Consider the following 57,671-nt stretch of genomic DNA (forward strand, 5'->3'; position numbering starts at 1 on the left):
TCATCTACTCGTTCTGTGATCATACAGCGAGTTTAACTATTTTCTTTTTTCCAACCTAGAAATCAGCGAAACGTAAGTAGATAGTGCCGCTTTGACAAATAATGAGCTGGTAACCATTAAGCTGCGTTACAAACGCCCCAAAGAAAACAAGAGTCGATTGATAGAAAAAGTGGTGCAAAATGAGTTGGCAGCTCAAACCAGCAACAACTTTAAGTTTGCCTCCACTGTAGCCGCTTTTGGTATGCGCTTGCGTAACTCGCCTTATGTGGGTAACACCAGCTACCAGCAAATTTATAATTGGGGGCAATATGCAAAAGGCAACGACTCGAATGGTTATCGAAAGGAGTTTTTGGATTTGGTGAAAAAAATGACGGCACATTAAGCTATCATTTACTGGTGGCATGTTGACGAATGCCACCCGCAAACATTATATACTAGGATTAAAGTGATTTTAGGATTTACAGGATTGATTAATGTTGGTATTCAAACAATTAGTCAAAATCCATCCTCAAAACCATTTTTGTTTAAGTATATTGATGAGCAAACACCAAAAACTAAATTATTGATGAAATACCTACACACTTTAGTATGTTGTGCTTTGTTGCTGGGTTTGGTGGCTTGTAAAACCCAAGGTAAAAACGAGGCGCTACGTTGTTACTCAGTATTATCTACCTTAGAACATCAACTGAAAATCTCTTACAGCCTAAGTGATCAAATGTTGTTCAACCTGAAAAAAAGTGTTAAAAAAGGTGGAAATACACGTAAAGGGCTGAAGAGAATAAAAAGAGCAGAGCTATTGAAGTTAAAAACGGCCGATTTGATGGGCGCTATTGAAAAAATAAAGCAGCACCTTATCAATGACGCAGGTGGCGGGCTGAATGACGAAACAGCTATGCCTCAACAACCTCTAAATGTAAACAACACCCAAAGCATTATACATAAAGCAGCCCCTAAATTAAGCCACCTGATTGATAAATACGTGCAATGGTTATCTGCCGAACACAAAGACCTTGATTTACTCACATTCCCTCCCTTACATGAAGGCTCACAAGGACAAAGCTTTTATGAGACTTTTTTTGAGGGGGCTCATTTGGGCAAAGTACTCACTACTCTCACAAGCACACAAGGCAAAATCATGCGCTACCAGGCAGAAGTAATGATGAAGCTTGGAGAAGGCCTGTATTGATTGCGAATATGCTTGAAAAGTCTATAAAAAAATCCCCTTGAACAGCTAGCTCATGGGGATTTTTTATTAAGTTTTTAGACAGCAGTTACCTTACCGTAGAACCGTTGTTTACTAAAGGGGTTTGGCATATTGCAGGGCAGGGTTTGCTACGGTTTTCGTTGTATGCAGAGGCTATTTCTGAGGTTTTACACGCTCAAAATACAAATTTTGCACTCTATAAGTACTTACCTGAAAGCCAACCACTTGATGGCGTTTATTTCTTACAAATTTGAGTCGTTTGTACAGGTAATTTTTAGAAGTAAACCAGTCGTTGGCAATAGGAACTAGAGGAATGATGCCTAGCCTGAAATGCTTGAGCACTGGCTGGTTGTTTTCAATCGCAAAGGTATAGTTAGTGCTTAGTTCTGGGCTATGATATTTGCCTGCATACACATTCAAATCAATCGGGGCGTATTTCAAAAACTCAATGGGTTTGCGGTCGTTTATCTTCACTAGCATACGCGCATTACCTTGCTTGTTTTTATCAAAAATAACACTTACGTTTTCGGTATCACCTATCATTTTAAATTCATTGGGACTTATGGGCAATAGTTTGGTTTCGCTCTTTTTGTTGCGGTAATACATCAAAGCACCCTCTTTTATATAAATCTTGCGATTGTACCACTCTGCGGTTTCCCAATACTTGCCTGTAAACGCTTTCAACTTGTCTTGGCTGAGCTTGATAAAGCTTGAGGATGGGTGCACAAATTTTTCTTTCTTGACACGTTTTTTTTCTTTTTCATAATGCTGTTTTAGGTAAATGTCGGCTATCCTAAATACAAGACTTCGTCGAAACGAAGCAACATTAGACAATACCATTGCAGCAAAGTTGTGTTGAGGAAAACGCACTAAATATAACCGATAACCTGCATCAGACCCCGAATGATATACCACCTTTACACCTTTGTAGTGCCCTACAAACTGTCCTAGTGCTACCCTGGTTTTTTTGCCATTGGGCAACTTCATGGTCGTTTGCATTTGCTCAAAAATAGCCTTGCTACCAATCTTTAATTGTTTAAAATTCATAGCCCACAAGCTTAGGTCATTTGCCGTGGTAAAAAGGCTGGTAGCTCCTACAGTAGCAAAATTGAGCACACTTTTCTTAAACCTCTTTTTGTGTTGACTATAAGAGTATGCCCTGTTTTTCACTATTTTTTCATGGTCATCATAAAACATAGAGTTTTTCATTCCCAAGGGCTTAAAAATGTTTGCCTGAGTAAACTCAGCAAATGACTGCCCTGATACTCTTGCTACTATTTCTGCCAACAAAGTATACCCAGTATTGCAGTACGAAAACTGGCTGCCTGGCTCAAAGTTCAGTTTTTTCTGGTGTTTCAACAATGTCATAATGTGCGTTTTGGTAATGACATCGCCCGAACGCCAACCCGCCAAACGCAATAGGTTCCATTGATCGCGCAAACCACTGCTGTGGGTGGCTAAATTTCTTAAGGTGATTTTTTTGCCAAAATCGGGCATTTCTGGAATGTATTTTTTTACCTCATCGTCTAATGATAGTTTGCCTTGTTTTGCCAATAATAAGACAGAAAATGCGGTAAACTGTTTGGACAAAGAGGCCGCGTGAAACACTGTATTGGGAGTAATAGGAATCCCATACTCTAGATTGGCTTGCCCATAACCTTTGGCATAGGTAATTTTATTGTTCTGGATAATGGCAATGGCTACTCCAGGCTTGTGAGGTTTGCTCCAAGTAGCAAAAAGCTGGTCTACCTGTTGTTCTTTGCTCATAGCAACTTGGTCTTGAGCCTGCAAAATCAAGATTTGAAAAGTAAAAAGTAACGCGAATAGGTATCTCATTGGTAGACAGTTTTTAAGTTTTTTAAAAAACACACTATAAAGAAGGACGACCTAAGTGACAAAACATTACTGTATTCTAAAAAAACCTTTTTTCACAAAACCAATGATTAGTAATTAGAACCGCACGAAGACTTATAATCAACTGATAATAAACATTTTGCAAGATTAATACGAGCAAAAATAAGGTCATTTTTAGTTTTAAAAGACGCTTTATACGCTCAGGTTTGCTCTTCGCTAGGGCGACCACAAGGGTAGCCCCTACAATTAACCCCTTGATTTATACATAAATACCTGTATATTTACTAATAAAAAATCCCCTTGAACAACTAGCTCAAGGGGATTTTTATAGTACATTTTTAGACAATAGTTACCTCACAGTAGAACCATTGTTTACAGCATCAGTAGGCGATACAAACTTAAGATTGCCTTCGCTGTCTTCTGCCATCAACACCATTCCTTGCGACTCAATGCCCTTCATTTTGCGAGGGGCAAGGTTGGCAAGCAAACACACTTGTTTGCCCACAATATCTTCAGGGCTAAAGTGCTGGGCAATGCCGCTCAATACAGTGCGGGTATCTACCCCAGTATCTAAGGTAAGCTCTAACAAACGGTCGGCTTTTTTTACCTTTTTAGCTTCTACTATAGTAGCCACACGAATGTCTAGCTTGGTAAAATCATCAAAAACAATTTCGTCTTTGATGGGCTCTAAAGTTACCTCAGTAGTTGCGGCTTCTTTTTGATCAGCTTCGTTGGCTTGCTTCGTTGCCGCTAACTTGTCTAATTGCTCTTTCACGGTTTTATCTTCTATTTTTTCAAACAATACAATGGCTTTTTCTATAGTTTGCCCTGCATTTATGATGTCAATGCCTCCCATTGCTTGCCAAGTCACACAGTTGGGGTTCCAGGCAGGGCGATTCAACATATTACGCAGCTTTTCGGCAGTAAACGGCAAGAAAGGCTCACACATCAAAGCAAGGTTTGCCGCCACTTGCAAGCTCAAATGCAAAATGGTTTCTATGCGTTGGGCGTGTTTTTCTTTATCTTCTTTGTACAACAACCAAGGCGAGGTTTTTTGCAAATATTGATTGCCCATGCGCGATAAATCCATTACCTGTGCTAAAGCTTCACGGAACTTGTACGTTTCTATAGCCTTGCCTATTTTCTCAGGGTAAGCCGCCAAAGCATCAATCAACGCCTGGTCGTCTTCGGTCAGATTATCGTTGAGTGGGGGCACTACACCTCCATAATATTTATGTGTCAATGCCACTGGACGTCGCACAAAGTTGCCCAGGTTATCAGCAAGTTCATTGTTGTTGCGTTTCTGAAAACCCTCCCAGGTAAAGTTACTGTCGCTGGTTTCGGGCGCATCGGCAGTCAAGGCATAGCGCAATACGTCTTGTTTGCCTTCAAACTCACGCAAATACTCGTGCAACCACACTGCCCAATTACGCGAAGTAGATATTTTTTCGTCCTCTAGGTTCATAAACTCATTGGCAGGCACATTTTCGGGCAATACATACTCACCATGGGCTTTGAGCATAGCCGGGAACATAATGCAGTGAAACACAATATTGTCTTTGCCAATAAAGTGTACCAACTTACTGTCTTCACTTTGCCAGTATTTTTTCCACTCTTCGTCGAGTGAACCATCGGGGGCTTTTTCTTTGAAATACTCTTTGGTGGCTGAGATATAGCCAATGGGTGCATCAAACCATACATACATTACTTTGCCTTCTGAGTTGGGCAAAGGTACTTGAATACCCCAGTCTAAATCGCGGGTAACCGCACGTGGGTGTAGCCCAGAGTCTAACCAAGACTTGCACTGCCCATAAACATTGGTTTTCCAATCGTCTTTGTGGCTGTTCAAAATCCAGTCTTTTAACCAATCTTCGTATTGGTCGAGCGGAATGTACCAATGCTCGGTTTGTTTTTTCTCTAGCGCGGCATTGCTTAAGGTAGAGCGTGGCTCAATCAACTCGTCGGGGCTGAGTGTACTCCCACAATTTTCGCACTGATCGCCATAAGCATTGTTGTTGCCACACTTGGGGCAAGTGCCTATAATGAGCCTATCGGCAAGAAAACGCTGGGCGGTAGGATCAAAAAACTGTTGACTCACCTTTTTTTGTAGTTTGCCTTCAGCGTGTAATTTCAAGAAAAACTCTTGTGAGGTTTCATGGTGTATTTGGCGCGAAGTACGCGAATATACATCAAAGGTGAACCCAAATTCTTTGAAAGAATCGCGGATAATTTGGTCGTACTTGTCCACTACCTGTTGCACACTTATGCCTTCTTTTTCGGCTCTGATGGTTACGGGCACACCGTGTTCGTCGGAGCCACTCACAAACATGACATCTTCGCCCTTAAGTCGGAGGTAACGTGCATAAATGTCGGCAGGGATGTATACCCCAGCCAGGTGCCCTATGTGGGCTGCTCCGTTGGCATACGGCAACGCCGCTGTAATTATGTGGCGTTTGTATTTCTTCTGCGTCATGTTGTTTGCTAAATTTTGATTTTTAAAATCTGTGAAATTTGTTGAAAGTTTGGTTAAAATGAGCTGCAAAGGTAATGATTTTTTGGTATTTAGCTAGGTGGGTTTTGTGGTTTGATAATTTTATGGTTTAAACGGTTCTTAAAGTAATTAGAAAACGGCTTGATGGTTTTATGATTCAAGTTTTTTTGCAGTATTACTCCGGTAAATAAAGGAGTTGCCCAAACAACAAAGGCTCAAAGAAAAATAGCTTTTGTTAGCCAACGGAATGCAAAAAAACAGCTTCAAACCTTCCAGGATTCTATGGCGACGCTCAAAAATCCTGGTGGGTTTTCGAAGGTAACGTGATTTAAAAGCGTTGATTTTCATTTGCAAAAGGAGGGCTTTTTGTCAAACATTTAACAGTATGAAATCTAATGATTTAAATCAAGAGGTACAAAACATTGCCATTCATCGATCTATTTGCTCAAAGCTTACAGGCGCAGGTAAACCATCAAAAAAGCCTGATTCAAATCAATGAATCAGGCTTTTTTGATGACATACTTTCTCATCACAAAACGGCTATTTATCAGGTCTTCTGTTTCTTCTTACGTGCTGCCGGAAACAAAATATTGTTGAGAATAAGGCGATAACCTGGCGAGGTAGGATGAAGGTTCAAGTCGGTAGGTTCTTCTCCGGTTTGGTGGCGGTAATCTTCAGGGTCGTGCCCTCCATAAAAAGTCCAGGTACCTTTGCCATAAGTTCCGTGAATATACCGAACCTCTTTTGCTTGTTTGGTTTCGCCCATAATAATTACATCAGGTTTTACCAACCTACGTTTAAAAGCAGTGGTTTGCCCTAAAAAACCTTTGATTACATTGGTGTGGTTTTGGGTAAGCATTGCCGGAATGGGGTCCCACTTGGCCGAAAACTTAAACAGCGTAAAAAAATCGTTTGACTCATTGAGCCCTCGTTCAAAGTATTGATTGTCGATATTTGAGTACTCATATTCAAATGGGTTGCGGCTCAGTTGAAAATTCTGAAAAGCAAAAGTGTTTTTATAACTTAACTTGCGTTGGGCACTGGGGTCGGCAGGGTCACCGTCATACATCGACTCACATATATCTATACCTTCTGCCGATAGTGCAATGTCGTAAGTATCAGCAGCTGAACACATTGCAAACAAGAAACCTCCTCCTGCACAATATTCTCTTATTTTTTTGACTACAGCCAGCTTCATTTGTGACACTTTTTTATAGCCAAACTTTTTAGCGGTTTCTTCAAATTTCTGCTTCTGTTTGATGTACCAGGGTTTGTGTCTAAAAATACGGTATACCTTGCCATATTGCCCTGTAAAATCTTCGTGGTGTAAGTGTAGCCAATCATATTTAGGCAGCTTATTGGTGAGCACTTCTTCGTCGAAAACTACATCATAAGGAATCTCGGCATAGGTAAGTACCAAGGTTACGGCATCGTCCCAGGGTTGTTTAAATTTGGGTGAGTACACGGCAATTTTGGGTGGTTTGTCTAACTTTACAGCGTCCATGTTGCGGTCTACCCTTGATACCTCAGCTCTTATCTGGTGGGCACTGGCATCTGATATTACCTCATAGCTCACTCCCCTTACAATAAGTTCGTTTTGAAAAGCCTGACGGTATTTAAACAAAAAACTGCCGCCCCGATAGTTAAGTAGCCAATCGGCTTCCAGATTTTTGGTAAGCACCCAATAAGTAATGCCATAAGCCTTGAGGTGATTTTTTTGTGATTTGTCCATGGGTATCAAAATGTAGTTGGCCTGAGCCCCCCAAGATAACAGCACCAGGAACAGTATAGCAAGTGTTTTTTTCATGAATATTGTTGGTTTGAGTGTGATGATTTGATGGTTGGCTTTCCCACTTTTTGGGTATTAGCTAAAAGCCAACCATTGGCAACTAACAGCCATTTCAGGTCTTTTGTTTTTTCTTGCGTGCTGCCGGAAACAAGATATTGTTCAATATCAAACGGTAACCAGGCGAATTAGGATGCAAATTCAAGTCGGTGGGCTCTTCTCCAACAAAATGTTGGTAATCTTCAGGGTCGTGTCCTCCATAAAAAGTCCAGGTACCTTTGCCATACGTACCGTGAATATAACGCGCTTCTTTTGCCTGTTTGGTTTCGCCCATGATAATAACGTCAGGTTTTACCAACCTCTTCTTAAAAGCAGTGGTTTGCCCCATAAACCCCTTGATTACCTGCGTATGGCACTGGGTAAGCATAGTAGGAATAGGGTCCCACTTGGCCGAAAATTTAAACAAGGTGAAAAAATCATTTTTCTCGCGTAGCCCTCTTTCAAACTGTTGGTTGTCAATATTTGAAAACTCATACTCGAACGGACTACGCTTCAGACGAAAGTTTTGAAACGCAAAGGTATTTTTAAAATTAAGCTTGCGCTGGGCGTTAGGGTCAGCCGGGTCACCGTCAAACATTCGCTCGCATATATCAACTCCTTCGGCTGCCAAAGCAATGTCATAGGTATCGGTAGCCGAGCACATTGCAAACAAAAAACCTCCACTGGCACAAAATGCCCTGATTTTTTTTACTACTTCCAGTTTTAATTTTGATACTTTCTTGAAACCATGTTTGCGTGCCATTGCCTCAAACTCGCGTTGTTGTTTGATATACCAGGGACGGTTGCGATAGGCACTATAAAACTTACCATATTGTCCGGTAAAGTCTTCGTGATGCAAGTGTAACCAATCATATTTGGGTAGCTTATTGTTCATTACTTCATCGTCGAACACCACATCGTAAGGGATTTCGGCATAGGTAAGCACCAAGGTTACAGCATCGTCCCACGGTTGTTTTGACTTGGGTGAGTATACCGCAATTTTGGGAGGTTTGTCGAGGCGCATCGCATCCATGTTAGAGTCTGGGCGGGCTATAGACGAAAGAATGCCATTGGCGGTAGCATTGGAAATTACCTGATAACTCACCCCTCTTATTACCAGTTCATTGACAAAGGCTTGGTTTGACTTGAACATAAAGCTCCCTCCTTTGTAGTTGAGGAGCCAATCAATTTCTACGTTTTGTTTGAGTACCCAATAGGCTACTCCATACGCTTTGAGATGGTTTTTTTGGTTTTTGTCCATGGGTATTAAAATACGGGACGCTTGTGCATGCCACGATAGCACCAAAACCATTATAAGTAGGCTTAGCTTTTTCATGTATTCCAGTTATTTTCTTTTTTGAGATTAAATGTAGGCAGGGCTATGCCCAACCACCTGTGCCAATTTTGTTATTTGTTTGCTTTAGTTTTTTTGAGCAAAACCTGTAAGGTTTTAACCTTGAAACTTGACTAATGTTCTAAAACGTTTTGCTGGTTGGGTTGTTATAGCTTATATTAAAGCTTTTATGCCAATACTGATCTTTCTTATAAAGAAAAATACGCATTGAGAAAAGCAACTAACACTCATGCAAGTTGGCTGTTTCTTTTATTTTTATCCTGTACTATGTATCAAATCATTGAGTATATTTACAATTATACCATGTTTCACACCTGTTTGTCAGACAAAAGCAGATGCTCAACAGCATATTAAAAATACGCAAAAAACCATATATATACCATGAATTACAGAGAAAATATAAAAGAAGGAACCCGTTCGGTGCGTGCTAACCTGTTGCGGTCTATCCTCACTGCGCTTATCATTGCCATTGGCATTACGGCATTGGTAGGCATGCTTACTGCAGTAGATGGCATACAGGCTTCGGTTGAAAACAGCTTTGCCCAACTAGGTGTCAATTCATTTGATATTCAGGGTACTTCTGCCAGGGGGCGCCGCCGTAGGCGAGGACGCAACCAAAAGATCTATCCACCCATAAAATACAAACAAGCCAAGGCATACAAGACACGCCTGGGGTTCAATGCCAAGGTAAGCATTACAGCTTCTTTGACTGGTTCGGCAGAGGCAAAATACAGATCTAAAAAAACCAACCCCAATACGTGGGTATTGGGTGCCAACGAAAATTACATTATATCTAAGGGGTATAACCTCAAACGGGGCAGAAACTTTTCGCCTACCGAGGTAACCAAGGGGGTGAATGTGTGTATCATAGGCGATGACCTCGCCAAAACCCTGTTTGAAAAAGTCAGCCCACTGAATAAGCTTATCTCAGTAATGGGCAAAAGGTTTAGCGTGATAGGGGTGCTCAAAAAAGTAGGGGGTTCTTTTGGGGGGGGTAGCACCGACCGTGCTGTGATTATTCCTATAGAACTTGCCCACCAGATACCTACCCAAAGCAAACCTACCTTTAACATTACCACTTCGCTCAATGGACCTATGGATTTTATGGTGGCCATGGGCGAAGCCGAAAGCCTTATGCGCCAGATTCGTCAGGACAAGTTAGGACAACCCAGTTCATTTGAAATCTCACGAAGCGAATCGGCTGCTGACCGCATGAAAAATATCACAGGTTACCTCACTATAGGAGGTGGTGTGGTAGGTTTCATTACCTTACTGGGAGCAGCCATTGGCTTGATGAATATTATGATGGTATCTGTAACAGAGCGTACCCGCGAAATAGGAGTACGCAAGGCCTTGGGAGCTACCCCATTTTTAATCAGACAACAGTTTTTGGCAGAGGCCGTAGTGATATGCTTGCTTGGTGGCATTGCCGGGGTTTTTCTGGGCATTATGGTAGGCAATGTGCTCTCTTCTGTAATGGGAGCTTCAGGTTTTATTATACCTTGGGTATGGATTTTTGTAGGGTTGGTAGTGTGTGTGGTAGTGGGCATCATTTCAGGTTATTACCCAGCCTATAAAGCCTCTAAACTTGACCCTATCGAGTCGTTGAGGTTTGAATAGCAAGAAAATTCTACCTCGAAGTTACTTGTTTTCCCACCGCTTCTAAGCGGTTATACCCAGGCTTTTCTTACGTATATACAAAAAAAGCGACAAATGGTATTATTACTATTTGTCGCTTTTTACTTACATTTCTATGCAGGGTTACTTTAGCCAAGCTTCGGCTTCATTCGCTGTGTCAAAAAATCGCACATTGAACTTTTGACCAATGGGTTCTTCCCAGATTTGTTCCACCGAAAGTTGTGCTATAATCTCTCTGGTAGTTGTAATGGCTATTTTTCTGATATTTAGATGAAGCCATTTTTCCAAACAATTGTCGTTAACCCACTCCTGTAGTTCAGGGTCAATCGGAAAACCAAAGTTAGTATTGTCTATGAGTATACTCTTAGCAGCGCAACGTTCTACGTATTCGGTTTGTATTTGACACACTTCCTTAAAATCGGCCTCCATCAAACCTAAAGTATTTTCCCAAATAAATTTAATCACTTTGCTTTCCTCATGAAAACTCAGGCGTATAAACCTGTTTTCAAATACTTTCTTTTCCATTGTAATAAATCATTTAGATGTTTTAAACATAGTTACTTTTAAGAGCATATTAATTAACATAAACCAAGAGGTGGTATATCAAAAGTATTAGGATAAAGGTTGAGAATGGTTTTATGAGGAATGGAAGTCAACTATTACAAAGATATGGCATAGTGATGGTGATGTATAATCAAAAATAACGGTTTTATTACACCTGCCAAAAAGCAGACATTTTGTATTATTTTAAGTTATAGCCAAACTCAAACATTGATATAATTTTATTTTTTCATAAAATACAGACTATAAAATAGACAACAAGCTTTGTATATTTTATATAATATCATTAACAACCCCTTATAGCAAATAATATTTTGATAAAAATCATCTAAGAGAGATATTTAAAATAAAATCATAAAAACACATTACAAACCTGTCTATAGGGTCTTATAGAGGTAAATAATGTCCACCATAGTAATGATTTAGAATACCCTTAGCTATTTTGTACACCCTTAAAATAAAAAGTTATGTTAAATATCTTATATAATGATTCTCGGTCTCCCAACAATCAATTTTGTTATAAAGCCAGCTTTCATCTTTGCACCTGTATAGACGCTTAACTGTTCCCATTGTTTATGAATCAGCTACTACTTTGAGTAAAGGTTTTTTATCTCAATAGGATTGCTATGTCTTTTGACTAAGTAGCAGCAAGCAATTAGCTATAAGCTACAAGTAAAGATAACTCTCTCATAATATGATAGTTATACTTGCATATTAGATATATTTAATTTTGTCCACTTACTTACTACTTTTTTTAAACATCTATTTCTACCACGCCTGTTAGGCATCACAAACTACATCGCATACATCATGTTCAATTATTCTCCAACAAAACACCGTCTAAAGCTCAGGAATCTTGGGCTGACTTCAAAAAAGTCACGTTTATTCCTACTGCTCAATTGCTTGATGATTGTAAGCAGTGCTTTTGTATTTACACCTGTTTCGGCAAAAAAAATAAACTATGGAATTATTCCAGCCAATGTAAACTTATGCAAAGGAGGAAGTGCTACCACATTGCCCGCCATTGTGATACAAGAAGATGCAGTGGGTGATTTTCAAGAAACCACAGGTACTCTGGTGCTTGCGTTTGATAATGCCAATCTTATACTGAGTGGTTCGCCTTCAGTTGTACTTACCAACCCGTCTACTTCTACAGTAGGGGCTTCAGTCAACACTACCAACAATACCCTTGAAATTACTTATAACTTTGACAATGCGTCGATCACCCAAAGTAATACCCTCATCATCAACAATGTTCAAGTATCAGCTAATAGTAGTTTTACTGGTAGCACATCTGACTTGAAAGTACATTCTTCTTCCAGTGGAGCCAATTTTACCATTATCGATGGTACTACGGTATTTGCAACGGCTACTGTGACTCCTACCCCTACTGACCCAACCTTTACTACCAACCCTGCCATTATCTGTAACAATGGAGGAAATGTAACTTATACTGCCAGTTCGACAGATGCCAGCACTTATGAATGGGACATTCCTACTGGGCTTACGGGCACTTCTACTTCTTCATCTATCAACTTGAGCTCTACCAATACAACTGGAACTAGTTATACTATCAGGGTGAGAGGAGTAAATGGCAGCTGTACCAGTAACTGGACGAGTCACACGGTTACATTAACTTCTACTCCGGCTATTGCTGGCACTATATCAGGGGGCAATACCATTTATGGAGGAGAAAGCAAAACTTATACTGTACCTGCCATTACCGATGCCAATAATTATGAATGGACGTTTCCTATTGAACTCACTGCACCGAGCGCTACGGCAGTGAGTACTACTACTACTACCCGAACAGTGAGCACTACCACCAATAATATTACAGTTACAGCTAGTACTGTAACTGCTGCTACTGCTATTACCAGCGGCTCTATGACAGTGCGTGGACAAAACACTACTTGTAGCACCTATGGTACAGCATCAGCGAGTTATCCAATCAATATAAGCCCAGGAGTAAGTGTGACTGCCCCCACCCTTACCAATTTGTGTAACGGAGGCAATGCGGTGGCTTTAGGTTCCATTGTAATCACCGAAAATCACGCGGGAGCTTTCAAACAAGGTAATCAAACGCTTACATTAGCACTACCTACTGGTTTTGAGTTTAATACCAGTGCCAGCCCAGTAGCTACTTTGCTCAACAATGATGGCGCCAGTACACTAAACGCCAGCGTAACAACTACCGAACTAAACCTTGTATATAATTTCAGTACCGCATCTACTACGCTTAGTAATAGCATTACCATTACAGGGTTAGAAATAAAGGCAACAACAGGTTCAGCCACTGCAGTTACGCTTAAACCTAATAACACTGCGACTGCCACTCATTTTGATGGCTTAAACAATGACGTGTCTTTTGCCTCTATGGTGTCGGTAGATCCACCTAGCACTCCTTCTTTTACGGCAAGTCCATCAGTTACTAATGGTTCTACTAATGTATGCACAGGACAGTCTTATACTTACACAATCAATAGTGTAGCAGGGGTAGATTATGAATGGACGTTTCCATCGGGAATGACAGTAGTTGGTGGAAGTACCACCTCTGAGACAATTACATTATTAGTAGGTAGTGGTGCAGTATCAGGTATGGTAAGTGTAAGGCTTAAAAACCAAACAAGCAATTGTACCAGTGGGTGGTTGCAAGAAAGTGTAACTGTGGTAAATAGTGTAGCATCGGCTCCCACCATCAATACCATCAGTGATATGTGCGAAGGAGATTCACAAACGATTACTATTGTACCAGTCAGTGGAGCTACCAGCTATACTTGGGACTTTACCTGGACTGATGGCAATAGCAACAACGGAAACTTTTCGGGGACGCCAGCTAGTGCCTCAGATAACTTTTTGGCGTATACCGCCAGTAATATCTTTGCCAGTGCGCCTGCTACCCAAAATAGCATAGAAGTAACTCTTACAGTAAAGGGAGTATCGGCTACTTGTGGAAATGGAGCTACCAGTACGCAAAAATTTAATGTAAAAAGAACCGTGGTGAGTATTACCAATACTACTACTTCTTTTTCTACAAGCAGTGCCAAAGAAGCCTTGACAGCTTCGGCAAATGGGACAAATATTACAACAGGTGTTTTTTCAGGACCAGGGGTAAGCCAAGGCAGCGGTGGAACTTATTATTTTGACCCTTCATCGCTGGGGGCAGGCTCTTATACAGTTACTTGTACTTATACCGATCCTGTAACTTCATGTGTAGGCACAGCCACCCAAAGCTTTTTAGTGTCGACTACCAATGCCTTGGGGTTAAGTGCCGGATACTGTGACGGAGATAACACAGCCTACGCTTTTAAAGTAACCAAAATAGTTTCGCAAAGCATTACCGAACTAAAGTATATCCATAGTTTGGTAACCACCAACGGCGTAGCTGTAGATGGTTCAAAGGCAGGCAACAATGCCGTTATAGCAAATAATGGAAGCTGTGCTGGGGTTCCTTCTAGCAATACGATGACCAACGAAGATTTTCATTACACTTTTACTCCTTCAAATGCCGTTGGTACAAATGTAAATATTGTAGCCAATGTAGTGACTGCTACTTATGATTTATTAGGCAACCTGACTGGCTGCAATACATCTACTCAAGCCTTGGGAAGCGTAACCCTTAACCCAGCTCCTATGCCTGGGATTACTAATGTAACAAGCTTTAATTTATGCGCTGATGGAACTACCGAACATACCTATGAGACTGCTTCAGTCACTAACCATACCTACCAGTGGGAGGTGATACCAGCAAGTGCTGGCGATATTATAGGGAGCAGTACAGGCAATCAGGTAAAAGTTCGTTGGAATACCGCCAGTACTACCCACCAATTAAAGGTAACCGAAAAGGATGCCATTAATTGTGATAACTTTGATACTCAAACAATTGCCGTAAATGCTTTGCCTACAATTGATTTTACTGGTAGTGATGGGTCTGCGGGCAGGACAGCACTTAATGCTGCTTGCCCCAATACACCAGTAACTTATACGGCTACCAATACAGGGTTAGGCAGCTATAATTGGGTGGTTTCTAATGGAACCACGCTTTCGCCCAATACGACCAGTTCTTCTATACAAGTGCAATGGACAGGTACTGGCACCGGTACGCTCTCGTTGCAAGTGTCAGATGGTACCTGCACCAAAACCGTAAGTGGGGATGTAACCATCAATACTGTGTCTACCCCATCATTGATTAGCACCCCTCAAACCACCGTATGCGCCAATAGCAAAAATATCGGTTATAGTGCTTCTAGCAATTGCGAGTGGACAATCACGGGGGGAACCATTGTAAGTACTGGTACCACTACAGCAAGCAATACTGCTAACATAGCCGTCAACTGGGGAAGCAGTACTGCGGGCTCTATTACTATCAGAGAATCTGCCGGAAGCTGTCTGGGAGATAATAAAACGGATATTACCATTACGCCGTTAGCCACTGTAAGCTTTACTGGCTTGCCCTCTACTGCAATGGTATGTAAAACATCGAAACTGACAGTAAACCCAACCATTAATAATGCAGCCCCTAGTACTGGTACTACTACCTCAGAGTTTTTTGTAGTATATGATCAAACGGCTACTACCGAAATAGCTCGTTTTGAAAAAACTGACCACAATGGTGCTAGTTTTGAAATAGATTTTAATAATCCAGCTGCCAATACTACTACTCATACCTTTGCGGCTGGCAAATACACCCTGTTGTACGAATACCGTGATGCTACTACAGCTCAATGCCAGGCAGTGTCCTCACACCAAGGCTTTACTCTAGAGGCAGTCGACAATGTAAACTTTACAGTAGCAGCTACCGGACTGCCACTTGCCAATAAGTATTGCATAGATGGTGGGCAGCTTACGCTAAACCCAGTGTTTACAAGTACCAATACTACTGCAACTCCGGCTACCCAAGGTTATTTCCAAATTGTAAAAGATGGCACAACTAATTTTAACTTGAACGCTGGAGATAATGTGATTGACTTGGCAAAACTTGGAGGACAGGGCAGCTATCAGGTAACTTATATTTTTACTTCTGCGGGTGGTGCTTGTGTACAACCATCTGCCACCCAAACCTTCCAACTGAATACGCTGCCTGTATTAGGCATTACCAACATAAATACTGGAGGATATTGCACCAGAGACGGAGGTAAAGTAGCATTGGGGGCTACTGTTGGTGGCCTACCCCATACTCTTGCGCTCAATGCAGGTACTGAGTTTTTTGAAATCAAACGTGCAGGAGGTACTTATGAGTCATTGGTTGACCCTACGACTGGTAACCCCACTAACATGTTTGACCCTACTCGTCCTTTGCCTTCAGAAGCAGCTATTGCCAGTAATGCCAACGCCAGCACCTGGAACAGCATCGCTGGCACATACCAAATCAGGTATACTTATACTGATGGTACTACTACTTGTAAGAATACTTCGGCAGAATACAATATTGTAGTAAATGCCCTGCCTATACTGGACTTTATTGGCTTAAATAGCACCCAGTCTTACTGTAACAACTTTGGGGCAGTAACACTTACCCCCATCGATAATGGTTCTATCATTACTACCCCGGTTACTTTCAAATACCGTAGGGTGGGTAGCACTGGTGCATACACTAATTTTACCAGTGGCAACACTTTCAATACCAGCACCTTGGGTGAGGGGTCTTTTGAGATTATGTTTGACTATACCAATGGCAGTAATTGTACTGAAAGTTCTTCATCACAAACAGTAACAATTGAGTCGGTACCTACTGGAATTGCAGTCACTGCTGAACGATACGAAAATCAGAATTTCATCAAATTTTCGTCTTCTGCAACAAATATAACTACCGCTACTACCTGGAGTTGGACTTTTGGCGATGCTACCACCAGCACTGAGCAAAATCCAGTAAAATCGTGGAACAACCCAGCTTCGCAATTGGTAAACTATACCCTTTCGGTAAATACTGGTTCGGCCAATCTTTGTGAAAATGCCATTACCAAGTCTTATAGTGCAGACTTTAGCTTTACCGGGCACTGTTTGAATAGCCCTACGCAATTTACCGATTTGTCGCAGTCGTCTACTGACCCAATTGCTACCTGGGCGTGGGAATTTGGCGATGGTGTTGGTACGTCTAACCTACAAAACCCAAGTTATACTTATCAGGCAGCAGGTACATACTGGGTAAAACTAACCATTACTACCCAAGATGGATTGGGTACCTATATATTGCACAAACGCATAGATATTTTCCCGATAAACATCATCAATGAATCACAAACATACGCCGAAAACTTTGAATCAGGTACTGGGGGTTGGATTACCCACGGGTTGGTAACTGTAGATCAAACCTCTATTGATAGTACAAGTTGGAAACTGCAAACCCCTAAAGGGTTTAATATTACCAGTACTAACGGTACCTCTTGGGTAACTGATAACAGTGATAATGCCAATCGTCCAGCCAGCAACACCTATAACTATAACGACAATGAGCAATCATACATTGAAAGTCCTTGTTTTGATATTACAGGGTTAAGCCGTCCAATGATTTCGTTTGATTTTTGGTCAGACACTGACAAAGGTGCAGATGGTATCGTGCTTTTGTATACCATAGATGATGGTAAAACCTGGGCTCGTTTGGGTTCGCAAAACTTAGGCATTGAATGGTATGATAGCAAGGCTATTTTGGGCTCGCCAGGTAGTAGCTATAGTACTGATAATGCCGCCAACCAGGGCTGGTCGGGCAATACAACTCAAGCCTGGCGCACCGCAAGGTTTAGTTTGACCGAAGCATTACAGAAAATGAATGGCTTTACTACCAAAATGATTCGTTTCAGACTGGCATTTGGCAGCAATAGTGATAACCCTACTGACGTAAATCTTGATGGGTTTGCCTTTGACAATATTACCATTGGTAACCGAAACCGGGTAGTATTGCTAGAGTATTTTATCAACGAAGGAGTGACCAATGCAGGAACGCTGGACAAAGCCGCGAAGGATTTCCCGAACACTGGCAATAGCGACGAAATTATTAGTATTCATCACCATACGGGTTTTCCGGCAGTAGATGCCATCAACGCTCAAAACACCCAAGACCCTAGTGCACGTGCTTTTCATCATGGCATTCGTGAGGTACCTCGTGGCATTATAGATGGTTATACAAGAGATACCCTTTTAGGGCAATGGGCTACCGACTATTATGCAGACCGTACCCTGATTATTTCACCTTTTAACATCAGTATTGCCCAGCCTACAGTATCGGGCACACAGCTATCAGTAAACGCTACCATTACTGCCTTACAAAGCTTTGATCGTCCTTTGGTACTACACGTAGTAGTCATAGACTCAGCTGTTACCAGCAATGGGGTGCAGTTTTATAATGTGACTCGCAAAATGTTGCCCGATGCTGCGGGTACTTACCACAACTCGCCGTGGCAAACAGGTACTACCAAAGATTTGAGCTTTACCTGGGACTTTGGTACGTTGGCAACAAGTGGAATGAAGGTAGTAGTGTTTGTAGAGGATTACCAAACCAAAGCAATTTATCAGGCGGGCGTGAGTACATTTGTTGGTGCTCGTACTGGTGGTACCCAAGGTTTGCAACAGGTAACTGGATTGAGTAATCAAACAGACGAACTGCCTGTAAGACTATACCCTAACCCTGCCACTACCCAGATGTATGTAGCGTTAGAAAATACCCCTGCTACTGCCATCGAATGGCAAGTAATTGCTATGAGTGGTAAGGTAGTACAGCAAGGCAAGTGGTTGCCAGGCAGCAATCAAAAAATACTGGAGGTGGCTAACTTATCGGAAGGCATGTACATTTTGCGAATGCAGGATAACAAGCGGCAAGTGTTCCGAAGGTTTGAGAAAAAATAAAGTGGCTTGTAGTAACAATAGTCCGCATTTAGCCCATAGCACCAAAAAGGTTCCCCGTAAACGGGATGTCGGCATAGCCTCCACTAGGCACTAGGTGCAAGATTCTAGGTACACCCTGTTCCACAGGCAGCTAACAAATTCATAGTACACTTATTTTCAGTGGTTTATGAATTTGTTAGTTAATAGCAGATTCGAATAAATGTTCACCTTACTTATAGTTGATAATCAAAGAGTGAAAATAATTTAAAAAAAAGGGTTTGCTTATCGCAAACCTTTTTTTATGACATTTTATCAAAAGTTTTTAATGAATAAAACCACGCTGGAAAGCACTCAAAAAAGGGAGGGATGCACAGTAAACCTACCTTCGGCAAGGTCTATTTCAGAAGAAATGAGTACCCTAACACAACGCAAAGTAGTAACAATACGTGTAAATTTGTTTGGTAAGGATGCAGTAATCAAATGCTCATCAAAGATTGTATAGCTCAACCAATAAGAAACGATTAATTAACATTCTACGGCTCATTTTATTATTTTAAAATAATAGTTTTCATAACACATTTTTTACGAAATAATATTTTTTTTATGAAATAATAAAAAATATTCTCCTACCTGAGACACATATACAAAGCAAAGCGTATTGGCTCTGATAAACTACTCGACAACTGTCTAAAACAGGTAAAAGTCGCAGAACTAAACAGATAGATAGTTAAAAGAAATAAAAACTAATAAAATTGGCAATTAGTCTATTATTTCGGTATGCACTCAATTGTAAAATATGATTTTTTCAATACGCAACATCCTTAAAGCATTTTAAATTAATTTTTAATATAAATATTTTTATTTTTAAAAAAACTTTTAAGGTTTTCCCCCGTTAGAAATGTCAAAGTATAATGACGAACAAAGTCTAATTACGCACACACAATTGTTACAACACTAAAATTTAATCAATAAAAACCGAAATTTTAATAATGACAACATGAAAGCGATTACAGACCACCAACAGTATCAGTATTTCACCAAGTTATTGACGTCGTTTCCTGAGTGGAATGAAATCTCAGATTCGGCACAATCACGCATCATGAACACTTTGGACAGGGAGATTAAAAAAGAGTCTTCTGAGCCAGTAATTATTCGCTTTGCAAATGAAATTGCACTTTCATTGCATTCATCTGAAAGAATCGTTATCGAAAAAATAATGAAAAAACTCCAGATCAGCCTGGTGGTTTTTGAACAGATTCAGCAAATCATTTCCGAACGCATTATTCAGGAACAACACATTCGCCTGGATTCTCGAATAGACAAAGATCTGGGGCTGGACAAGCTAGATTTAATTTGGGTGATTTTACGATGCGAGCAAATCTTCCATATTCAAATTGACGAAGAGGCCGTAATTCGCCCATTGGTTACTATACAGGCGTATGTAACTTATATATCACAATTGTACTTTCAAGAACGAGAGTTCTCCACTAAAACCAGATTTATGAATGCATCATAACTACTGTAAAAGCATCAGATAGCCTCGAATTACATTTGAGGCTATTTTTATATCGTTTCATGTATGCATAGCTTGCTGCTTGTCTTGCTTATCCTCCCGATTTTTTTGCCTTATACCCTGCATTCTTAAGCAACTCCATTACCTTATCACGCATATCGCCCTGAATAATAATTTCACCATCTTTAGCACTCCCCCCTACTCCACACTTGCTCTTCAGCATTTTGCCCAGTGCTTTTAGGTCATCGTCGGTACCCACAAAACCAGTAACTAGGGTAGCTACTTTCCCTTTGCGGTTTTTCTTGTCTAGCATCACCCTGAGGTCTTGCTGATTGATAGGCAAGGTTTCTTCTTCCTCTTCTCCTTCCGTATCATATTCAAAATCGGGATTGGTAGAATACACCATTCCTAAACGACTTTTCCAATCGTCTTGGTCATCTTTCTTTTTTCTGTTATTTCTACTCATAATTTTTTCACTGTTTAGTTATGCCCAATGAATAAAGCATTAAACGTGATTAGCTTCATTCTCCTGAAACAATTTCTTATCTGCTATAAAAGGACCAAAGGGTACAATAGAGGCCAATATTGCCAATCCTACTTTTTTCAATGGCCACTCGTGTTCTATTTTTACCTGTATCAACAAGATACAATATACTACAAATAAAAGCCCGTGTACTGCACCCGTTATTTTTACTGCTTCAGGCATTTGCCAGATGTATTTAAGCGGCATTGCTATGCCTAACAATACCAAAAAAGAGAGGCCTTCCAGAAAACCCATGATACGCAAGCGCCCCAAGGCAGTTTTTAATATATTCATATCAAACAATTCATCAATCAGTTTAAAACCGTAAAGTTAGTGTTAAGTAGCTTCAAATACAACGAATTGAATTATTCACAAGTTGGCAAAAAGGGCTATACAAAAAAGCCATTGACTATTCCTGGTCAATGGCTTGCTAAAAGACAGTTTTTTGAATTAAAAATAAAAAGAATAGTAGCCTTTTGTTCCATCTTTACTCACCCCTTGGATGTATATTTTACCTTGCAAGTCGCTTAACAAGCTTTCTACTTCTTTGGGTGTTTTTACAGGCTGACGATTGATATGGGTAATCACGAAGCCTTCTTGCATACGCAAACGACTAAATAAACCCCGGCGTACTTTGAGTACTCTTACTCCTCCACTTTCTACCCTTAGTTTTTGGCGTTCGGTTTTAGAAATTTTTTCCAGCTCTACTCCTAGTTTTTTCGAGTAAAATATCTCTCTTTTGAGTACGCCTGTAGTACCTTCCCGATTTTTTAGCTTAAGCTGCACTGTTTGGGTACTTTTACCTCGGCGGTAGGTGAGCTTTATTTTGTCTCCTGGGCGAAAATAGCTCATTTCCTCCATAAACGTACTCTTACCGTTTATCTTGACACTATTAACTTTTAGTATTACATCACCAGGTTTTATGCCTGCTTTATCGGCTTCACTATCAGGGTTTACCTCTGTTACTACAGCTCCATCAAACGAGTTAGATTTAATGTTAAATCTTTGGGCAAGCTTAGTGCTCAACTCACTTACTTTGATACCACTAAACGCTTTTTGCACTTCGCCATACTGTACCAAGTCATTGAAAACTTTTGCTACAATGTCTACAGGTACTGCAAAACCATACCCGGCATAAGATCCTGTATGCGAAAGGATTGCCGTGTTGATACCCACCAACTGACCTTTAATATTGACCAAAGCCCCTCCACTGTTTCCAGGGTTAATGGCAGCATCGGTTTGAATAAAAGACTCTAGAGGAAACTGCCCACCTAGCAAAGCAATATCACGCCCTTTGGCGCTTACTATTCCTGCGGTTACAGTAGAGGTCAAGTTAAAAGGGTTACCAATGGCAAGTACCCACTCACCTACGTTTAGTTTTTTAGAGGTACCCCGTGTAATGCTGGGCAAACCTTTGGCATCTACCTTAAGCACTGCAATATCAGACGAAGGATCAGTACCAATTACTTTTGCTTTGTAAGAACGTTTTTCGTGGATTACTTCTATAGTTTCTGCACTTTGTATCACGTGGTTATTGGTTACAATGTAGCCATTATCGGTAAATATTACGCCCGACCCTGACGCTAACTGCTTGCGACCTCTGCCCCCATTGCCAAAGAAAAAATCGAATACATCATAAGAGTTGTATTTGGCATCTGACACTGTTTTGATGTATACAACACTACGAGTGGCTACGTTAGAGGCTTTTACAAAGTCACCGTTCAGCTCAACGAGTGACTTATTGTTGACCATTTTGGTGTTAGTGTCTCGATTTTCGGGTATCACCAGGTTCTGTTCATTACTATGGCTACTTTTGCCCGAAGATTGGTTGACCAAATAAAAGCAATAGCCACCTATAATGGCAGAAAAAAAGCTCAGTGCTATGGTTTTTATGGTATTGTTCATAATTTAAATATTTTAGAGATGGTTGTTCTGTTGCGTTATTTGACAGAGTGAACGTATTGCCCACTTATAACAAAATTAGTGATTTTTTTATATTGCACTCATCTTGAGTTTTCTAATGTCCTTCACTTCTTGCCTGAAAGTAAAAACCTAAGATAGATTCTTTTGTTTCAGCAATAGCTTTGCTGAAACAACCAATTTACATTAAATAATGTTAAAATGTCAGTGAATAAAAGTGTGTACATCAGTCAATCTAATTATATTCCCTGGAAAGGCTATTTTGACAGTATCAACCAAGTAGACGAATTTATTATCTATGACGAGATGCAGTATACCCGACGCGACTGGCGTAACAGAAATAAAATTAAAACTAATCAAGGGGTACAGTGGTTGTCTGTTCCAGTACAAACCAAGGGTCGTTTTTTGCAAAAAATAAATGAAACCAAAGTAAGCGATACTCAATGGGGTAAAAAGCACTGGCAAATCTTGCAACACAACTATAGCAAAGCTCCCTTTTTTGAGTTATACGCCTCTGTTTTTGCTCCTCTGTATATACACCCTCCCAGCGAGTGGCTCAGCGAGATTAATTATGCTTTTATCAAGCAAATATGTCAGGTTTTGGGCATTCAAACCCACCTTTCGTTCTCCAGAAACTTTACCTTAGCTACAGGCAAAACCGAGCGGTTAGTGGATTTGTGTCAGCAAGTAGGAGCCACTGACTACTATTCGGGAATGGCGGCTAAAAACTACCTCGACGAAACATTGTTTACTCAGGCAAATATCAAGGTACATTATATAAAACATACTGCATACCCTGCTTATACACAGCTTTACCCTCCGTTTGAGCATGCGGTTAGCATACTAGACTTGTTATTTAACACTGGAGAAAAGGCCAGGGATTTTATGACGACATTTGAGCAATGAAAAAACAGAAAAAACTGATCATTGTAGGCAATACTACCAACGCCCGGCTTGCCCATTGGTATTTCAAACATGACAGCCCTTACGAGGTAGTGGCTTTTTCGGTACACGGGGCATACATTCAAACCAATGTATGGCAAGGTTTACCAGTAGTGCCTTATGAGCAACTGGAACAGCTATACCCCCCCGCTCACTTTGATGCTTTTGTGGCCATTGGTTACAAAAAGATGAATCAAATACGCGAACAAATGTATATCCAAACCAAGGCTAAAGGTTATTTTTTGCCCAATTATATCAGTTCTCGTTGTATTTTTCTTGCCGAAGCGCCCATAGGCGATAATAACTTAATTCTGGAAGGTAACACTGTTCAACCTTTTGTACATCTGGGCAACAACAATGTGCTCTGGAGTGGTAATCATATAGGGCATGACACTGTTTTGCATCATCATATTACCCTTACCTCGCAGGTGGTAGTATCGGGCTATTGCACTATTCATAACAATTGTTTTTTGGGGGTAAATGCCACCATACACAATGAGGTTACATTGGCAAAAGCCACTTTGGTAGGGGCAGGGGCGGTTATACGCAAAAACACCCACGAAAAAGAAGTATACTTGCCAGCCAAAACTATTTTGTGGCACAAAAAAAGCGATGAATTGGATTTTTAGACAAGTGACTAATTTATGAAAAAAATTACGGTGGTTACTTCTTTGTATAAATCAAGGGCATACATTCCTGAGTTTTATCGTCGTATCAAAGATTGTATTGTCTCGCTGGGGCTCAACTATCAGCTGGTATTTGTCAATGATGGTTCGCCCGATGATTCGGTAGAGGTGGTCAAGCAACTCATGGAACATGATACCCACATCACCTTGGTAAATTTATCACGCAACTTTGGGCAATATCCAGCGATGTTTGCAGGCATGCGGCATGCTTTGCAAACCAAACCCGACTATGTCTTTATTTTAGATGTTGACCTGGAAGAAGCTCCCGAAAATCTGGCAGAGTTTTATACCCTCATGCAAACCAAAGCAGGCACAGACGTTGTGTACGGAATAGTAAAAAAGCGCCAGGGATTTTTTGTAAAAAAGGTGTTAGGAAATTTGTTTTTATGGGTGCTTGACAAACTCAGCGAACACCAAATACCCCGCAATCAGGCATGGGCACGTCTCATGAAGCCCAATTATTTGCAGCACTTATTGCAATACAACGAAGCCGACACCTACCCGGTAGGGCTTATGCATCTGACAGGGTTCAACCAAGTGCCTTGCTCTATAGACAAACCATACAAGGGTAGTACCACTTATTCGTGGCGTAAACGTGCCTATGCTGCCTTAAGTGCTGTTACCTCGTTTTCGTCGCGTGCTTTGCTCTACATCGCTTTTATGGGCTTTGGTATTTTCTTTTTTTCTGTCTTATTCATTCTCAGTATTGTAGTGCAAAAGCTTGCCTATACTGACTTTCAGGCAGGTTGGAGCTCTATTATAGCCTCTATTTGGTGCATTGGCGGACTCATTATTTTTTGTCTGGGGGTAATAGGTATGTACATTGCCCAAATCTTTAATCAGGTAAAAAACCGCCCACTGTATATTATAAAGTCTGTGATGGGCAAAACTGAGTAAATGATGGCTAACAGTAGAGTCAGTAATGACCACCAAACAACAACTGTATGCAACACTGGCAAAAACTTGGGCTAATTTATAACCGTCAACACTACCAGGCAGTACCATTGGCGCGTTTTATTGCCCCACATACCATACGTATTTTTTTTAGCACCCGTGACCTTGCCAACCGATCACTGCCTTGTGCTATAGACTATGATTTGCATCAACAAAAAGTAGTCAATGAGTTCAAAATAGAGGTACCCTTGGGCAACTTGGGTATGTTTGACCACAACGGCATTATGCCCACTGCTTTGCTCGAGCAGGGCAACGAATTGTGGATGTATTATATTGGTTGGAACACAGGAGGCAATGTACCTTTTAGAAACGCCATTGGCTTGCTGATAAGCAAAGATGGGGGCAATACTTTTCAGAAACACGCCCAAGGTCCTTTGTTAGACCGTAGCGTACATGACCCCTGTTTTGTAGCAAGCAATTGTGTATTGGCAGAAGAAGGGTTTTACCGCATGTATTACCTTTCTTGTGTGCAGTGGCAAACAAAGCATTCAGGGGAAGTTCAACATTATTACCATATCAAATACGCCGAATCAACCAATGGGATTGACTGGAAAAGGGAGGGTAGAATAGCTATAGGTTTTAAAAATGAGTACGAATATGCTATTTCTGTGCCCAGGGTAATCAAAGAAGCGGGCAGGTATAAAATGTGGTACTCATACCGGGCAAGTGCCCAAACCCCTACTTATCGCATTGGCTATGCCGAGTCGGTCAATGGGCTGGATTGGGTGCGAAAAGATGAACTGGTAGGCTTAGATGTTTCGGCAGAGGGATGGGATAGCCAAATGATTTGTTATCCGGAAATATTTACCTTTGAGCACAAGCGGTATATGTTGTATAATGGCAATGAGTACGGCAAGTCAGGAATAGGTTTAGCGGTAAGTTTGTAGCTGCTATTGGCTAATTTTAAACAAGCTCTAAAAAAAATATAAAATGCAAATTCCGTTTAACAAGCCCTATTTTACAGGTAAAGAAACTACCTACATCAAGGCAGCCGTCGAGCAAATGGTGATTGCATCGGATGGGCAGTTTACCCAAAAGTGTCAACATTTTTTTGAACAACAATATGGTTTTGGCAAATGCTTGCTTACTACCTCATGTACAAGTGCTCTAGAACTAGCTGCTTTGTTGTTGGACATAGCCCCTGGCGATGAGGTAATTGTACCTGCCTATACATTTGTGAGCACCGCCAATGCCTTTGTGCGGCGGGGAGCCAAGGTAGTTTTTGCCGATAGTACCCCTACTCACCCCAATGTAGATGTCACTCAAATAGAGGCATTGATTACCCCCCAAACCAAGGCTATAGTAGTGGTACATTATGCTGGAGTAGCCTGCCACATGAACGCTGTCATGGCTTTGGCAAATAAACATCAAGTGTTTGTAATAGAAGATGCTGCTCAGGCAATTCATAGTTTTTATGCAGGTAAGCCTTTGGGTAGTTTTGGGCATTTGGCCGCTTTTTCTTTTCACGAAACCAAAAATATTATTTGCGGTGAAGGAGGCATGTTGGTGATCAACGATGATCGTTTTACAAAACGAGCCGAGATAATCAGCCGCAAAGGAACCAACCGGGCGGCATTTTTTCGGGGCGAAGTAAGCCAATATGAGTGGGTAGATGTAGGAGGCTCATTTTTACCCCCCGACACCAGTGCTGCTTTTTTATATGCCCAACTAGAGCGCCTGGTTGACATTCAGACCCAACGCCAGGGTATATGGCAACGTTATCAGCAAGGTTTGGCGATATTAGAACAAAAAGGGCATGCCAACTTGCCACAAATACCTGACTATGCCCAACCCAATGCCCACATTTTTTATATAATTTGTAAGAGTAACGCTGAACGAAACCTGTTGATTGATTACCTAAAAAAACGTGGGATACAGGCAGTTTTTCACTATTTGTCGTTGCACCAATCACCGTTTTATCAGGCGCAGCACGACGGCAGGAGTTTGCCCCAAAGCGACAAATACGCCGATTGCTTGCTTAGGCTACCTTTTTTTTATGAGTTGCCCCTCCCCCAACAACAAGAGGTCATTCGGCGGGTCATTCAGTACTTTGAACCCTGACTCAAGGCATTTTTGGACGGCTTTTTGCAAAATCAGCCATAGGCTAAAATTATGTGATATATGGCAACAGATGAACAAGACAATTTATTGAAAACTTTAGATCGGGCATCTGATGGACTCATGTTTATGAGCGAATCTGATTATCCGTTTGAGTCTTTTTATTGGGATTTTAAAGATGAACTCACTGCTGACAAGGTACTAACTCTGGCAAGTGAAGCACCGGATGCTATTGTAAAAGAGTTGAAACTGGATGCGTTTTTTAAAAATTCGGTGGCAGAAGAAAGTTGGTATGATGCCTCAGAAACCAAGGTTGCCCGACAGTTTCAGCGATTGGTAGAAACCCTCAAAAGAAACCTACAAGAGCTTCAGGTATTTAGAGTAGGAGGCGCCGAAGCTGATGTATACATTGTGGGTAAGGCAGAGTTTGGAGGCTATGCCGGGCTTGTTACCCATGTGGTACAAACCTAAGCAAGTGGCAGGTAATCAACAACAAGCGATAAGTAATACATACAGTTGGTTTATCGCTTGTTGATGGAGTTTTGGTCAAAACAAGCTATTTTACTTCTTTTAGTTGACTGCCAATGAGCTTGTATTTTTTGGCTACCTTGATAGATGGGCAACAATGGGCGTCTTCTTTTTTGTACTTCATTTTTCGAGCTTTAATGGTGCCATTTTCTATCGCCAAAGGAATGGTGTTGTTTACATTGGTTTGGTTAATTATTATGGTTAGCTTACCTCCCCGGTTGATAAGTACCGCCCATCCCATGCCAGCACTGGCGTTGCCCATACTGCCTTTGAAACCACAACTATATTGCACGGTTTTCCATCACCGTTGAGGTCACCCACCACTGTATTTACCGGGTAGCAGTCACGACCACTCCCTTCTATTAAGGTTTTTTGAGCCTCGAAAGATTTATTCAATTGTTCTTTGCTTATTTGGCTATAAGCTGTATTTACCAAGCTTGTTAGTAAAGCGAGGGTAAAAAATACCTGTATTTGTTTTTTCATCATTGCTTATTTTACCTCCTCTAATTCATAATAAATAGTACTTATAATCTTTTGCTGCTTCAGCTGATATTTTTTAGGCGTCTTGATTGAAGGGCAACAACTAGCGTCTCCTTTTTTGTATTTATAAACTAATGCCGATATTATTCCACCAGCACCAATCGACAAAGGCAAAGCCCTTCCTAAATCTTTGCAGTGCAACACAGGCTTTATTACTCCCTTTTCGTTCAACCACAATGTCCAACCTGTATACACGGGTATATTGCCACCTGCCATTAGGCAAGTATACTGCACAATACCATCTTGTACCCCATCGCCATTCAAATCTCCTACTACTGCATTGGCAGCATGACATACCTGCCCCTTGCCCGCCACTAGTGCTTGGTATTGGTCAAACGCCTTCATCAGCTTTTGCTTAGATACTTGAGTATAACCATAGCTCGTCCATAACAAGAGCAAGCATAACCATGCAGTTTTAATTAAATGTTTCATAAAACCTTGTTTAGTAAAATAACTTTAAATAAAGCTCTATTTAACCAAGATTATTACCAGGAGCTACATCCAAAACCAAGTTTTATAAGGCCTTAGATACCAATACTTACTCAAAGTAATCCGGTTTGTAGGGTGCTTGAGTAAAAATGTAGGTTTATGTTAACATTTGCAAAGGCTAATTCACGAAATGTTATTTTGGGTTTATAAAACACCCTTTTATTGACCCATAGCAAACAATTATGCGTACTTCTATACTACTGCCTTACCTTTCGCAGAACGTATTTCTGGCTTATTTTTTTGCAACTTAAGTCAGTAAAAGACTCAAAAAAAATTATGAATCAGACAAAAGTAAGGAGCCACGTTGAGTCACCCCAAAAAGTCAGACAACACTACCCTGCCTCTGATGCTATAAAAACAAGGCTTAGAAAATGTATTGGCAGATTCAGAATAACCTGATGATATTTTATTAGCTAAAGATAAAATTGTAAATTTATTGTTGTGGTTGGCGTAGTAAGGTTTTTGATACTTTGATTAAAGTTTCCTGCCAGATGTTGTATTGTCTCATGCTGTGTACAGCAAAAAAGCAATCGGCTCTTATGCCCATTATGTGATGTTTATCAAACCCCAATCAAACCCATGAAAACCTATGTTTTGTGTATACTGCTTTGTCTGACCACATATAATGTATTTGCCTGGCAAACACGCAAATTGGACTCTTTGCTTAAAGTATTGGAAACTAATATTACCCATGAGCAAAAAGTAAAGGTATATATCAAAGTCGCCCGCCGTTACAATGCACTATCCGACTCGCTCAATACTGCCCTGTATATACAAAAAGCCATTGCGTTGGCACAAAAAACAAATTATCCAAAAGGAGAAGCAGACGCTTACCACAGGCAAGCCTGGATGTTGCGACGCAAAGGGTACTATACGGCAGCCAATACTCTGTTTAAACAAGCACTTAAAATATCAAAAAAAGCAAGTTATGACAATGGCATAGCCAACGCTTATAACGGACTGGGAGCAGTACACGACGATCAGGCACATTATGAGGAAGCTTTGAAGTATTACCAGAAAACATTGGCGATTGATCACAAAATGGGCAATAAACGAGGGCTATCCAGCGACTATAACAACATAGGCATTGTATACCAAAAGCAAGGTAAGTATCGACTTGCCCTGAAATACTACCAAAAGTCGATGCAATTGGACAAAGCGCTGGGTGATAAAAGCGGCATGGCCTATGGCTACAACAATATAGGTATTGTATACAGTAAACTGGGCAACTATCCTCTTACACTAGAGTACTATCGTAAGTCATTGGCTATCAAGCAAGCGCTGGGCAACACACAAGGAGTAGCCAATAGTTACCACAATATGGGAGCAGTATACCGCAAACAAGGCAATTATCCCAAAGCATTGGAGCATTATAAAAAATCGTTGAAAATCAATGAAAAAACCGGCAGTAAAAAAAACGTTGCAAATAACTATACCAATATAGGCTCGGTGTTTCACGCATTAAACAACGACTCGCTTGCCCTGGCGTACGTAACACGTGCACTTAAGGTGTATAAACAACTGCAAAATCGCCAAGGCATTGCGAACAATTACAAAATGATCGGAAACATTCACCAAACCGCCGGAAGGTTTCAAAAAGCAGAGGTATACTATCAAAAGTTTTTGGCGATGGAAAAAGAGATCGGCAATAAAGAAAGTCTGGCAGATGGCTACCTCAACCTGGGAATGTTGGCAATAGAAACGAAGCAGTACGCTCAAGCGCAGAACTATCTTGAAATAGCCCTTACCATGCACAAGGCACAAGGACGCAAAGACGCTGTATCGGAAACACAAGTGGCATTGGCTGAGGTGTTTTTTTTGCAAAAAAATCATCCAAAAGCAATACATTATGCTACTCAAGGGGTGGCCAAAGCCAAAGAGGTGGGCAACCCAGCCACTATAAGAGACGGTGCAGCCCTACTTGCCAAATCCCATCATTTACAAGGTCAGCCTGCTAAAGCATATCAATACCAAGTGATTTTCAAGCAAATGTCTGATAGTCTGATTAATGTAGAAAATACCCGTAAAATAACCCGCATGGAGGTAGAGCTAGAGTTTAGACAAGCAAAAGACTCTATGCAAAAAGCCAATGCTTTGCAAAGGGCCCAACTTGAAAAAGAGCAATTGACCAACCGCTTTCAACGCAACATCACCTGGTTGATATTGGTTGTTTTAACTATTGTACTGGTGTTTATGTTTTTTGTATACCGGAGCCGCCAACAACAAAAACGCTTGAATGTACAACTGCAACAGCAAAAACAAGGATTGAAAACCCAAAGCGAAGAGCTTGCCAAACTCAACGAAGAGCTACTGCAAAATAAAGAAGAAATAGCCGCCCAACGCGATATTCTTGCCTTCCGAAATACCGAGCTATTGCACCATCAGTACCGTATAAATAAAAGTTTCAAGGCAGCCCAGGTGATCCAACACACCTTGTTGCCTTCCGACCAGCTCATTCGGAGGTTGTTCAGCGACTATTTTGTGTTGTACCAACCAAAAGACGTAGTATCGGGTGATTTTTACTGGATAGCCGAAGTAGGCCAACAATGGGTAATGGTGGTAGCTGACTGTACCGGACACGGGGTGCCAGGGGCTTTTATGACCCTGATTGGCAGCAAGTTGCTAGACTCTATTGTAAAAATAAATCAAGTAGTGCAGCCGGCCGAGATATTGACCCAACTCAACGAAAGCGTTTTGCATACTATGAAACGCAACACCGGGCAACAGCAAGAGATAGACATGATAGCCGGCATGGATGCCGTGGTACTCTCGGTAAGCAGCAAAAACAATTATTTTGAGATTGACTTTGCCGGAGCCAAAAATGATTTGTTATACTTTGACCCTATTACCCGCACTTTTGGCGAATTAAAAGGTACTCGAATGTCGGTAGGTGGCTTTCAGACAAAAAGAAAAATATTTACACAACAACATATTTCATTGCCTGTCCATAGCATTTTGTATGCAGGCTCAGATGGTTTTCAAGATCAAAACAATGACCAACGCAAACGTTTTGGTCATGATGCCTTGAAACAACTACTAGAGCAGAACGTGGCTTACCCGCTGGCACAACAAAAAAACTTGTTGGAAGAAGCGCTTAAGGCACATATGCAACACAGTGAACAACGTGATGATATTTTGTGGTTAGGTATGAAGTTGTAATTTTATTTTCTTAGGAATGGTAGCAAAATAAATACGCATTTTTAACGTCATCTTTTGCTGACAGAATTCGTTAAAAAAACTTGTCGTAGCGCTGCTATGCCGCGTTTTTTTGCCTCTCCTGCCAACAAAATATTTTGGCGTTACTATAGAACTTTATTTTTGAACAATTCCTAAGGAATGGTTCAAAAATAAATTTACACTCTGAGGGGTGATTTTTCGCCTTGATACTTCGTTATTTTTATTGCCCGTAGCGTTGCTTTGCTATGGGCGCAAAAAATAGCCTCGTCTCAAAACAAAACCTCTACCTCAAGAATGGTAATTTAATTTCTCACCATTCCTTAGTTTTCTTTCCAAAAATTAAAATCGTGATTAAAGTACAATGTTTGCTTGTTATTACAACAAAGTTTCACTTTGTATAAACAAAGGAGTGCATGAAAATAAGAATTTGGCTTTGGGTGTTTTTGGGGTGTATCACAGGTCAGGCTTTTGCCCAAAAAAAAGCGACCATAGACTCTTTGAAACAAGTGCTCCAAAACGACCTGGCTGACACCCAACGGGTAAAAGTATACAACCAACTCGCCCTTAGGTATAAGCCCTCCCAACTATCCAAAATTGAACATTATAGCTCCTTGGCAATCAAGCTTGCTACCCAGATAAAGTACCCCAAGGGCATTGTAAATGCTTATAAACGCCTTGCTTACTTTGCAAAAAACGAAGCCAACCACACTAAAGCAAAAAACATATTTGATCAAATACTCACAGTCAGCGATCAATATCAATATATCCAAGGGAAAATCAGTGCTTTTATTGGCTTGGGTTCGGTGGAGGTGGCTCATGCAAACTACCCTACTGCTTTGCGGTATTATACCAAAGCACTCAAGATAAGCAAGGCCCAAAAGTTACCCGGTTATACCGCCACAGTATATAACAACATAGGTGTACTCTCTGCTAACCAAGGTAACTATGCCAAAGCCCTGGAGTATTATGGAAAAAGCCTTGAAATACGCAAAAAAGAAAAAAACAAAGCAAATGTAGCAAGCCTTTACAACAATATGGCAACCATACATTTGCGACAGGGCGACTATGCCTTGTCGTTGCAAAAGCACCTCAAAGCATTGCAAATAAGAATCAAATCAAACGATCAATCGAACATATCGGCTAGTTACAATAACATTAGCCTGGTATATGTACGGCAAGGCGATTATGAGAAAGCCCTCGAATACCAACTAAAGTCGCTCAAACTAAAAGAAGAGTTGGGGCAAAAAATGCTCATAGCAACCAACTATACCAATATAGGTTTTGTATACAGTAAACAACATCAATACGATAAAGCCCTCAAGTATTACTTTAAGGCACTAAAGATAGAGCAAAAAAAGGGTAACAAACGTAGGTTGGCCAATTGTTATGACAATATAGGAGAAGCATACCTGGCAAAGAAAAACTATAAAAAGGCATTGAGTTACTTGAACAAGTCATTGACAATGAGCCTGAAACTCAACGAAAAATCGTTGGCTTCTACCGTATTGGTAGCTTTGGGCAAGACACACCTAGAACAGAGAAAGTACAAAAAAGCCATCCAATTTCTTGACCGAGGAGTGACGTTGGCCAAAGAAATAGGCAAACCAGCCACACTGCAAGACGGTGCCGAAACCCTTGCCAAAGTATACAAGGCCAAAGGCGACTACAAAAAAGCCTATGAAGCGCATGTGGTGTTTAAGCAAATGACCGATAGCTTGCTCAATGCTGCCAGTACTAAAAAAATTACCCGCTTGGCAGCCAATCACGAATTTCAACTTGAAAAAGACTCTCTAAAGATTCAACAAGTTGCCCTCAAAGCAAAGTTTGAAAAAGAAAAACTAACGAGTAGTTTCCGACGCAATATGAGCATTGTGTCATTATCGGCGCTTGGGGTAATGCTGATTCTTGCTTTTTTCATTTACCGCAGCCGTCAGGCGCAAAAAAAAGCCAATGGATTGTTGGTGCAACAAAAACACGAATTACAAGAACAAAAATCGGCTTTACAGAAGCAGAAAAAAGAGCTACACCAACAAGGTGAAGAACTGCTTACAATGAACGAAGAGTTGTTGCAAAACCAGGAAGAGATCACCGCTCAACGTGATGATATTGAAGAAAAAAAGAGTTTGCTCGACACCCAGCACCACCAACTTACCCAAAGTGTAAGGGCTGCCCTCACCATTCAACAGGCAATTTTGCCTGCCACAGAGCATATTGCCAGGTCTTTTGAAGAGCATTTTGTGGTTTACCACCCTAAAGATGTGGTATCGGGTGACTTTTACTGGCTGGGCACCATTGATAACAAAAAGGTAGTGGGTGCCATTGATTGTACTGGGCACGGAGTACCAGGAGCATTTATGAGTATGATTGGCTTTACTTTGCTCAACGATATTGTAAACACTAAAAAAGAGTCTGACCCAGCCCAAATACTGGAAATGCTTAGAGCCAGGGTGCCCAAAGTGCTTAAGCAGAGTAAAAGTGGGGACAAAAATGGCATGGATGCCGCGTTTGTAGCAACAGAAGAACTGGAAAATGGGCAGATAGAGTTGCGCTTTGCTGGTGCCAAGCGCCCTTTGTGGTATGTAACACCTGGCAGCAAAACCTTAGGAATTATTAAGGGTGCCAATGTGTCTATCGGTTTCTCGTCAAATAATACCCGGAATATAGAGTGCCACTCTATGTGGTGTGACAAAGGTACGGTGTTTTATATCGGCTCTGATGGCTTTGCTGACCAAAACAACGAGCAAAGGGCTAAGTTTGGGAGCCACCGCCTACAACAATTGATCTACAAAATTCATTTGCATACCATGAATGCCCAAAAAGACATATTGGAACAAGCCCTCAGTGAACACATGAAAAATACCGAACAACGCGACGATATTTTGTTGCTAGGGCTAAAGGTATAAACCAAACCATTCGAGCAATACTTGCAAACTTGATCGCTGCAAGGGTTGTACCCTCACTCAAAGTAATCATTTACAAGGCAAACCACGTTACTTTGCTCCCCTGCTTGCAACTTAAAAGAAGTATATTGTTAAAATATAACACCGCGCTTCTTATCGCCTGTCTGATGCCCCTCCCGATTATAATAAATCTCTGATTTGTGCAACCATTTTTGGCACAATGTTGTTACTTTTGTGCGAAACAAGAACAAATTAAATTTTAGATCCCGTAGACAATGAGTGAACAGAAAATAACCATTCAAGACGGGGAATTGAACGTTCCCAACACTCCTGTAATTCCTTTCATCGAAGGTGACGGAACTGGTCCAGATATTTGGTCAGCCTCTCAAAAAGTTTTAGACAATGCTGTAGAAAAAGCTTATGGCGGCGCCAAAAAACTTGCCTGGAAAGAAGTACTTGCCGGACAAAAAGCATTTGACCAAACTGGCGAGTGGCTACCACAAGCTACTTTAGATGCTTTCAACGAATATTTGGTAGGAATCAAAGGTCCTTTGACTACACCAGTAGGTGGTGGAATCCGTTCGCTGAACGTGGCACTGCGTCAAAAACTGGATTTGTATGCTTGTATACGTCCTGTTCGTTGGTTCGACGGAGTACCTTCGCCTGTAAAACGTCCGGAACTTTGTAACATGGTCATTTTCCGTGAAAACACAGAGGATGTATATGCTGGCATAGAATGGATGCATGGAGAAGAAGGTACCCAAAAAGTAAAAGACTTTTTGATCAAGGAAATGGGTGTAGATAAAATCCGTTTCCCTGAAACTGCTTCTTTTGGTATCAAACCTATCTCTAAAGAAGGTACCGAACGTTTAGTTCGCTCAGCTATAGAATATACCATCAAGCAAGGGCGCCCTTCATTGACGCTGGTACACAAAGGTAATATCATGAAATTTACCGAAGGTGCCTTCAAAAACTGGGGTTACGAGCTTGCCGAACGTGAGTATGGCGACAAAGTGTTTACCTGGGCTCAGTATGACCGCATTGCCGACAAAGACGGTAAAGACGCGGCCAACAAAGCACAAGCTGACGCTGAGGCAGCTGGTAAAATCATTGTAAAAGATGTGATTGCTGATGCTTTCTTACAGCAAATCCTTACCCGCCCTGCCGAGTATTCAGTCATTGCTACTATGAACCTCAACGGCGATTACATTTCTGATGCTTTGGCGGCTATAGTAGGTGGTATTGGTATTGCCCCAGGCGCCAATATCAACTATGTGACCGGACGTGCCATATTTGAAGCTACCCATGGTACTGCTCCCAAATATGCTGGCTTGGACAAAGTAAATCCTGGTTCAGTGATTTTGTCAGGTGCTATGATGCTTGAACATTTAGGCTGGCAAGAAGCTGCCGACTTGATCTACAAAGGCTTAAGTGGAGCCATTGGAGCCAAGCGGGTAACTTACGATTTTGAACGTTTGATGGAAGGTGCCACCTTGTTGAAAACTTCAGAATTTGGTGCAGAAGTAAGTAAGCATATGTAATCAATCATTGATTATAAGTAAAACTACTAAAATGAAAAACCAGTTATTGAAAGTACTCAACAACTGGTTTTTTTATCTTTTAGAGGGTATTCTTTAACCCCTCTTTACCCTTATACAAAAAACCTACCCTGCTCTTTGATAAGCTTCTCTGAGCCAATCAATCAACTCATCGTTTACCTCATTTATATCAGTGATTTTTACCCGATGGGTACACATCGTACCAAAAGGTCCAGACCCTTGCAGTCGTTCGCCTGTAGGTTTATCTTTAATTTTGAGTCCCAGGTCTATCCGGGTTTTAGTAGCGGGTTTTATCAAGGCAAACTGCTTTTTGCGAATAATGCTCACTCCTGTTTTTTTGGGGGTTTGGGTAATATCGTTGCCCAACGTCTCTATCACCTCAATCAATCGCTCATAAATAGGCAACAGTGCTTCTTTGCCCTTATATTGTGCGGCAAGCAAATCGGTAGCATCTATAGAGCCTGCATCAGCTTTACGGGCTTTGAGCGCCACAAAGTTGGCGAAACCGTGGGTAAAGCCATATTCTGACTTGAGGTAATCCATCATAGCTTTGTGCTTGTCTATGCCTGTTTGCTCAAGTACTCCTATCCAGTGTTCCAACGACTTCCCTGTTTTGTCTAATAATCCTTGTTCCATCATCGTTTTTGATTTGTTATTGACTAATAATACAAGTATAGCAAAGGCATTGACCAATGTATTGTAAAAAATTAACCACTTGATAGGTAAGGTTCAGTCAGGAACAATTGAATAGACTACACTTTACCAGCAAACCAATAAAATCACTTTTTTTTCAGAATTATGCGTTGCCTGACATACGATAATGCAGTAAACACCCCTAAGCCTCCGGTGATGGTCGACTTTACTACCGCAGGTTGAGCAAAAGGGTTACCGTTTGCCTGACGTGCATCTTCTATGGTTTCTAAAAAATCGTAATAATCACGTTTAATATGATATATAGCAACAAAAACAGTATCTTCACTTCTGAAGTTATAGCCTGTGCCTATAGTGATCTGGTTGCCTGTTTTGAACCGACCTTCAAATGAAAACTCGGTGGCAAGCTCTCCCCCAAGGCTATCTTTATTGATTATAATTCGATAATAATTGGGTTTTTCAGGGTCATTGTCTTGAAACTTAGCCAACAAAAAAGCAGTGGTGTCTTTATCTCTAAAGCGAGCCTCAATAGTATCTAATTGAGGAGCTGGCAAAAAACTGGTTACACCCGTCACCAAACGCCCCTTGAGGACATCTTCTACTTTGAGCGCATAGTCGCCCCCTGCAGTAGAGTCTACTATAGTACGACCTGCATAATTATAAAATTTACGGCTGTTAGCGTCAAATCCTGACTCAAACTTCAACACCTCCTCTACCCCATTATGTACAATGGATACTTTTGCCTGGGGTAAAGGTGGTAACTCTACTGCCCCAAAATAATTGGTACTTTCGGTGAGCAACAAGCGATAAGGTTTACCGTGCTCCAGATAACATTCTACTACTATTTCGGGAGCATAAGGTGGCAGGTCAATAGTAATGTCTTTTTGTAAACTATCGCAGGCGCTCAGCCCGATAAGGGTAAGTATTGGTACCCATAAAAAGGCAGAAAAACGACAATTATATTGAATGTTGAGCATACATACTTAAAATTTGAAATTGTAGGTAACAGACGGTATCACAGGAAACAAAGACACTTGTTTTGCTTGAAAGCCCAAGGTTTGGTTGGTATTAGCGTCTTTTATTTCTTCAAAAAAGATAAAATAAGGGTTTAGGCGGTTATAAGCATTATAAATGCTAAAAGTCAAATCAGACTCGCCCCAACGCGGAAAAAACTTCCAGACCAACCCCAGGTCTAACCTGTGGTAATTGGGCATACGCAAATCGTTGCGTTGTTGGAAACGAGGCACCACTGTAGGGTTTCCGCCTACTACATCTTGCAGAAAAAACCGTCCAGGTGGCAACGAAATAGCATTACCTGTATAATATACCCAAGCCACAGTAAACGTTAGCCGTTCGTTGAACTTATGGCTAATCACAACTGAAATATCGTGGCGACGGTCATACCGTGGAAAAAAAGGAGCGCCTCCGTTGATTGGTAAATTACCATTACTTGCCCCAAACTTGCGGTAAGTCCACGAGAGTGTATAACCAATCCACCCCGTGGTACGTCCTTCTTTTTTCTCTATATAAATCTCGTTGCCATAGCTCCAGCCACGCCCAAACACAAACTCGTTCTCTAAGTTGGGGTTGGCAAAGATCTGCGCCCCGTCTTTCAAGTCCAGTTGATTGTCCATGTCTTTGTAATACAATTCATTGCTTATGAGCAGCTTGCCGTCAAACAACAAAATGCTCCCACCCATCGCCACTTGGTCAGAGCGTTGAGGGTTGACCAGTTTGGTAGAAGGATACCATATATCGGTGGGCAACGAAGCCCCGGAATTAGACACCAAGTGGACATATTGGAACATACGTGCCGCGCTTGCCTTCAACGACACCGTAGGATTTAACTTATAACGTACCGAAAAACGTGGCTCAAACCCTCCATAAGTCTCCCCTTGGTTCTCGAAACCCGACAACCTTAAGCCCATATTGATCCGCCAATGATTGTTGATGGTATAATCATCGGTAATAAAAATTGCAGCTTCGTTTCCGTTCAAACGGGTTTCGCTGCCAAAGTCAACAGAACCGTCAGAGCTGCCTGCCTGAAGCCTACCCAAAGTAAAGTCGTGGTAGGTGTAGTGTGCCCCAAACCTGATGACGTGTTGGTTATTGGGCAAATAGTCAAAATCTACCTTGGCGCTATAGTCCTGAATGTTTGCCCCCAGGCTAAAGTTAAAAATATCAAAGGTGTTGGCTATTTCATACTCATAGGTGGTATAAGACAAGGTAGTATTGGAAAATAACCCCGAATTAAACACGTGATTCCAGCGCAAAGCTGCCGCAGTATTGCCCCACTTAAACGAAAAATCGAAGTTATCATCTTTGAAACCAAACACATCACGCCCTAAATAACCACTCAGAAACAAGCGATCTTTTTTGCCTAACTCATAGTTTACTTTGGCGTTCAGGTCATAAAAATAATAGTCAGGAATGGGATTAAAGTCTTCGTTGCTTTCGTTAGCACGGTTAATGGCACGGGTAAACACATCGAAATAAGTGCGCCTTCCGGCAATCAGAAAAGATGATTTATCTTTTTGAATAGGCCCCTCAAGGGTGAGCCGCGACGAGATCAACCCAATGCCTCCAGCTGCCGAAAACTTTCGCTTGTTGCCATCTCTCGTTTTTACGTCCAATACTGATGATAACCTGCCACCAAATTGTGCAGGAAAATCACCCTTATACAAATCTACTGTCTTGACCACGTCGGGGTTAAAAATGCTAAAAAACCCAAATAAATGAGCGGCATTATAAATTTGTGCCTCATCTAGCAACACCAGGTTTTGATCGGGTCCCCCACCCCGAACAAACAAACCTGATGAAGCTTCGCCCCCAGAAGATACCCCTGGCTTAAGCTGTAAGGCTTTGATGATGTCGAGCTCACCAAAAATAACCGGAATAGTTTTTAATTCCTGGGCAGTGAGTTTTTCTACCCCCATTTGGGTAGAGTTGAGTTTTTCGCGCAAGCCATCGGCCTTTACTACTATTTCGTCAAGTTGTTTTTGTTGGGGGGGTAAGTTGATGTTGAGTACCAGGCTTTGGCTCAGTTGGAGTGATCGTATTACCGAGGTATAGCCTACATAAGAAAACACTAGTTTTATGCTATCAATAGGTAAGTCTATGCTATAAAAACCATAAGCGTTGGTGATTACACCTTTGGTGGTACCAGCTATTTGTACCGTTGCCCCTATGAGGTCTTCGCCAGTGCTGGCGTCTTTTACATACCCACTTACTTTTACTGTGCTTTGCGCAACCACTGGGCAAATACCCCAACAATATATAGTGGCCAGCATAAGCTTAGCAAGTATGCGTTTCAAATCTGAATTTTTCACTTGGTGCCAGTCTTTTAGTGTTACGCTTTGATAACAACAAAAGACTGGCAAAAGTTATGATAACGCCTTGACTTTCGCCTGTACAAACAGTTTGTTTTTTAAGTAAAATACTTAAATTGCTTATTGGCAACAGAAAAAATGAACCCAGGCATGAACGTGATTCAATATATAAAAACCTTACTGGCAAACGGGCAAATTCAACCAGCCATACAAAAAATGAATGAGGTAGCCCCCAGCACTTATCAAGAAAACGAGGCAATCGATATTGCTTTCAGGTTTAGTATGCTTATGCAGTCATCTTCCAGTATGGATACTGACAAACTTCACCGGGAAAAATCGCACTTAGTCAGCAGGATAAATGAAGTATTGGAAAGAATGAAGGATCAACTGCTTCAAAATGAAGAGATCATGGATCAGAAATATGCGTTTACCCCTCCTACAAATATTCCCACTATTGCTGACAACGCCAGTGACACCCCTTCTCAGGTGAGTAAGATTCTATTTATGAGTGCCAACCCAGCAGAAACTACGGTGTTGAGATTAAGTAATGAAATGAGGGAAATTCAAAATACACTGAAAAAGTCGCGTAACCGGGATGACTTTCAGTTTATTATGGAGCCTCAGGTGAATAATAGTATCATTAGACAAAGAATCAAAGAAGAAAGACCTGAAATTGTCCATTTTTCGGGGCACGGGGGCACTGATGCCGGGCTTGCCGAAGGCATTGTAGTCAATGGCAGTAATGGCAACCCTGTAGTACTTACAAGCAATGCGTTGGGTAGGTTGTTTGAAATGGCTAAAGAGTATGTACAATGTGTAGTGCTTAACTCCTGTTACTCTGATGCACAAGCAGAGGCTATCAAACAACATATACCCTATGTAATAGGCATGAGTGATGCCATAGAAGACACCAGTGCCCGAATGTTTTCGGTGGGTTTTTATGAGGCGTTAGGGGTAGGAGAATCTTATACTGAGGCATTTAACAGTGGTACATTGGCTATAGAAATGGAAGGCTTGCCAGGAGCTGACATTCCAGTATTGTTGTAAAGGTGCAGACAAAAAAAAGTCGTTCCAAACAAGTGGAACGACCAAAACCCAAAGCATTGTCCAAAAAACATTGGGTAGTATTATTTCTTTAGTCCGCGTAAGCTACTCAAAAACAAGCCAAGCCCACCTACCATCAACACCAAAATCGTCATTAGCTCAAATGCGGTCATGTGTGAGAGTCTAAACTGTACACTACTAATGACCCCTACAATCAGCATTACTAGTGATCCGATAAGTAGTAGCCAACCCAGCATATTGCGGGAGTTATAAAAGATCATGCCTATACCAAACATGAACGGAATCATAATATAACCAGAAGTAAAAGTGCCTACTCCTCTGATGTGGTATATGTGGTGAAAACTATACCCTACATGTATGGCATTGAGTAGCATGTAGCCGCCTGCAACCAGCATAATAAGTCCAATAGCAAAACGAGTGATTTGATTATTACTTCCTGTGGGAGGTATGTTATTCATAAAGTTATTTAAATGATAAAATTAGGTTTACAGGTATGAACGCAAACGTTAAAAATTAGTTTCAACGCAGTTTTGCCCTAATATAATGGCTTAGTTCTGTTTAATACTGCTTTTTTTCTCCTAAATTCGCCCCCTGAATTGGTGAACCATCTCATAAAGAAATATTCTTTTGCAGAGGTTTTATCAACCACCTCTGGTAAATAACCAAAAACTGTATTAGTTAAACATTAAATTATACAATGAGAAAGTATTATATTTTGCCTGCCCTCACGCTATTTGGGTTGCTTTTTATGACAAGTTGTGGAAAGAAAGGCAACGATGAAAACAATGATTCTAGCCAGCAGTCTTCTAAAGAAGATTTTACTGGTTTTGAGCAAACCCCCACTGGAATTTATTATAAAGTAATAAACCATAACCCCGATACAGCCAAAGCTTTTAAGTTTGATCGTGCTATCGACTTTCATTTGGTTGTAAAAAACTACAAAGATTCGGTTTTACAAAATAGCTACGAAAAAGAGCCTATTAAAAACTTCATTTATCAGCCACCTCGCTTTAAAGGAGACATTTCTGAAATCATGCAGTATATTTCTGAAGGCGACAGCGTAGTAATTGGTGTATCAAGCGACTCTACCGCCAAATACCAGGGGCGTCCTATGCCTCCTACATTTCCTAAAGGCACCTATGTGAGGTATTTTATGAAAATACTCAAAGTAAAACCTGCCGCAGAAGCAATGGCTGAAATTGAAAAAGCCAAAACAGAGGCTCTGCAGAAAGTACGCCGTGACGATTCTATTGCTATTCATAGCTACCTCAAAGAAAAAGGGTTGGCCGATAAAGCAAAGTCTACCCCAAGCGGTTTGTACTATGTGATTACTGAAGAAGGAACAGGTGAGCGACCAGAAAAACATGATACAGTGTACACCAATTATGTAGGTAAGCTTACCAATGGTAACTTGTTTGATACCAATGTAGAAGAAGCTGCCAAAAAAGGTGGAAAATACCAAGGACCTAACCCCAAAAAATACCAGCCTTTTAAGTTTATACTGGGCAGACAACAAGTAATTCGTGGTTGGGATGAAGGACTTGCCTTGTTAAAAAAAGGAAGTAAAGCCATTTTATTGGTGCCTTCTACACTGGGTTACGGGCCTCGTGCTATGGGTAAGGACATCCCTGCCAACTCTACACTGGTGTTTGATGTGGAATTGACTGACTTTAAAAAAGGTAAAGCACCTAAAGCAATGCCTAAGGGACATTCAAAAGGCGATGGGCATAATCACTAAGTAATGTTGCCGAAATAATGTCAGCAAATTTAAGTAAATATTTTTTCGCTAGACAAGGCACGGCAATATCCAGTGGATATTGAGCGAGCTTGAGGGATGGTCGGCTAATAGCAGCGCTATTAGGCTATTTTTCAACGATGTATAGAGACTAAAATATACAGTTAAAATGGGGAAGTTATTTTGACTGCATTATGTACCAAGACAAAATTAAATATACCTAATATTCAAGTATAACTATCATATTATGAGAGAGTTATATTTACTTGTAGCTTATAGCTAATTGCTTGCTGCTACTTACTAAGGGACAGTTACTCAATAATTGCCTTTTATAAAACACCAAAGCCGCATGATCACTGGTCATGCGGCTTTGGTAGTTTATATCATTTTGCAGATATACAGTACTAACCCACCACTGGATCTTGCCTTACATGGTAGAGGGTTTCAACCACTATGGTCTCTTCTACTATGCTGTACACAATTTTGTAAAAACCTACCGTAATAAATTTATAAGGGTCAGTTTCTGCTTTTAACAATTGCTCAGGTACCCCTTGTGGATAATTGGTATTGAGCGCTTCGGTAGCTGCCAACACACCATTGATTGTGTCTTTGGCTCTTTCCATTGATTTGCCCGCCAAACGGGTGTAAATGTTGTACAAGTCTTTTTTGGCAGACTCTGCCCAGAATACTTTCTTTGCTGTTACCATGATGCCACCTCCGTTGTTATTTGCTGCTGACTAAACAACCTGTTTTCTTTTTGCGCCAAATTAGCGGCGTTGATACGCTTATAAAAATCAGTGGCAGACATAGGTTTTAAGTTTTTATCATCTTCGTCTTCCATTTCGACTGCTGTCACAAACGTCATCTGTTTGAGTGTTTTTATTAAGTTTTCAGCATTTTCATAGCTGTCCACTTCCACTTTAATGTTTACCATATTTGTATAAGATTAGTAGTTATCTTCGAAAGAAGTTTACGGGAGTTAAAATAGATGAAAAAAGCAGATTATAAAAATATTTTTGCTGCAAGAACACGAAATATGTGTTGCTGATTCACAAAGACAGTATCAAAAAAAGAAGGTTTTACTATTGCGCTACCTTGTCTACCCATTCGCAGGTATTTAACATATGAATAATGTCTTTTTTGATAAACTCTATTACCGGCTTTAATGAGTCATTTTTGGTGGCAGTTCTAAAATACAAAGCACCTCGCAAGAAATGCCTGGTAGAATCTGAAATATAGAATTGAAATTGACTGGGTACTTCGCCCGAAAGCTCAAATAAAGCCGCTGTTTTGCCCTTTGGGGTTTTGATTGTGTAAGGGTCAATAGAGTAGGCCCGTTCCTGGTGTTTGTTGAGCAACATGTGTGAGTCTTCTATAAACTCGTCAAAGGTTTTGTTATTGGGTACTTTTTTATAAGTAAGTTGTATTTCAGCCTTTAACTGAGGATAAATGATGTGAAACCAATAAGGCTCAGCTATTCTGGACGAATCGGGGCGTACTTTGGCATAAGATGATAACTCGAAGGTATAAGGTGCTTTTTCTTTAAGCTTTACATACTTGTTCTTGGGTAAGTCTATCCGGTTATAACCTCTGGGTTTGGGACTGTATTCGCTGGTTTCGCTCCCACAAGCAGCAAGTACCCCCAGCATTGAAGTAAACACAAAAAAAGTAAGCAAAGTACCCTTATTCCTGTTAATTGTCTGTATCATCGTTATCTTCATGTATTTCTACTTTTACAATCTTAATCTTACGCACTCCCATTGCCACTACTGTAAACTCAAACTTATCGTACACAATATTTTCGTTGAGCTTGGGCAAACGGGCAAATCGTTCCAGTAATAATCCTCCCAACGATTCGCTTTCTCCTTTCACTTCGTCAAAAAAGTTGTTGTTAATCCCCAGAATTTTGCAAAAATCATGGAGCGAGATTTTACTTTCAAACAAATACGAATTTTCATCTATTTTGGTATATAATTTCTCTCTATCCCCGTCAAATTCATCGTTTACCTCCCCTACAATTTCTTCTATTACATCCTCCATAGTTACCAACCCTGCAGTGCCCCCGTACTCGTCTACCACTATAGCCAGGTGTACTCTTTTCTCTTGAAAGTCACGTAAAAGTTTATCTATTTTTTTATTGGGAGGAATAAAATAAGTTTTTCTAAGTAGTTTTGACCATTTGAACGACTCGTTGGCATTAAGGAAAGGTAACAAATCTTTGACATATAGTATGCCTTTAATATTATCAATTGTATCGCTATAAATTGGAATACGAGAATAGCCGCACTCCTGTATTTTTTCAAGCAACTCGCTAAAATCAGTATTAATATCAAATGCAGTCACCGCCAAACGCGAAGTCATTACTTGCTTGGCAGTGATGGTTCCAAAGTTTACAATACCCTTTAGAATTTCGCGTTGCTTGTGGGTAGTATCTGTTCGGTCTATCACCCCTTCCAATCCCTTAATATCTACCGGATACCCTCGTTTTTTAATGCGTTTTTCTACTACATTGCTCATTTGCATCAATACATACGATAAAGGGTTAAAAAATTTCATAGCAACACTGATGAGCTTGGCAGTACGTTTTACAAAAAATAAGCTTTTTTGGTTGGCATATACCTTGGGCAATAACTCTCCAAAAAACAAAATGGCTACAGTTACAATGACAGTGAGGGTCAATATTACTACTCCCTGAGGGTTGCGGGTGCCTACCAGCTCCCAGGTAAGATAAGTAGCAATGGATACAATGGCTACATTGATGAGGTTATTAAAGATGAGAATAGTAGCAAGAAGGCGTTGTGGTTTTTTCAACAACTGTACAATCAATTGTTCTGAACTGTTTTCACTGTCCTGACAACGGTCTAAGTCTTCGGAAGACAGAGAAAACAAGCCAATCTCAGACCCTGAAATCAATCCGGAAAGTAATAACAAAACAGCTAAAATAATAAAGTTGGCTGTATAAAAGATTAGGTTAGCACTAACCAGGTTCAGTAATATATTTATAAAAAATAAACTTTCAGTTTCAGAGTCCAAGTTACCAGCAGATTAAATTAAAAGGGAAGGTCGTCCGGTTCATCGGCATTAAAAGTCGTGTCAGAGGCTTCTCGCTTCTCGTTTTGAGGTTGCGTAGCAGGCTGTTGTTGCCCTCCACCTTGGTTTTGGTAAGAGCCACCCTCACCACCACTATCATTTCGAGAGCCCAACATTGTCAGGTTTTGCCCTTGCACATCCAACGAAAAACGAGTTTGACCAGTATTATCGGTATAAGTTCGGGTCGATAGTCTGCCTTCTACATATACCTGATTACCTTTTCTCAAGTATTTTTCTACAACTTCAGCATTATTTCCCCAGAACGAAACCCTGAACCAGTCAGTTTTTGGTTCTTCCCCAGGCTTGGTATAAGCATTTACAGCAATAGAAAAGTTAGCCACTTTTCTTCCTTCAAAATCACGAACGGCAGGGTCGTCGCCCAAATGTCCTATTAAGATAATTTTATTGTAACTAGCCATTAATTAATGTTTGGTTTTGTGGCGCAAAATTAAAATACTTTTATAAAAATACTCAAAAAAAATCTTTATTCAAATAGTTGTCAATTAAAACAGGTTTAGGCAATGCTGCCACCTCATCTACTTCATAAAAGCGTAACTTGTCAAACATTGGTAAATCTTTTTGGGCTGGTTTTATTTCTATGTTATGAAACTTAGCCTGTATGCGCTGGTGGGTCAAAACATGTTTATAAATCACTGATTCTTCGCCTATTACCATTTTTTTTAGCTGAGCTTGTGGCAAACTTATCACGTCCAGCAAATCAATGGTGCTTAACAACTTGGGTTGTTCTTCCAGCCAAAAATCATATAGCCCACCCCAAATGTCTTTGCTTCCCCTTTGTTTCATTGCCACAAATGTTTGCCCAGAGTTTTTATAAAAAAACAGGAGGTAATGAAAGTAGCGGTTCTTCACCTTTATTTTTTTTATTTTTACAGGCAGCTCCTTTTGTTTGCCCTCAGCATATGCTACACAATGAGTTTGCAAAGGACAATACATACAGTCAGGCTTTTGGGGAGTACACTGTAATGCCCCAAACTCCATAATTCCCTGGTTGTAAGCATCGGTGTGCTCGTCAGGTAACAAACTTTTAGCAAGGGCTCCAAACTCTTTTGCACCTTTATGGCTGGCTATGTCGGTGTGTACACCAAACACCCTCGCCAATACTCTAAAAACATTGCCATCTACTACGGCTACCTTTTCGTTATAAGCAAATGAGGCAATGGCTGAGGCGGTATAGTCACCCACACCTTTCATTTTTAAGAGTTCATGATAGCTCTCAGGAAACACACCACCCCTTTCGTGGTGTACAAACTTAGCTGCAGTGTGTAAGTTGCGAGCCCGCGAATAGTAACCTAAGCCTTGCCAAAGTCTCAATACATTTTGTTCATCGGCACCCGCCAAATCTTGTACCAGCGGATAAGCCTCTACAAACTTTTGATAGTAGGGCAAGCCTTGTTTTACCCTGGTTTGCTGAAGAATAATTTCTGACAACCATATTTTGTAAGGGTCTTTTGTATGGCGCCATGGCAAATCGCGCTTATTTTTGGCATACCAATTGAGAATACTATTGGCAAAAAGGTGTTTGTCCATCTAATTCAGTAAGTTATAAGTGATAACAACCTTGTTTTTTTGAAAAAAACAAGGCAAATATCTAAAACACTTTTAACTTTATAAGGTTTAAGAAAAAGGCTTCACTCTATTTTCATCCTGAGTTTGCACATCCTATTAGGAATGGTGTAAAAATAAATTTCTATAGTTTAATAAAATATTTTGTTGCTAGACGCGGCAAAAAATTGGCTAATAGCAGCGCTATTCGGCTATTTTTTAACAAAGTATAGCCTCAAAAGATGAGATTAAAAATGTAAATTTATTTTGGTACCATTCCTTAGAATAGAACCAGGACAATTAATTGCTTTGGCAAACCTCTTAAGGTACCAGAGTAATTATGTCAATGTGTGTGTTTAGGTGAAAAAACTGTCAGAAACCTCCCATTTCGCCTAGCTGTTTTGATGACCCAAACAGAGTAATGCATAATCATAAAGTTGTTTTTCAAACAGTTTGATTCACTTTAAAATATCAAAATTTTACAATATGGAATCAAAACTTTCAGCCTAAAAATTAATGCCTTACTTACAGCGACATATTTTGGAATATTGCCATAAATAAATATATCAATCAAAAATGACATTAATACATTGTCACTTGATGGTTTTTAGTAAAAACTCACTAAAATGAGCTAACTACCAAGGAATCAATTATTTTTGGCTAAATTCTTTTTTATTAGGAAATCAAAAATTAGATTTGCAAGTAATGTAAACCTATGGTTTCTAGTTTATTATATAATTCATTGTACCATTTAAACATTAGTTCAAGTGACAAAAGCGGAGGTAATTTCAGAAATAGCCGAAAAGACGGGTGTTGAAAAAGACAAAGTACAAATCACCGTTGAGGCTTTCTTCAAAGTAATACAAAACTCCATGGAAAATGGAGAAAACATTTATGTAAGAGGCTTTGGTAGCTTTATTAATAAGAAACGTGCAACCAAAATTGCTCGAAATATTTCTAAAAATAAAGCCATGACAATTCCTGAGCACTATGTACCCAGCTTTAAACCTTCAAAAGTGTTTATAGAGCGCATAAAAAACAGCGCAAAGTTAAAAGCAAAAATTAGCGATAACAGTAAGAAATAATAAAAACATGCTTCGATCACAAGTAGTGATTATTACCCTGGCCTCGGTCTTAATCTTTGGAATGTACTTACTACCTAAGGCCATTGTGAAAGGAAAAAAACAAGTTACACAACCTTCGAAAAGTAAGCAAGCGGACACTCCCAAAAATATGGGAGAAGAAACACATAACCAACCTTCACTTTCAAAACAACAACTTACCCAGCTTGCTAATTGGAAAAATGCAATTAGCAGTAGTACAAATAAAGAAAAAAAGATTATCTTTGCCGATTCAATAGCAAATTTGTTCAAAAGTGCGAACCAATTTGACAGTGTAGCGTTTTATAAAGCGAAGATTTCTGAATGGAAACCCAGCATAAATAGCTGGATGCAAGCCGGAAATGCTTATTTGTTTGCGGCGCGTTTTGCGTTAAACCAGGCAAAAGTAGAAAAGTCAGTACAAAATGCCCGTGGGTATTTTAACCAAGTGCTTAAACAAAAAGAAGATTTTCTTGATGCCAAAGCACAAATGGCCCAGACTTACCTAATGGTGCCCAACAAACAAAATCCTATGCAAGGCGTACAAATGCTATTGCAGGTGATAAAAAAAGACCCCAATAACCAATTGGCTCTTTTTATTCTGGGCGAACGCTCCATGCAAGTTCGTAAATACGACAAAGCTATTGAGAGATTTGAGAAACTTTTGTCACTCAATCCTAAAAATGAGAATGCTCAATACTATTTGGGAATGGCTTATGTTGAAACAGGCAAAAAACTCAAAGCACTTGAAATTTTCAAAAACATAGAGAAAGTAAGTACTGATTCAGCAAAAGTAGCTGGTGCACGTAGTTACCTTCAACAACTAAAATAATTTTTTTCATTTTTAAACGACATATAAATATGCCTTGTGGTAAAAAAAGAAAGCGTCATAAAATCGCGACTCACAAACGTAAAAAACGTCTAAGAAAAAACAGACACAAAAAGAAATAAACACGATAGATTTATTTATATTTGATTAGTCCATAAAACTGCGCAGTTTTATGGACATGTTTTTTCATAAACTAAAATGTAAAATACCTTGAGTAACGAATTAATTATCAATTCTACTCAAAAAGGCGAACGAATAGTCCTTCTCAAGAACAAAAGGGTTGTTGAATACCATATTGAGGAAAAAGATAATAACTTTACGGTAGGTGACATTTATCTTGGAACAGTAAAAAAGGTAGTACAGGGTTTGAATGCAGCATTCATTGATGTTGGATATGATAAAGACGCATTTTTGCATTATCTCGACCTTGGCCCCAAATTCAGTTCCCTCAACACCTTTACCAAAGACGTACTTGCAAAAAAAAATGTACCGTACAAACTTCAAGATTTTAAGCTAAAGCCTGAAATTAATAAGCTTGGGAAAATTTCCAGCATTTTTAGCCGTAACAATCAGGTTTTAGTACAGGTAATCAAAGAACCTATATCCACCAAAGGTCCTCGATTATCTTGTGAATTATCACTTGCAGGTAGATATTTGGTATTAGTACCTTTTTCAAATTCGGTAAATATTTCCAAAAAAATCACGAACAAAGAAGAGCGCCAACGTTTACAGCGCTTAATGTCATCAATTAAACCTGCCAATTTTGGAATTATTGTCCGAACCAACGCCGAAGGGAAGGAAGTTGCAGAACTCGATAGAGATCTCAAAAGCTTAGTAGAAATCTGGGTAAATGGAATGAAGTCGCTTAGAGACGCCAAACCAAGAGATAAAATAATTGGCGAAATGGATAGGGCTTCTTCTATTCTACGTGATATGTTAAACGAAAGCTTCGATAGCATAGTAGTAGATGAGAAAACTATCCACGGTGACATCAAATCTTATATCCGTAAAATTGCCCCTGACAAGGAGAAAATTGTAAAACTCCATGCGGGCAAAACTAAGATTTTTGAACATTATCAAATAGAGAAGCAACTAAAGTTACTTTTTGGGAAATCAGTTAGCTTACCAAAAGGGGGTTATCTGATTATTGAACACACTGAGGCTTTACATGTAATTGATGTCAACAGTGGCAACAAGTCTAATGTAGAGCAAGATCAGGAGAACACCGCACTAAACGTAAACATGGAAGCAGCCAAAGAGATTGCCCGGCAATTGAGGCTACGCGACATGGGAGGAATCATTATCATTGATTTCATAGACATGAAAAAAGTGGAAAACAAACGTAAAGTCTATGAATTTGTCAAAGAACAGTTAAAACAGGATCGTTCCAAATCTACCGTTCTTCCTCTTACCAAGTTTGGTTTAATGCAAATTACCCGACAAAGGGTACGTCCTGAGATGAATATTACTACTCGCGAGACTTGTGCGTCTTGTGGAGGTACAGGAAAAGTAGAAGCTACTATTTTAGTTTCTGACCTAATCGAGAGTAACCTTGAGTATGTTTTGAACAAACAAAATGAAAAAAAGGTTACCATAGCATTGCATCCTTATTTATATGCCTATTTTACCAAAGGCGGACTGATGTCTAAAAGGGTAAAATGGTTATTTAAGTACGGAAGATGGGTAAAATTACTTAAAGATTCAGCGCTTCCATTGGCAAACTTTAAGTTTTACAATCGTCATAGCGAGGAGTTAGAGCTTCAACAATAATCAAAAATAATATTCCAAATCTTAGTTTTTAGATAAGAGTTTTCCTCTTATGAAGAGACTAAGGTTTGGAATTTTGTGTTTTCAGCAACACACTTGCTACCACTCTCCATTTTTGTTTTGACATTTTGCTATGAAAATCAACTTATTTTAACACGGTGTTCAAGCAAGGCTATTACCTACCCAATCTAATGCACTTTTGTGCAGTTATATTTTTTCATTGAAAGTCAAGCACTACTAATTTTTTTAAATATGTACTCCCTTTTTTATAAAATATTTGCCCAACGATGCTTTAAGATTGGTTGGTTGATTGTATGTGCAACTTTAAGTATGCTGGGCAGTTGTACCTCAAGCAAAACAGATGGTTGTGCAGATGACCTTGATTTGTCAAATATTCAGGTAAAAATTGAAATAAAAGACCTGAACCCCCAATTGATGACGCTCGACACTGAAGCAAAAGCAAAAGAGTTTATAAAAAAGAACCCTGGCTTTGCCCAAAAGTTTGCCAACTTACAACGGGTTGGAGAGCAAAAGGTAGTAAAAGCTTTGGTGGCTTTTGCCAAGGAGCCTTATATGGATTCATTGTACACTCAAGTAAAATCGGTTTTTGGCAACTATGACAAATTAAGGCAAGAGTTAGTCGAAGCATTCAAACACATCAAATATTACTATCCTAGTTTTAAAATACCTCAAGTAAAGATGGCTATGACAGGCATCGGAAGTTTTTTTGGACGAGATATTTATATGGATGATGAGGTTATTTTTATCAGTCCTGATTACTTCTCAGGCTTAAATGCCAAATTTAAACCCAAGGAACCTTACTATATTCAACGCAGGTATGCGCCAGAGTATATTGTACCAGTCATTGTTCAGGCTGTTTCACGTACTTATAACAAAATAGATGTAAATGATCATACATTGGTGGCCGATATGGTGACTCGCGGCAAAGAACTACAGTTTGTAAAAACAATGATGCCTTGTACACATGATTCGCTCATTACTGGTTTTACGGCTCGCCAGTTGGCTAATGTAAACGACAAAGATAACCGCAAGGTAATTTGGGGACACTTTGTAGAGAAACAGGTTTTATTTGCAAAGTCGGTACGAAAAAAACGGGCATATATGGGCGAGCGCCCTTATACTGCCGAGGTAGGAGTAGGCAAAGAATGTCCAGGTAAAATAGGTTGGTGGGTTGGCTGGCAAATTGTACAAAAATACATGCGAAAGTTTCCCAAAAAAACATTTCAAGAGGTGATGGCATTCGATCAAAATATCCATTTATTCAATGCCTCAGCTTATAAAGGAGAATAGGCCCCTGGCTTTGATCTTTATTTCAGGCAAAAGGTTCAGTCACTCAGTGGTTGAACCTTTTGCTTTTTTCATGTGGTTTGTTTTGAGTTACATGTAACTTTGCAACGTAGATCAATAGAGAACTTTACTATGAACAACAGAGCAGAACAACTGAAGGCTTTTGACCGATTGCTCACCATTATGGACGAGCTAAGGGAGCAATGCCCTTGGGACAAAAAACAAACGATGGAGAGTTTGCGGTACCTGACTATAGAAGAAACGTATGAATTATCGGACGCCATTCTTGAGAAAGACTTGACCGAGGTAAAAAAGGAGTTGGGTGACTTGATGTTGCACTTGGTGTTTTACTCAAAAATAGGTGCTGAAACCAATGATTTTGACATAGCCGATGTACTCAATGGTGTGTGTGAAAAACTTATCAAACGACACCCACACATTTATGGTGATGTAAAAATAAACTCAGAAGAAGACGTCAAGCGTAATTGGGAACAGCTCAAACTTAAAGAAGGAAATCGATCGGTATTGGCTGGTGTCCCCAAGTCGTTGCCTGCGATGGTAAAAGCTTTTCGGATTCAGGAAAAAGTAAGAGGGGTAGGTTTTGACTGGGATGACAAACGGCAAGTATGGGCAAAAGTAGAAGAAGAGCTGCAGGAGTTTCAGGAGGAGTTTAATGTGGCAGAAAACGAAAAAATTGATGCTGAGAAAGCAGCGCAAGAGTTTGGTGATGTGCTGTTTGCCCTGATTAACTATGCCCGTTTTATCAATATAGAGCCTGAAGCTGCCTTGGAACGTACCAATAAAAAATTTATCAAGCGTTTTACCTACCTTGAAGCTCAAGCCCAAAAACAAGGAAAACAATTGGCTGATATGACACTGGCCGAAATGGATGTATTTTGGGAAGAAGCCAAACAAATGGAATGAGTAAATCAGTGTTTAGAAGCTACCTTTACCTGTTTTGACGCCCATTACCAGTACATCGTCTATTTGCTTGTAGGTTTTACCATTGCTGTGCATCCACTCATCAAGAGTAGCTTCAAGTATTTGCTTTTGTTCTTTCACAGGTTTGTGGGCAATGGTACCTAACAGTTGCCTAAACCTTTTTTTCATGAACTTTCGTCCTTGCTCGCCGCCAAACTGATCTTGATAACCATCTGAATATACATAAAAAGTAGTGGGGGTAGAAATATCGAATGTATGCAAGGTAAATTGCCTCTGGTCACTTTCGTTTTTTCTATAGCCATTAATGCTGTAGTTATCCCCCTTCACTTCTCGCAGTTCATTATCTTGGACTAAAATGAGGGGATTTTGAGCACCTGCATAATGCAGTGCTGACTTTTCTTTGTCTATTTGACATACCACAATGTCCATTCCATCGCGAATAGAAGCTCCTTCACTATTCAAAATCTTACGCAACGCCTGATCAAGCACATTTAATATTTGGTCAGGTTGGTATATTTTTTTTTGTACTACAGTATTGGTAATTGCTTGAAAGCCCAACATGGTCATAAAAGCCCCTGGCACCCCATGCCCGGTGCAGTCGGCTACTATGACAAACTGTTTTTGCTCTACTTCTTTGAACCAATAAAAATCGCCTGAAACAATGCTATGAGGTCTAAATATCACAAAATGTTCAGGTAAATATTTTTTCATGCGGTTTTCAGAAGGTAACATCGCTTTCTGAATACGCTGAGCATAAGTAATACTGCTTACAATGTCATCACGCTGCCGCTCTAAAGAAGAATTGATTGTTTTGATTTCTTCGTTGGCTTCCTGAAGTGCATAGGTACGCTCTTGCACTTTTACTTCTAACTCTTCGGTGGCACGCTTCTGAACATCAAGGGCTTTACGGGTAGCAGCTTCTTTTTCGAGCCTTAAAATACGATATCGATCTGCCAAAGCCAGCGACAACAATACAATTTCGATGGCGGAGCCTACTTCTACCAGATGATTGGTAATATTGTTTACAGGCAACACACCTGCGTTTCTTAAAGTAATAGAAATAGCACCTATCAGAAAAATACTCCAGGCAATGACATAATAACGGGCAGAGCTATGCCCTTTACGCCAAGCTACAATGCCTGCCACCAATAAAAAAGGAGAGTGTAATGATAATAAGGTATTGGTAGCAGGAGAATATATTTCAAATCCGGTGAGCAACATTGCCACTGGCGCCAACCCCATATCAATCAAAAACAAGCGGTAAACCAGGCGACTGTATTTTTTAATGTCTAAGAAATGGATCGTAAAAAGCGAAGTAGTGATGACGATCAAGCCCATAGTGAGTCGAGCTACGTATAGATTAAGGATAGGATAATTGGGGTGCACATAACGAAACAAATAGCCAGTAGACCCTGAAAAGATAATAAGCATACATACTATGTATAGCACATAGTAAATGTAGGTTTTGTCGCGTAATGTAATAAAGATAAAAAAGTTATAGAGCATCATTACGATGAGAATACCAAAGTAGATTCCATAGTAGAGGTTTTCTGCCTGAAAACGAATATCTAGCGCTTCTTTTCGCACAAGTTCTAACGGAAATGTCAGTGGAGCAAAACTTTGGAGCCTGAAATAAACAGTAACTACTTTGCCTTTTGGCAGGTCTAATGGAAATACATAACCGATATGCTCCTGATTGCCCTGTGATGACAAAGGGTATACACACCCTGTTTGGTGATGCGTCCAGTCTTCTTTGTCGTTTTTGACCCAAAAACCCAAGGAGTTGTGATAAGTAATGGTACTTAAAATTCGCCAATCGTTATGTACTGTTTCGTTGCGTAGCCGTAAACGTACCCAATAAGCCGAAGAAGTATAACCAAAGTTAAGTGACGCTTTTTTACTTGGTATAAATTGTTTGTTTTGTACCTGCTCAAAAGTTAACTTTCCGCGCTTATCTTCAAGGTAAACGGCTTGTTTAGATGGTGAGTAAGTTTGATTTTGTTGTAATACAAAAGGAGCCTGGGCTAATATTGGGGTAGCAGCTACCCACAACAATACAGCACAGCAGAAAAATAACTTGAGGTAATAAGAAGAAAGGTATTTGTTTAATGATTTAAGCCTGAGTAAAAACACGAATAACATAAAGTAAAGATCGATTTATATAAGCCTTGTGATTATTAACGAACGAGTGACAATAATTATACCTGTGTTTTCTACGTTTTTACGGCTTTTTATATCGTCCTGATTACACCCTTACTCCCACTACCAAAATATCGTCTATTTGCCTGTAAGGAGCTTTACCATCGGTTCCTCCTTTCATCCACTGAGTAAGTGCTTTTTCAACAGATTGCTTTTGTTGCTCTATTGGTTGTTCCGAAATACTCAGCAACAATTCTCTGAGCTTTGCCCGCATAAACTTTTTACCTTTGGGCCCTCCAAACTGGTCTTGAAAACCATCTGAATACATGTAGAATGTAGTAGGCAATGATATGTCAAAGGTGTGGGTAGTATAAGGCATTACCTCATGGTTTCTTTTGCGATAACTATTGATGCTAAACAGATCGCCGGGTATTAGTTGAATTTCTTTATTTTGTATCAATACAAGTGGCGACTTGGCACCAGCAAAATGTAAGTGTTTATGCTGCTCATCAATGACACATACAGCGATGTCCATGCCATCGTGTACCGATGTATTTTGGCTTTTGAGCAACTTGGGCAATACCTCTCCCAATGCACTCAATATTTGATGAGGTTCATGAATTTGCTCATGCACAATGATATTGGTAAGCGCTTGTGAGCCTAACATAGTCATGAGTGCTCCGGGTACCCCATGCCCAGTACAATCGGCTACAATGACAAATTTTTTATGTTGCCAAGCTTCAAACCAGTAAAAGTCGCCAGAAACTACATCACGGGGTCTATAAAAGACAAAGTGTTGGGGCAACAACTGGTGCATGCGTTCTTCCAGGGGTAAAATGGCTTTTTGTATGCGCTGGGCATAATTGATGCTTGCTTGTATTTGTTGGTGCTGCTCTTCTATTTCTTCCTTTTGCAGTTGCACAGTATGCAGGGTTGCGTCTAGTTCTTCGTTGATTTGTCGCAACTCTACATTGCTTTCGCTCAACTCGTGGGTTCTTTCCATTACTTTTACTTCCAACTCTTCGGTGGCTCGTTTTTGCACTTCCAGTGCTTGTTGGGTAGCAGCTTCTTTTTCTTTGCGTAAAATACGGTAACGATCGGCAAGCGCCAATGAAAGCAATACAATCTCTATGGCTGAACCTACTTCTACGGCATGGGTGGTGATTAAGTTAATAGGCAATACTCCAGCATTACGTAAGGTAATAGAAGTAGCGGCGACTAAAAAAATCCCCCAGGCAAACACATAATAACGTGCCGACTCATTGCCTCGTCTCCAGGCCACCATACCTACTACCAACAACAAAGGTGAGTGCAAAGACAATAGATCGTTAGTAGCAGCTGAGTAAAGTTCGGTACCTGTGAGTAACATTGCTAAGAGCGCTAACCCCATATCTATTTTAAAAACCTTATAAAGTAGTGTGCTATACTTTGGTACTTCTAAAAAGTAAATAGTAAACAAAGAGGTTGTAATTACAATAAGACCCATGGTGAGTCGGGCTGAGTAGAGGTTGATGATGGGAATATTGGGGTGTACATAACGAAATAAGTAGCCTGTAGAGCTAGAGAAAATGATGAGCATACACAAAATATACAGTACATAGTACACATAAGTTTTGTCA

44 protein-coding genes (1 of these 44 running past the window's edge) are annotated in these 57,671 nt (G+C 40.3%); 22 read left to right on the plus strand and 22 right to left on the minus strand.

What is annotated here, in order from left to right; translation table 11 throughout:
* Nucleotides 1-91: 91 nt before the first annotated feature.
* Both Q0954_RS07815 and Q0954_RS07820 read left to right on the plus strand, forming a co-directional pair.
* The gene (locus Q0954_RS07815) at nucleotides 92-382 is read left to right on the plus strand and encodes a YfbK domain-containing protein (RefSeq protein WP_299455664.1); all 291 of its coding nucleotides are present in this window, start codon (nucleotides 92-94) and stop codon (nucleotides 380-382) included.
* Between the two features lie 183 nt (nucleotides 383-565).
* Nucleotides 566-1,186 (plus strand): hypothetical protein, encoded by a 621-nt coding sequence (locus Q0954_RS07820; protein ID WP_299455665.1) that lies wholly within the window; start codon nucleotides 566-568, stop codon nucleotides 1,184-1,186.
* A 171-nt stretch (nucleotides 1,187-1,357) separates the two neighbouring features.
* Here Q0954_RS07820 and Q0954_RS07825 read toward each other — a convergent pair whose 3' ends face one another.
* The 4 genes from Q0954_RS07825 to Q0954_RS07840 all read right to left on the minus strand — a co-directional run bounded on the left by Q0954_RS07825 (nucleotide 1,358) and on the right by Q0954_RS07840 (nucleotide 8,710).
* Entirely contained in the window at nucleotides 1,358-3,040 is a 1,683-nt protein-coding gene (locus Q0954_RS07825) for a serine hydrolase (protein ID WP_299455666.1), read from the minus strand.
* A 367-nt stretch (nucleotides 3,041-3,407) separates the two neighbouring features.
* Entirely contained in the window at nucleotides 3,408-5,531 is a 2,124-nt protein-coding gene (gene metG, locus Q0954_RS07830) for a methionine--tRNA ligase (RefSeq protein WP_299455667.1), read from the minus strand.
* A 565-nt stretch (nucleotides 5,532-6,096) separates the two neighbouring features.
* On the minus strand, nucleotides 6,097-7,356 hold the full coding sequence (locus Q0954_RS07835) for an asparagine synthetase B (protein WP_299455668.1): 1,260 nt from the start codon (nucleotides 7,354-7,356) through the stop codon (nucleotides 6,097-6,099).
* Nucleotides 7,357-7,450: 94 nt separating this feature from the next.
* Entirely contained in the window at nucleotides 7,451-8,710 is a 1,260-nt protein-coding gene (locus tag Q0954_RS07840) for an asparagine synthetase B (protein ID WP_299455669.1), read from the minus strand.
* A gap of 399 nt (nucleotides 8,711-9,109) precedes the next feature.
* Between Q0954_RS07840 and Q0954_RS07845 the strand changes: the two genes are divergently transcribed.
* Nucleotides 9,110-10,348 (plus strand): ABC transporter permease, encoded by a 1,239-nt coding sequence (locus Q0954_RS07845; RefSeq protein ID WP_299455670.1) that lies wholly within the window; start codon nucleotides 9,110-9,112, stop codon nucleotides 10,346-10,348.
* Nucleotides 10,349-10,489: 141 nt separating this feature from the next.
* Here Q0954_RS07845 and Q0954_RS07850 read toward each other — a convergent pair whose 3' ends face one another.
* Nucleotides 10,490-10,891: a hypothetical protein gene (locus Q0954_RS07850; protein ID WP_299455671.1), complete on the minus strand. Its 402-nt coding sequence runs from the start codon at nucleotides 10,889-10,891 to the stop codon at nucleotides 10,490-10,492.
* 846 nt (nucleotides 10,892-11,737) lie between these two features.
* Between Q0954_RS07850 and Q0954_RS07855 the strand changes: the two genes are divergently transcribed.
* The 3 genes from Q0954_RS07855 (at nucleotide 11,738) to Q0954_RS07865 (ending at nucleotide 20,261) form a co-directional block, all read left to right on the plus strand.
* On the plus strand, nucleotides 11,738-18,766 hold the full coding sequence (locus Q0954_RS07855) for a PKD domain-containing protein (RefSeq protein WP_299455672.1): 7,029 nt from the start codon (nucleotides 11,738-11,740) through the stop codon (nucleotides 18,764-18,766).
* A 280-nt stretch (nucleotides 18,767-19,046) separates the two neighbouring features.
* Nucleotides 19,047-19,247: a hypothetical protein gene (locus Q0954_RS07860; RefSeq protein WP_299455673.1), complete on the plus strand. Its 201-nt coding sequence runs from the start codon at nucleotides 19,047-19,049 to the stop codon at nucleotides 19,245-19,247.
* A 714-nt stretch (nucleotides 19,248-19,961) separates the two neighbouring features.
* Nucleotides 19,962-20,261 carry a hypothetical protein gene (locus Q0954_RS07865; RefSeq protein WP_299455674.1) on the plus strand — a complete coding sequence of 100 codons (300 nt, stop codon included), beginning with the start codon at nucleotides 19,962-19,964 and terminating at the stop codon, nucleotides 20,259-20,261.
* An 88-nt stretch (nucleotides 20,262-20,349) separates the two neighbouring features.
* Here the strand turns inward: Q0954_RS07865 and Q0954_RS07870 are convergent, their stop codons facing one another.
* From Q0954_RS07870 to Q0954_RS07880, 3 genes are all read right to left on the minus strand, one after another.
* Nucleotides 20,350-20,724 (minus strand): translation initiation factor, encoded by a 375-nt coding sequence (locus Q0954_RS07870; RefSeq protein ID WP_299455675.1) that lies wholly within the window; start codon nucleotides 20,722-20,724, stop codon nucleotides 20,350-20,352.
* A gap of 39 nt (nucleotides 20,725-20,763) precedes the next feature.
* Nucleotides 20,764-21,075: a DUF3817 domain-containing protein gene (locus Q0954_RS07875; protein WP_299455676.1), complete on the minus strand. Its 312-nt coding sequence runs from the start codon at nucleotides 21,073-21,075 to the stop codon at nucleotides 20,764-20,766.
* 156 nt (nucleotides 21,076-21,231) lie between these two features.
* Nucleotides 21,232-22,686, minus strand: coding sequence for a trypsin-like peptidase domain-containing protein (locus tag Q0954_RS07880; RefSeq protein WP_299455677.1), 1,455 nt, complete (start codon nucleotides 22,684-22,686; stop codon nucleotides 21,232-21,234).
* 216 nt (nucleotides 22,687-22,902) lie between these two features.
* Here Q0954_RS07880 and Q0954_RS07885 point away from each other — a divergent pair, with 216 nt between their 5' ends.
* The 6 genes from Q0954_RS07885 to Q0954_RS07910 are packed head-to-tail and all read left to right on the plus strand — an operon-like array spanning nucleotide 22,903 to nucleotide 27,812.
* Nucleotides 22,903-23,607, plus strand: a complete 705-nt coding sequence (locus tag Q0954_RS07885; protein ID WP_299455678.1) for a WbqC family protein — start codon at nucleotides 22,903-22,905, stop codon at nucleotides 23,605-23,607.
* On the plus strand, nucleotides 23,604-24,272 hold the full coding sequence (locus tag Q0954_RS07890) for an acetyltransferase (RefSeq protein ID WP_299455679.1): 669 nt from the start codon (nucleotides 23,604-23,606) through the stop codon (nucleotides 24,270-24,272). The genes Q0954_RS07885 and Q0954_RS07890 overlap by 4 nt, the downstream gene beginning before the upstream one ends.
* Before the next feature lie 15 nt (nucleotides 24,273-24,287).
* Complete coding sequence (locus tag Q0954_RS07895; RefSeq protein ID WP_299455680.1) at nucleotides 24,288-25,226, plus strand: glycosyltransferase family 2 protein; 939 nt, start codon at nucleotides 24,288-24,290, stop codon at nucleotides 25,224-25,226.
* 47 nt (nucleotides 25,227-25,273) lie between these two features.
* Entirely contained in the window at nucleotides 25,274-26,170 is an 897-nt protein-coding gene (locus tag Q0954_RS07900) for a hypothetical protein (protein WP_299455681.1), read from the plus strand.
* A 43-nt stretch (nucleotides 26,171-26,213) separates the two neighbouring features.
* On the plus strand, nucleotides 26,214-27,344 hold the full coding sequence (gene rffA / locus Q0954_RS07905; protein ID WP_299455682.1) for a dTDP-4-amino-4,6-dideoxygalactose transaminase: 1,131 nt from the start codon (nucleotides 26,214-26,216) through the stop codon (nucleotides 27,342-27,344).
* Between the two features lie 60 nt (nucleotides 27,345-27,404).
* Nucleotides 27,405-27,812: a nuclease A inhibitor family protein gene (locus Q0954_RS07910; protein WP_299455683.1), complete on the plus strand. Its 408-nt coding sequence runs from the start codon at nucleotides 27,405-27,407 to the stop codon at nucleotides 27,810-27,812.
* Between the two features lie 85 nt (nucleotides 27,813-27,897).
* Here Q0954_RS07910 and Q0954_RS07915 read toward each other — a convergent pair whose 3' ends face one another.
* Nucleotides 27,898-28,161, minus strand: coding sequence for a hypothetical protein (locus Q0954_RS07915; protein WP_299455684.1), 264 nt, complete (start codon nucleotides 28,159-28,161; stop codon nucleotides 27,898-27,900).
* Between the two features lie 197 nt (nucleotides 28,162-28,358).
* A complete protein-coding gene (locus tag Q0954_RS07920; protein WP_299455685.1) occupies nucleotides 28,359-28,841 on the minus strand; it encodes a hypothetical protein in 483 nt (160 codons plus the stop codon).
* 636 nt (nucleotides 28,842-29,477) lie between these two features.
* On the opposite strand from Q0954_RS07920, the gene Q0954_RS07925 reads away from it, so the two are divergent.
* The 3 genes from Q0954_RS07925 (at nucleotide 29,478) to icd (ending at nucleotide 36,516) form a co-directional block, all read left to right on the plus strand.
* The gene (locus tag Q0954_RS07925) at nucleotides 29,478-32,057 is read left to right on the plus strand and encodes a tetratricopeptide repeat protein (protein WP_299455686.1); all 2,580 of its coding nucleotides are present in this window, start codon (nucleotides 29,478-29,480) and stop codon (nucleotides 32,055-32,057) included.
* Between the two features lie 431 nt (nucleotides 32,058-32,488).
* Nucleotides 32,489-34,978: a tetratricopeptide repeat protein gene (locus Q0954_RS07930; RefSeq protein ID WP_299455687.1), complete on the plus strand. Its 2,490-nt coding sequence runs from the start codon at nucleotides 32,489-32,491 to the stop codon at nucleotides 34,976-34,978.
* A gap of 272 nt (nucleotides 34,979-35,250) precedes the next feature.
* The gene (gene icd / locus Q0954_RS07935) at nucleotides 35,251-36,516 is read left to right on the plus strand and encodes an NADP-dependent isocitrate dehydrogenase (RefSeq protein ID WP_299455688.1); all 1,266 of its coding nucleotides are present in this window, start codon (nucleotides 35,251-35,253) and stop codon (nucleotides 36,514-36,516) included.
* A 123-nt stretch (nucleotides 36,517-36,639) separates the two neighbouring features.
* Here the strand turns inward: icd and Q0954_RS07940 are convergent, their stop codons facing one another.
* The 3 genes from Q0954_RS07940 to Q0954_RS07950 form a co-directional block, all read right to left on the minus strand.
* A complete protein-coding gene (locus Q0954_RS07940) occupies nucleotides 36,640-37,173 on the minus strand; it encodes a DUF5655 domain-containing protein (protein WP_299455689.1) in 534 nt (177 codons plus the stop codon).
* A 140-nt stretch (nucleotides 37,174-37,313) separates the two neighbouring features.
* Nucleotides 37,314-38,162, minus strand: a complete 849-nt coding sequence (locus Q0954_RS07945; protein ID WP_299455690.1) for a DUF4249 domain-containing protein — start codon at nucleotides 38,160-38,162, stop codon at nucleotides 37,314-37,316.
* A 6-nt stretch (nucleotides 38,163-38,168) separates the two neighbouring features.
* Nucleotides 38,169-40,514 carry a TonB-dependent receptor gene (locus tag Q0954_RS07950; RefSeq protein ID WP_299455691.1) on the minus strand — a complete coding sequence of 782 codons (2,346 nt, stop codon included), beginning with the start codon at nucleotides 40,512-40,514 and terminating at the stop codon, nucleotides 38,169-38,171.
* A 123-nt stretch (nucleotides 40,515-40,637) separates the two neighbouring features.
* On the opposite strand from Q0954_RS07950, the gene Q0954_RS07955 reads away from it, so the two are divergent.
* Entirely contained in the window at nucleotides 40,638-41,561 is a 924-nt protein-coding gene (locus tag Q0954_RS07955) for a CHAT domain-containing protein (RefSeq protein ID WP_299455692.1), read from the plus strand.
* Between the two features lie 80 nt (nucleotides 41,562-41,641).
* Here Q0954_RS07955 and Q0954_RS07960 read toward each other — a convergent pair whose 3' ends face one another.
* Nucleotides 41,642-42,037 carry a hypothetical protein gene (locus Q0954_RS07960; protein WP_299455693.1) on the minus strand — a complete coding sequence of 132 codons (396 nt, stop codon included), beginning with the start codon at nucleotides 42,035-42,037 and terminating at the stop codon, nucleotides 41,642-41,644.
* 239 nt (nucleotides 42,038-42,276) lie between these two features.
* On the opposite strand from Q0954_RS07960, the gene Q0954_RS07965 reads away from it, so the two are divergent.
* Entirely contained in the window at nucleotides 42,277-43,317 is a 1,041-nt protein-coding gene (locus tag Q0954_RS07965; protein ID WP_299455694.1) for an FKBP-type peptidyl-prolyl cis-trans isomerase, read from the plus strand.
* A gap of 401 nt (nucleotides 43,318-43,718) precedes the next feature.
* Here the strand turns inward: Q0954_RS07965 and Q0954_RS07970 are convergent, their stop codons facing one another.
* The 6 genes from Q0954_RS07970 to mutY form a co-directional block, all read right to left on the minus strand.
* Nucleotides 43,719-44,021 carry a type II toxin-antitoxin system RelE/ParE family toxin gene (locus tag Q0954_RS07970; RefSeq protein ID WP_299455695.1) on the minus strand — a complete coding sequence of 101 codons (303 nt, stop codon included), beginning with the start codon at nucleotides 44,019-44,021 and terminating at the stop codon, nucleotides 43,719-43,721.
* Nucleotides 44,015-44,248, minus strand: a complete 234-nt coding sequence (locus tag Q0954_RS07975) for a hypothetical protein (RefSeq protein WP_004156558.1) — start codon at nucleotides 44,246-44,248, stop codon at nucleotides 44,015-44,017. The genes Q0954_RS07970 and Q0954_RS07975 overlap by 7 nt, the downstream gene beginning before the upstream one ends.
* A 148-nt stretch (nucleotides 44,249-44,396) precedes the next feature.
* A complete protein-coding gene (gene gldD / locus Q0954_RS07980; protein WP_299455696.1) occupies nucleotides 44,397-45,023 on the minus strand; it encodes a gliding motility lipoprotein GldD in 627 nt (208 codons plus the stop codon).
* Complete coding sequence (locus Q0954_RS07985) at nucleotides 45,007-46,347, minus strand: gliding motility-associated protein GldE (RefSeq protein ID WP_299455697.1); 1,341 nt, start codon at nucleotides 46,345-46,347, stop codon at nucleotides 45,007-45,009. Before Q0954_RS07985 ends, gldD begins: the two co-directional genes overlap by 17 nt.
* Nucleotides 46,348-46,364: 17 nt before the next feature.
* On the minus strand, nucleotides 46,365-46,823 hold the full coding sequence (locus Q0954_RS07990) for a single-stranded DNA-binding protein (RefSeq protein ID WP_299455698.1): 459 nt from the start codon (nucleotides 46,821-46,823) through the stop codon (nucleotides 46,365-46,367).
* Between the two features lie 52 nt (nucleotides 46,824-46,875).
* Entirely contained in the window at nucleotides 46,876-47,952 is a 1,077-nt protein-coding gene (gene mutY, locus Q0954_RS07995; RefSeq protein ID WP_299455699.1) for an A/G-specific adenine glycosylase, read from the minus strand.
* Nucleotides 47,953-48,734: 782 nt separating this feature from the next.
* Here mutY and Q0954_RS08000 point away from each other — a divergent pair.
* The 5 genes from Q0954_RS08000 (at nucleotide 48,735) to mazG (ending at nucleotide 53,895) form a co-directional block, all read left to right on the plus strand.
* Nucleotides 48,735-49,052 carry an HU family DNA-binding protein gene (locus tag Q0954_RS08000; protein WP_004156552.1) on the plus strand — a complete coding sequence of 106 codons (318 nt, stop codon included), beginning with the start codon at nucleotides 48,735-48,737 and terminating at the stop codon, nucleotides 49,050-49,052.
* A gap of 7 nt (nucleotides 49,053-49,059) precedes the next feature.
* Nucleotides 49,060-49,899 carry a tetratricopeptide repeat protein gene (locus Q0954_RS08005; protein WP_299455700.1) on the plus strand — a complete coding sequence of 280 codons (840 nt, stop codon included), beginning with the start codon at nucleotides 49,060-49,062 and terminating at the stop codon, nucleotides 49,897-49,899.
* Between the two features lie 207 nt (nucleotides 49,900-50,106).
* The gene (locus Q0954_RS08010) at nucleotides 50,107-51,666 is read left to right on the plus strand and encodes an Rne/Rng family ribonuclease (protein ID WP_299455701.1); all 1,560 of its coding nucleotides are present in this window, start codon (nucleotides 50,107-50,109) and stop codon (nucleotides 51,664-51,666) included.
* Between the two features lie 249 nt (nucleotides 51,667-51,915).
* The gene (gene gldB / locus Q0954_RS08015; RefSeq protein WP_299455702.1) at nucleotides 51,916-52,974 is read left to right on the plus strand and encodes a gliding motility lipoprotein GldB; all 1,059 of its coding nucleotides are present in this window, start codon (nucleotides 51,916-51,918) and stop codon (nucleotides 52,972-52,974) included.
* A gap of 129 nt (nucleotides 52,975-53,103) precedes the next feature.
* The gene (mazG, locus tag Q0954_RS08020) at nucleotides 53,104-53,895 is read left to right on the plus strand and encodes a nucleoside triphosphate pyrophosphohydrolase (RefSeq protein WP_299455703.1); all 792 of its coding nucleotides are present in this window, start codon (nucleotides 53,104-53,106) and stop codon (nucleotides 53,893-53,895) included.
* 12 nt (nucleotides 53,896-53,907) lie between these two features.
* Here the strand turns inward: mazG and Q0954_RS08025 are convergent, their stop codons facing one another.
* Both Q0954_RS08025 and Q0954_RS08030 read right to left on the minus strand, forming a co-directional pair.
* Nucleotides 53,908-56,055 carry a 7TM diverse intracellular signaling domain-containing protein gene (locus tag Q0954_RS08025; protein WP_299455704.1) on the minus strand — a complete coding sequence of 716 codons (2,148 nt, stop codon included), beginning with the start codon at nucleotides 56,053-56,055 and terminating at the stop codon, nucleotides 53,908-53,910.
* A 103-nt stretch (nucleotides 56,056-56,158) separates the two neighbouring features.
* Nucleotides 56,159-57,671, minus strand: partial view of a 7TM diverse intracellular signaling domain-containing protein gene (locus Q0954_RS08030; RefSeq protein ID WP_299455705.1) — the 3' portion only. The gene runs 620 nt beyond the window's last position; only the last 1,513 of its 2,133 coding nucleotides appear in the window; its start codon lies beyond the right edge, outside the window; its stop codon occupies nucleotides 56,159-56,161.

This window comes from uncultured Microscilla sp., from assembly GCF_947493425.1.
GTDB lineage: Bacteria > Bacteroidota > Bacteroidia > Cytophagales > Microscillaceae > Microscilla.

What these genes read in the sequence shown, in the direction of transcription:
- Q0954_RS07820 (WP_299455665.1), top strand. Translation starts at nt 566, where the DNA reads ATGAAATACCTACACACTTTAGTATGTTGTGCTTTGTTGCTGGGTTTG.
- Q0954_RS07825 (WP_299455666.1), bottom strand. Translation starts at nt 3,040, where the DNA reads ATGAGATACCTATTCGCGTTACTTTTTACTTTTCAAATCTTGATTTTG.
- metG (WP_299455667.1), bottom strand. Translation starts at nt 5,531, where the DNA reads ATGACGCAGAAGAAATACAAACGCCACATAATTACAGCGGCGTTGCCG.
- Q0954_RS07835 (WP_299455668.1), bottom strand. Translation starts at nt 7,356, where the DNA reads ATGAAAAAAACACTTGCTATACTGTTCCTGGTGCTGTTATCTTGGGGG.
- Q0954_RS07840 (WP_299455669.1), bottom strand. Translation starts at nt 8,710, where the DNA reads ATGAAAAAGCTAAGCCTACTTATAATGGTTTTGGTGCTATCGTGGCAT.
- Q0954_RS07845 (WP_299455670.1), top strand. Translation starts at nt 9,110, where the DNA reads ATGAATTACAGAGAAAATATAAAAGAAGGAACCCGTTCGGTGCGTGCT.
- Q0954_RS07850 (WP_299455671.1), bottom strand. Translation starts at nt 10,891, where the DNA reads ATGGAAAAGAAAGTATTTGAAAACAGGTTTATACGCCTGAGTTTTCAT.
- Q0954_RS07855 (WP_299455672.1), top strand. Translation starts at nt 11,738, where the DNA reads ATGTTCAATTATTCTCCAACAAAACACCGTCTAAAGCTCAGGAATCTT.
- Q0954_RS07860 (WP_299455673.1), top strand. Translation starts at nt 19,047, where the DNA reads ATGACATTTTATCAAAAGTTTTTAATGAATAAAACCACGCTGGAAAGC.
- Q0954_RS07865 (WP_299455674.1), top strand. Translation starts at nt 19,962, where the DNA reads ATGAAAAAACTCCAGATCAGCCTGGTGGTTTTTGAACAGATTCAGCAA.
- Q0954_RS07870 (WP_299455675.1), bottom strand. Translation starts at nt 20,724, where the DNA reads ATGAGTAGAAATAACAGAAAAAAGAAAGATGACCAAGACGATTGGAAA.
- Q0954_RS07875 (WP_299455676.1), bottom strand. Translation starts at nt 21,075, where the DNA reads ATGAATATATTAAAAACTGCCTTGGGGCGCTTGCGTATCATGGGTTTT.
- Q0954_RS07880 (WP_299455677.1), bottom strand. Translation starts at nt 22,686, where the DNA reads ATGAACAATACCATAAAAACCATAGCACTGAGCTTTTTTTCTGCCATT.
- Q0954_RS07885 (WP_299455678.1), top strand. Translation starts at nt 22,903, where the DNA reads ATGTCAGTGAATAAAAGTGTGTACATCAGTCAATCTAATTATATTCCC.
- Q0954_RS07890 (WP_299455679.1), top strand. Translation starts at nt 23,604, where the DNA reads ATGAAAAAACAGAAAAAACTGATCATTGTAGGCAATACTACCAACGCC.
- Q0954_RS07895 (WP_299455680.1), top strand. Translation starts at nt 24,288, where the DNA reads ATGAAAAAAATTACGGTGGTTACTTCTTTGTATAAATCAAGGGCATAC.
- Q0954_RS07900 (WP_299455681.1), top strand. Translation starts at nt 25,274, where the DNA reads ATGCAACACTGGCAAAAACTTGGGCTAATTTATAACCGTCAACACTAC.
- rffA (WP_299455682.1), top strand. Translation starts at nt 26,214, where the DNA reads ATGCAAATTCCGTTTAACAAGCCCTATTTTACAGGTAAAGAAACTACC.
- Q0954_RS07910 (WP_299455683.1), top strand. Translation starts at nt 27,405, where the DNA reads ATGGCAACAGATGAACAAGACAATTTATTGAAAACTTTAGATCGGGCA.
- Q0954_RS07920 (WP_299455685.1), bottom strand. Translation starts at nt 28,841, where the DNA reads ATGAAACATTTAATTAAAACTGCATGGTTATGCTTGCTCTTGTTATGG.
- Q0954_RS07925 (WP_299455686.1), top strand. Translation starts at nt 29,478, where the DNA reads ATGAAAACCTATGTTTTGTGTATACTGCTTTGTCTGACCACATATAAT.
- Q0954_RS07930 (WP_299455687.1), top strand. Translation starts at nt 32,489, where the DNA reads ATGAAAATAAGAATTTGGCTTTGGGTGTTTTTGGGGTGTATCACAGGT.
- icd (WP_299455688.1), top strand. Translation starts at nt 35,251, where the DNA reads ATGAGTGAACAGAAAATAACCATTCAAGACGGGGAATTGAACGTTCCC.
- Q0954_RS07940 (WP_299455689.1), bottom strand. Translation starts at nt 37,173, where the DNA reads ATGATGGAACAAGGATTATTAGACAAAACAGGGAAGTCGTTGGAACAC.
- Q0954_RS07945 (WP_299455690.1), bottom strand. Translation starts at nt 38,162, where the DNA reads ATGCTCAACATTCAATATAATTGTCGTTTTTCTGCCTTTTTATGGGTA.
- Q0954_RS07960 (WP_299455693.1), bottom strand. Translation starts at nt 42,037, where the DNA reads ATGAATAACATACCTCCCACAGGAAGTAATAATCAAATCACTCGTTTT.
- Q0954_RS07965 (WP_299455694.1), top strand. Translation starts at nt 42,277, where the DNA reads ATGAGAAAGTATTATATTTTGCCTGCCCTCACGCTATTTGGGTTGCTT.
- Q0954_RS07970 (WP_299455695.1), bottom strand. Translation starts at nt 44,021, where the DNA reads ATGGTAACAGCAAAGAAAGTATTCTGGGCAGAGTCTGCCAAAAAAGAC.
- Q0954_RS07975 (WP_004156558.1), bottom strand. Translation starts at nt 44,248, where the DNA reads ATGGTAAACATTAAAGTGGAAGTGGACAGCTATGAAAATGCTGAAAAC.
- gldD (WP_299455696.1), bottom strand. Translation starts at nt 45,023, where the DNA reads ATGATACAGACAATTAACAGGAATAAGGGTACTTTGCTTACTTTTTTT.
- Q0954_RS07990 (WP_299455698.1), bottom strand. Translation starts at nt 46,823, where the DNA reads ATGGCTAGTTACAATAAAATTATCTTAATAGGACATTTGGGCGACGAC.
- mutY (WP_299455699.1), bottom strand. Translation starts at nt 47,952, where the DNA reads ATGGACAAACACCTTTTTGCCAATAGTATTCTCAATTGGTATGCCAAA.
- Q0954_RS08005 (WP_299455700.1), top strand. Translation starts at nt 49,060, where the DNA reads ATGCTTCGATCACAAGTAGTGATTATTACCCTGGCCTCGGTCTTAATC.
- gldB (WP_299455702.1), top strand. Translation starts at nt 51,916, where the DNA reads ATGTACTCCCTTTTTTATAAAATATTTGCCCAACGATGCTTTAAGATT.
- mazG (WP_299455703.1), top strand. Translation starts at nt 53,104, where the DNA reads ATGAACAACAGAGCAGAACAACTGAAGGCTTTTGACCGATTGCTCACC.
- Q0954_RS08025 (WP_299455704.1), bottom strand. Translation starts at nt 56,055, where the DNA reads ATGTTATTCGTGTTTTTACTCAGGCTTAAATCATTAAACAAATACCTT.